Source organism: Sphingomonas larreae, from assembly GCF_051400595.1.
GTDB lineage: Bacteria > Pseudomonadota > Alphaproteobacteria > Sphingomonadales > Sphingomonadaceae > Sphingomonas.
Genome location: NZ_JBLFFI010000001.1, coordinates 1 through 55,745, shown reverse-complemented (window position 1 = coordinate 55,745; position 55,745 = coordinate 1). Strand labels below are relative to the sequence as shown.

At 69.7% G+C, this 55,745-nt stretch carries 53 protein-coding genes, 2 tRNA genes and 1 riboswitch (1 of these 56 running past the window's edge); of the genes, 33 read left to right on the top strand and 22 right to left on the bottom strand.

Features of this window, described 5'->3' with window-relative positions; genetic code table 11:
• The 4 genes in view from tyrS to serS are tightly spaced (at most 48 nt apart) and all read right to left on the bottom strand, a layout consistent with a single transcriptional unit that may run on beyond the window.
• Window positions 1–1,126, bottom strand: partial view of a tyrosine--tRNA ligase gene (gene tyrS / locus ACMGDM_RS00275; RefSeq protein WP_436802143.1) — the 5' portion only. The gene continues 101 nt to the left of window position 1, outside the view; only the first 1,126 of its 1,227 coding nucleotides appear in the window; the start codon lies at window positions 1,124–1,126; its stop codon lies beyond the left edge, outside the window.
• 24 nt (window positions 1,127–1,150) lie between these two features.
• Window positions 1,151–2,260 (bottom strand): peptidoglycan DD-metalloendopeptidase family protein, encoded by a 1,110-nt coding sequence (locus ACMGDM_RS00270; protein ID WP_436802142.1) that lies wholly within the window; start codon window positions 2,258–2,260, stop codon window positions 1,151–1,153.
• A gap of 20 nt (window positions 2,261–2,280) precedes the next feature.
• Window positions 2,281–3,045: a 5'/3'-nucleotidase SurE gene (gene surE / locus ACMGDM_RS00265; RefSeq protein ID WP_436802141.1), complete on the bottom strand. Its 765-nt coding sequence runs from the start codon at window positions 3,043–3,045 to the stop codon at window positions 2,281–2,283.
• Between the two features lie 48 nt (window positions 3,046–3,093).
• Window positions 3,094–4,374 carry a serine--tRNA ligase gene (gene serS / locus ACMGDM_RS00260; RefSeq protein ID WP_436802140.1) on the bottom strand — a complete coding sequence of 427 codons (1,281 nt, stop codon included), beginning with the start codon at window positions 4,372–4,374 and terminating at the stop codon, window positions 3,094–3,096.
• 96 nt (window positions 4,375–4,470) lie between these two features.
• Here serS and ACMGDM_RS00255 point away from each other — a divergent pair, with 96 nt between their 5' ends.
• The 4 genes from ACMGDM_RS00255 to ACMGDM_RS00240 all read left to right on the top strand — a co-directional run bounded on the left by ACMGDM_RS00255 (window position 4,471) and on the right by ACMGDM_RS00240 (window position 6,219).
• On the top strand, window positions 4,471–4,980 hold the full coding sequence (locus ACMGDM_RS00255; RefSeq protein ID WP_436802139.1) for a host attachment family protein: 510 nt from the start codon (window positions 4,471–4,473) through the stop codon (window positions 4,978–4,980).
• Between the two features lie 190 nt (window positions 4,981–5,170).
• The gene (gene dksA, locus ACMGDM_RS00250) at window positions 5,171–5,641 is read left to right on the top strand and encodes an RNA polymerase-binding protein DksA (protein ID WP_436802138.1); all 471 of its coding nucleotides are present in this window, start codon (window positions 5,171–5,173) and stop codon (window positions 5,639–5,641) included.
• 127 nt (window positions 5,642–5,768) lie between these two features.
• Window positions 5,769–6,089 (top strand): PilZ domain-containing protein, encoded by a 321-nt coding sequence (locus ACMGDM_RS00245; RefSeq protein ID WP_436802137.1) that lies wholly within the window; start codon window positions 5,769–5,771, stop codon window positions 6,087–6,089.
• A 46-nt stretch (window positions 6,090–6,135) separates the two neighbouring features.
• A tRNA-Leu gene (locus ACMGDM_RS00240) sits at window positions 6,136–6,219 on the top strand.
• Between the two features lie 212 nt (window positions 6,220–6,431).
• Here ACMGDM_RS00240 and ACMGDM_RS00235 read toward each other — a convergent pair.
• From ACMGDM_RS00235 to ACMGDM_RS00215, 5 genes are all read right to left on the bottom strand, one after another.
• Window positions 6,432–6,650, bottom strand: coding sequence for a DUF4170 domain-containing protein (locus ACMGDM_RS00235; protein WP_436802136.1), 219 nt, complete (start codon window positions 6,648–6,650; stop codon window positions 6,432–6,434).
• A gap of 175 nt (window positions 6,651–6,825) precedes the next feature.
• The gene (locus ACMGDM_RS00230) at window positions 6,826–7,275 is read right to left on the bottom strand and encodes a hypothetical protein (protein ID WP_436802135.1); all 450 of its coding nucleotides are present in this window, start codon (window positions 7,273–7,275) and stop codon (window positions 6,826–6,828) included.
• 36 nt (window positions 7,276–7,311) lie between these two features.
• Complete coding sequence (locus ACMGDM_RS00225) at window positions 7,312–7,587, bottom strand: DUF3618 domain-containing protein (protein WP_436802134.1); 276 nt, start codon at window positions 7,585–7,587, stop codon at window positions 7,312–7,314.
• Window positions 7,584–7,925, bottom strand: a complete 342-nt coding sequence (locus tag ACMGDM_RS00220) for a phage holin family protein (protein ID WP_436802133.1) — start codon at window positions 7,923–7,925, stop codon at window positions 7,584–7,586. Before ACMGDM_RS00220 ends, ACMGDM_RS00225 begins: the two co-directional genes overlap by 4 nt.
• A gap of 4 nt (window positions 7,926–7,929) precedes the next feature.
• Window positions 7,930–8,475, bottom strand: a complete 546-nt coding sequence (locus ACMGDM_RS00215; protein ID WP_436802132.1) for a hypothetical protein — start codon at window positions 8,473–8,475, stop codon at window positions 7,930–7,932.
• A gap of 131 nt (window positions 8,476–8,606) precedes the next feature.
• On the opposite strand from ACMGDM_RS00215, the gene eno reads away from it, so the two are divergent.
• Window positions 8,607–9,887 (top strand): phosphopyruvate hydratase, encoded by a 1,281-nt coding sequence (eno, locus tag ACMGDM_RS00210; RefSeq protein ID WP_436802131.1) that lies wholly within the window; start codon window positions 8,607–8,609, stop codon window positions 9,885–9,887.
• 44 nt (window positions 9,888–9,931) lie between these two features.
• Window positions 9,932–10,249, top strand: a complete 318-nt coding sequence (locus ACMGDM_RS00205) for an FtsB family cell division protein (protein WP_436802130.1) — start codon at window positions 9,932–9,934, stop codon at window positions 10,247–10,249.
• 198 nt (window positions 10,250–10,447) lie between these two features.
• Here the strand turns inward: ACMGDM_RS00205 and ACMGDM_RS00200 are convergent, their stop codons facing one another.
• Genes ACMGDM_RS00200 through ACMGDM_RS00190 form a run of 3 tightly spaced genes read right to left on the bottom strand, consistent with a single transcriptional unit; the run spans window position 10,448 to window position 13,036 of the window.
• The gene (locus ACMGDM_RS00200) at window positions 10,448–11,272 is read right to left on the bottom strand and encodes an alpha/beta fold hydrolase (protein WP_436802129.1); all 825 of its coding nucleotides are present in this window, start codon (window positions 11,270–11,272) and stop codon (window positions 10,448–10,450) included.
• 58 nt (window positions 11,273–11,330) lie between these two features.
• Window positions 11,331–12,488 carry a 3-dehydroquinate synthase gene (aroB, locus tag ACMGDM_RS00195; RefSeq protein ID WP_436802128.1) on the bottom strand — a complete coding sequence of 386 codons (1,158 nt, stop codon included), beginning with the start codon at window positions 12,486–12,488 and terminating at the stop codon, window positions 11,331–11,333.
• Entirely contained in the window at window positions 12,485–13,036 is a 552-nt protein-coding gene (locus ACMGDM_RS00190; RefSeq protein WP_436802127.1) for a shikimate kinase, read from the bottom strand. The genes aroB and ACMGDM_RS00190 overlap by 4 nt, the downstream gene beginning before the upstream one ends.
• Before the next feature lie 96 nt (window positions 13,037–13,132).
• On the opposite strand from ACMGDM_RS00190, the gene ACMGDM_RS00185 reads away from it, so the two are divergent.
• From ACMGDM_RS00185 to ACMGDM_RS00170, 4 genes are read left to right on the top strand one after another with little or no spacing between them, the layout of a single operon-like run.
• The gene (locus ACMGDM_RS00185) at window positions 13,133–13,270 is read left to right on the top strand and encodes a hypothetical protein (protein ID WP_436802126.1); all 138 of its coding nucleotides are present in this window, start codon (window positions 13,133–13,135) and stop codon (window positions 13,268–13,270) included.
• Window positions 13,251–15,035 (top strand): hypothetical protein, encoded by a 1,785-nt coding sequence (locus ACMGDM_RS00180; RefSeq protein WP_436802125.1) that lies wholly within the window; start codon window positions 13,251–13,253, stop codon window positions 15,033–15,035. The genes ACMGDM_RS00185 and ACMGDM_RS00180 overlap by 20 nt, the downstream gene beginning before the upstream one ends.
• Entirely contained in the window at window positions 15,035–15,964 is a 930-nt protein-coding gene (locus ACMGDM_RS00175) for a tyrosine recombinase (protein WP_436802124.1), read from the top strand. The genes ACMGDM_RS00180 and ACMGDM_RS00175 overlap by 1 nt, the downstream gene beginning before the upstream one ends.
• A 9-nt stretch (window positions 15,965–15,973) precedes the next feature.
• Window positions 15,974–16,924 carry an acetyl-CoA carboxylase carboxyltransferase subunit alpha gene (locus tag ACMGDM_RS00170; protein ID WP_436802123.1) on the top strand — a complete coding sequence of 317 codons (951 nt, stop codon included), beginning with the start codon at window positions 15,974–15,976 and terminating at the stop codon, window positions 16,922–16,924.
• 270 nt (window positions 16,925–17,194) lie between these two features.
• Here the strand turns inward: ACMGDM_RS00170 and ACMGDM_RS00165 are convergent, their stop codons facing one another.
• Entirely contained in the window at window positions 17,195–17,359 is a 165-nt protein-coding gene (locus tag ACMGDM_RS00165; RefSeq protein ID WP_436802122.1) for a Flp family type IVb pilin, read from the bottom strand.
• 150 nt (window positions 17,360–17,509) lie between these two features.
• The gene (locus ACMGDM_RS00160) at window positions 17,510–17,701 is read right to left on the bottom strand and encodes a Flp family type IVb pilin (RefSeq protein WP_436802121.1); all 192 of its coding nucleotides are present in this window, start codon (window positions 17,699–17,701) and stop codon (window positions 17,510–17,512) included.
• 44 nt (window positions 17,702–17,745) lie between these two features.
• Here ACMGDM_RS00160 and ACMGDM_RS00155 point away from each other — a divergent pair, with 44 nt between their 5' ends.
• The 5 genes from ACMGDM_RS00155 to ACMGDM_RS00135 all read left to right on the top strand — a co-directional run bounded on the left by ACMGDM_RS00155 (window position 17,746) and on the right by ACMGDM_RS00135 (window position 22,952).
• Window positions 17,746–18,159, top strand: a complete 414-nt coding sequence (locus tag ACMGDM_RS00155; RefSeq protein ID WP_436803596.1) for a (deoxy)nucleoside triphosphate pyrophosphohydrolase — start codon at window positions 17,746–17,748, stop codon at window positions 18,157–18,159.
• A riboswitch (cobalamin riboswitch) is annotated at window positions 18,158–18,354 on the top strand. (Overlaps the previous gene by 2 nt.)
• Before the next feature lie 114 nt (window positions 18,355–18,468).
• Window positions 18,469–20,403 carry a TonB-dependent receptor plug domain-containing protein gene (locus tag ACMGDM_RS00150; protein WP_436802120.1) on the top strand — a complete coding sequence of 645 codons (1,935 nt, stop codon included), beginning with the start codon at window positions 18,469–18,471 and terminating at the stop codon, window positions 20,401–20,403.
• 1 nt (window position 20,404) lies between these two features.
• Window positions 20,405–21,223 carry an ABC transporter substrate-binding protein gene (locus ACMGDM_RS00145; RefSeq protein WP_436802119.1) on the top strand — a complete coding sequence of 273 codons (819 nt, stop codon included), beginning with the start codon at window positions 20,405–20,407 and terminating at the stop codon, window positions 21,221–21,223.
• On the top strand, window positions 21,220–22,182 hold the full coding sequence (locus tag ACMGDM_RS00140) for a FecCD family ABC transporter permease (protein WP_436802118.1): 963 nt from the start codon (window positions 21,220–21,222) through the stop codon (window positions 22,180–22,182). The genes ACMGDM_RS00145 and ACMGDM_RS00140 overlap by 4 nt, the downstream gene beginning before the upstream one ends.
• Window positions 22,179–22,952 carry an ABC transporter ATP-binding protein gene (locus tag ACMGDM_RS00135; protein ID WP_436802117.1) on the top strand — a complete coding sequence of 258 codons (774 nt, stop codon included), beginning with the start codon at window positions 22,179–22,181 and terminating at the stop codon, window positions 22,950–22,952. The genes ACMGDM_RS00140 and ACMGDM_RS00135 overlap by 4 nt, the downstream gene beginning before the upstream one ends.
• A 110-nt stretch (window positions 22,953–23,062) precedes the next feature.
• Here ACMGDM_RS00135 and ACMGDM_RS00130 read toward each other — a convergent pair whose 3' ends face one another.
• Window positions 23,063–25,402, bottom strand: coding sequence for a GH92 family glycosyl hydrolase (locus ACMGDM_RS00130; protein WP_436802116.1), 2,340 nt, complete (start codon window positions 25,400–25,402; stop codon window positions 23,063–23,065).
• A gap of 171 nt (window positions 25,403–25,573) precedes the next feature.
• A tRNA-Cys gene (locus ACMGDM_RS00125) sits at window positions 25,574–25,647 on the bottom strand.
• Between the two features lie 155 nt (window positions 25,648–25,802).
• Between ACMGDM_RS00125 and ACMGDM_RS00120 the strand changes: the two genes are divergently transcribed.
• The 3 genes from ACMGDM_RS00120 to ACMGDM_RS00110 are packed head-to-tail and all read left to right on the top strand — an operon-like array spanning window position 25,803 to window position 28,574.
• Window positions 25,803–26,477 (top strand): protein-L-isoaspartate O-methyltransferase family protein, encoded by a 675-nt coding sequence (locus ACMGDM_RS00120; protein WP_436802115.1) that lies wholly within the window; start codon window positions 25,803–25,805, stop codon window positions 26,475–26,477.
• A 13-nt stretch (window positions 26,478–26,490) separates the two neighbouring features.
• Window positions 26,491–28,005 (top strand): TolC family outer membrane protein, encoded by a 1,515-nt coding sequence (locus tag ACMGDM_RS00115; protein ID WP_436802114.1) that lies wholly within the window; start codon window positions 26,491–26,493, stop codon window positions 28,003–28,005.
• Window positions 28,006–28,040: 35 nt separating this feature from the next.
• A complete protein-coding gene (locus ACMGDM_RS00110) occupies window positions 28,041–28,574 on the top strand; it encodes a DUF2497 domain-containing protein (RefSeq protein WP_436802113.1) in 534 nt (177 codons plus the stop codon).
• 159 nt (window positions 28,575–28,733) lie between these two features.
• On the opposite strand, the gene ACMGDM_RS00105 is transcribed toward ACMGDM_RS00110, so the two are convergent.
• Genes ACMGDM_RS00105 through ACMGDM_RS00095 form a run of 3 tightly spaced genes read right to left on the bottom strand, consistent with a single transcriptional unit; the run spans window position 28,734 to window position 31,150 of the window.
• The gene (locus ACMGDM_RS00105) at window positions 28,734–30,092 is read right to left on the bottom strand and encodes a sensor histidine kinase (RefSeq protein ID WP_436802112.1); all 1,359 of its coding nucleotides are present in this window, start codon (window positions 30,090–30,092) and stop codon (window positions 28,734–28,736) included.
• A 1-nt stretch (window position 30,093) separates the two neighbouring features.
• A complete protein-coding gene (locus ACMGDM_RS00100) occupies window positions 30,094–30,780 on the bottom strand; it encodes a winged helix-turn-helix domain-containing protein (RefSeq protein ID WP_436802111.1) in 687 nt (228 codons plus the stop codon).
• Window positions 30,781–30,790: 10 nt separating this feature from the next.
• Entirely contained in the window at window positions 30,791–31,150 is a 360-nt protein-coding gene (locus ACMGDM_RS00095; protein WP_436802110.1) for a PDZ domain-containing protein, read from the bottom strand.
• 210 nt (window positions 31,151–31,360) lie between these two features.
• Between ACMGDM_RS00095 and ACMGDM_RS00090 the strand changes: the two genes are divergently transcribed.
• From ACMGDM_RS00090 to ACMGDM_RS00065, 6 genes are all read left to right on the top strand, one after another.
• Window positions 31,361–31,696, top strand: coding sequence for a hypothetical protein (locus ACMGDM_RS00090; protein WP_436802109.1), 336 nt, complete (start codon window positions 31,361–31,363; stop codon window positions 31,694–31,696).
• 3 nt (window positions 31,697–31,699) lie between these two features.
• On the top strand, window positions 31,700–32,446 hold the full coding sequence (locus ACMGDM_RS00085) for an AcvB/VirJ family lysyl-phosphatidylglycerol hydrolase (protein WP_436802108.1): 747 nt from the start codon (window positions 31,700–31,702) through the stop codon (window positions 32,444–32,446).
• Between the two features lie 125 nt (window positions 32,447–32,571).
• Entirely contained in the window at window positions 32,572–32,973 is a 402-nt protein-coding gene (locus ACMGDM_RS00080) for a DUF2147 domain-containing protein (RefSeq protein WP_436803595.1), read from the top strand.
• Entirely contained in the window at window positions 32,966–35,602 is a 2,637-nt protein-coding gene (mprF, locus tag ACMGDM_RS00075) for a bifunctional lysylphosphatidylglycerol flippase/synthetase MprF (protein WP_436802107.1), read from the top strand. Before ACMGDM_RS00080 ends, mprF begins: the two co-directional genes overlap by 8 nt.
• Before the next feature lie 8 nt (window positions 35,603–35,610).
• Window positions 35,611–35,802, top strand: a complete 192-nt coding sequence (locus tag ACMGDM_RS00070) for a hypothetical protein (RefSeq protein ID WP_436802106.1) — start codon at window positions 35,611–35,613, stop codon at window positions 35,800–35,802.
• Between the two features lie 194 nt (window positions 35,803–35,996).
• A complete protein-coding gene (locus tag ACMGDM_RS00065) occupies window positions 35,997–39,299 on the top strand; it encodes a trifunctional glycoside hydrolase family 18/polysaccharide deacetylase/glycosyltransferase family 2 protein (RefSeq protein ID WP_436802105.1) in 3,303 nt (1,100 codons plus the stop codon).
• Between the two features lie 125 nt (window positions 39,300–39,424).
• Here ACMGDM_RS00065 and ACMGDM_RS00060 read toward each other — a convergent pair whose 3' ends face one another.
• Window positions 39,425–41,224, bottom strand: coding sequence for a DUF885 domain-containing protein (locus ACMGDM_RS00060; protein WP_436802104.1), 1,800 nt, complete (start codon window positions 41,222–41,224; stop codon window positions 39,425–39,427).
• A gap of 119 nt (window positions 41,225–41,343) precedes the next feature.
• On the opposite strand from ACMGDM_RS00060, the gene ACMGDM_RS00055 reads away from it, so the two are divergent.
• The 5 genes from ACMGDM_RS00055 (at window position 41,344) to ACMGDM_RS00035 (ending at window position 47,698) form a co-directional block, all read left to right on the top strand.
• A complete protein-coding gene (locus ACMGDM_RS00055; protein ID WP_436802103.1) occupies window positions 41,344–43,398 on the top strand; it encodes a putative bifunctional diguanylate cyclase/phosphodiesterase in 2,055 nt (684 codons plus the stop codon).
• A 103-nt stretch (window positions 43,399–43,501) separates the two neighbouring features.
• Window positions 43,502–44,635, top strand: a complete 1,134-nt coding sequence (locus tag ACMGDM_RS00050) for a fumarylacetoacetate hydrolase family protein (protein ID WP_436802102.1) — start codon at window positions 43,502–43,504, stop codon at window positions 44,633–44,635.
• Window positions 44,632–45,384: a D-xylose 1-dehydrogenase gene (gene xylB / locus ACMGDM_RS00045; RefSeq protein ID WP_436802101.1), complete on the top strand. Its 753-nt coding sequence runs from the start codon at window positions 44,632–44,634 to the stop codon at window positions 45,382–45,384. The genes ACMGDM_RS00050 and xylB overlap by 4 nt, the downstream gene beginning before the upstream one ends.
• 1 nt (window position 45,385) lies before the next feature.
• The gene (locus tag ACMGDM_RS00040; RefSeq protein ID WP_436802100.1) at window positions 45,386–46,246 is read left to right on the top strand and encodes an SMP-30/gluconolactonase/LRE family protein; all 861 of its coding nucleotides are present in this window, start codon (window positions 45,386–45,388) and stop codon (window positions 46,244–46,246) included.
• 39 nt (window positions 46,247–46,285) lie between these two features.
• Entirely contained in the window at window positions 46,286–47,698 is a 1,413-nt protein-coding gene (locus ACMGDM_RS00035; RefSeq protein WP_436803594.1) for a sugar porter family MFS transporter, read from the top strand.
• Between the two features lie 195 nt (window positions 47,699–47,893).
• Here the strand turns inward: ACMGDM_RS00035 and ACMGDM_RS00030 are convergent, their stop codons facing one another.
• Both ACMGDM_RS00030 and ACMGDM_RS00025 read right to left on the bottom strand, forming a co-directional pair.
• Window positions 47,894–48,988 (bottom strand): LacI family DNA-binding transcriptional regulator, encoded by a 1,095-nt coding sequence (locus tag ACMGDM_RS00030; protein ID WP_436802099.1) that lies wholly within the window; start codon window positions 48,986–48,988, stop codon window positions 47,894–47,896.
• Window positions 48,989–49,039: 51 nt separating this feature from the next.
• Window positions 49,040–51,118, bottom strand: coding sequence for an alpha-glucuronidase family glycosyl hydrolase (locus ACMGDM_RS00025; RefSeq protein WP_436803593.1), 2,079 nt, complete (start codon window positions 51,116–51,118; stop codon window positions 49,040–49,042).
• Window positions 51,119–51,409: 291 nt separating this feature from the next.
• Between ACMGDM_RS00025 and manD the strand changes: the two genes are divergently transcribed.
• The 4 genes from manD to ACMGDM_RS00005 all read left to right on the top strand — a co-directional run bounded on the left by manD (window position 51,410) and on the right by ACMGDM_RS00005 (window position 55,627).
• Complete coding sequence (gene manD / locus ACMGDM_RS00020) at window positions 51,410–52,621, top strand: D-mannonate dehydratase ManD (protein WP_436802098.1); 1,212 nt, start codon at window positions 51,410–51,412, stop codon at window positions 52,619–52,621.
• Window positions 52,622–52,623: 2 nt separating this feature from the next.
• On the top strand, window positions 52,624–52,875 hold the full coding sequence (locus tag ACMGDM_RS00015) for a hypothetical protein (RefSeq protein WP_436802097.1): 252 nt from the start codon (window positions 52,624–52,626) through the stop codon (window positions 52,873–52,875).
• Window positions 52,872–54,188 carry an MFS transporter gene (locus ACMGDM_RS00010; protein ID WP_436802096.1) on the top strand — a complete coding sequence of 439 codons (1,317 nt, stop codon included), beginning with the start codon at window positions 52,872–52,874 and terminating at the stop codon, window positions 54,186–54,188. The genes ACMGDM_RS00015 and ACMGDM_RS00010 overlap by 4 nt, the downstream gene beginning before the upstream one ends.
• Window positions 54,189–54,367: 179 nt before the next feature.
• Window positions 54,368–55,627 (top strand): SGNH/GDSL hydrolase family protein, encoded by a 1,260-nt coding sequence (locus tag ACMGDM_RS00005; protein ID WP_436802095.1) that lies wholly within the window; start codon window positions 54,368–54,370, stop codon window positions 55,625–55,627.
• The last annotated feature ends 118 nt before the right edge of the window (window positions 55,628–55,745 follow it).

Here is a 55,745-nt window from a genome sequence, read left to right as displayed (position 1 = left end):
CGTCGACGCGCGCGCCGCCGCCCTTGATCAGCCGCCGCGCTTCGCCCTTCGATGTCGCGAACCCCAGCGCCACCAGCGCGTCGACCAGCGGCAGCCCGCCGCTCGCGCTGATCGACGGCAGCGCCGCGCCGCTCGCGCCCTCCTCGAAGGTGCGGCGCGCGGTCTCGGCGGCCTCGTCCGCGGCGGCGCGGCCGCGGCACATCGCGGTGGCCTCGTTGGCGAGCACCTTCTTGGCCTCGTTGATCTCGGCGCCCTGCAGCGCCTCCAGCCGCGCGATCTCCCCGAGCGGCAGATCGGTGAACAGCCGCAGGAAGCGCCCGACGTCGCGGTCGTCGGTGTTGCGCCAGAACTGCCAGTAATTGAAATGCGGCAGCTGGTCCTCGTGGAGCCACACCGCGCCCGCGACGGTCTTGCCCATCTTCTGCCCGTCGGCGGTGGTGAGCAGCGGCGTGGTCACGCCGTAGACCTCGGTGCCGTCCATCCGCCGCGCCAGCTCGACGCCGTTGACGATATTGCCCCATTGATCGCTGCCGCCCATCTGCAGCCGGACGCCCTGCCGCCGCGCCAGCTCGCGGAAGTCATAGCCCTGCAGGATCATGTAGTTGAACTCGAGGAAGCTGAGCGACTGCTCGCGATCCAGCCGCAGCTTGACCGAGTCGAAGCTGAGCATGCGGTTGACGCTGAAATGCTGCCCCACCTGGCGCAGGAAAGGGATATATTCGAGCCGGTCGAGCCACTCGGCGTTGTTCACCATCACCGCGTCGGTCGGGCCATCGCCGAAGGTGAGGAAGCGTTCGAAGATGCGCTGAATGCCCGCGCTATTGGCGGCGATCACCTCGTCGCTGGCGAGCTTGCGTGCCTCGTCCTTGAAGCTGGGGTCGCCAATCTTGCCGGTGCCGCCGCCCATCAGCACCACCGGCTTGTGCCCGCTCTGCTGGAGCCGACGCAGCAGCATGATCTGCACCAGGCTGCCGACGTGGAGCGAGGGTGCGGTCGGGTCGAAGCCGATATAGCCCGGCACCACCGCACGCTGCGCCAGTGCGTCGAGCGCGGCGGCGTCGGTGATCTGGTGGACGTAGCCGCGCGCGGAGAGCAGGCGGAGCAGGTCGGACTGATAGTCGGTCATGATGCCGCGGGCGTTACACGCGCGTCAGCGGTGCGGCAATTGCGTCGTCGGATCCACCGGCGTGCGGCCGCGGCGCAGTTCGAAGTGAAGCTCGGGTCGATCGGCAAAGCCGCTCTCGCCGCTGTGCGCGATCACCTGACCTTTCTTCACCGACTGGCCGCGCTGCACCAGCAACGTGCCGGCATGGCCGTAGACCGAGGTCCAGCCGCCGCCGTGGCGCACGATCACCAGCCCGCCGAGCGCGGGCACTTCCGAGCCGACATAGGCGACCGTGCCGTCGGCGATCGCGCGCACCGGTGTGTCGAGCGGGATCGCGATCTTGATGCCGTCGTTGCGCTCGCCGGTCGCGCCGGGGCCGAAGCGGCGCACGATCGTGCCATCGACCGGCCAGACGAAGCGGCCGGGCAGCGCCGCGGGCGCCACCGTCGCGGCGCTCGGCGCGAGCACGCGGCGCGCGCTCGCCACCGGCGTCGCCGGTGCCTGACCCGCCACCACCGCGGGCTCGCCTCCGGTGAGGATCGTGTCGACGTCAAGCGTGAAGGCGGCGGCGCGCTCGGCCGCGCTGACCGGATCGCCCGGCGCGCGCGGGATCAGCACGCGCTGGCCGGCGCGGAGCAGATAGGGCTCGTCGAGCGCGTTGGCGGCGATCACCTCGCGCCACGGCACGCCATAGGCGCGCGCGATGGCGATACCGGTCTGGCCGGCGCGGACGAGGTGGTAGCGGCCGCCGGGAATGGCGAGCGTCTGGCCGGCGCGGACGGGGTAGGGCGGGCTTAGCGCGTTGGCGCGCGCGATCGCGTCGACCCCCGCGCCGGTGCGCGCCGCGATCGCGCCGAGCGTGTCGCCGGGACGGACGGTGTAGCGCTGCGCCGCGACCGTGCGCGCGTCGGGTGCGACGGGGCGTGCCTCCCAGGCGGGACGCGGCGCGGGAAGCTGCGCGACGTCGCGGCGGTCACCGAGAGCGCGGACGGGGGCGGGCGCCGCCTGCTCCTCCGTCGTCGTCGCTGCCTCTTGCCCGCCGGTCTGGCCGGCGGCCTCAGCGGCCTGTGCGTCGATCGGCGGCGCGGGCGCGGGGCGTTCGGCGGCGGGGATGCACCCCGTCAGCAGCAGCGCCAGCGCCGCCGCGCGTCTCACGCCCGCCTCACGCACCCGGTTCAGCCATAAGCACGCGAGAGCGGCTCGAGCGAGGCGTGGCGCGTGAGATCGAGCTGGAGCGGCGTCACCGTGATCCAACCTTCCGCCGCCGAGGCGAGATCGCTCTCCCCCGGCGCCGCCGCGGCGACCTTGCCAAGCGCGAGCCAATGATAGTCGTGGCCGCGCGGGTCGGTGCGCGTCTCGAACCGCGCGCGGCCGTAATCGCGTAGGCCCTGCGGCACGACGCGGATGCCGCGTACTGGACCGACGTCCGGCGCCGGAAAGTTGACGTTGACCATTGAGCGCGGTGCCCAGTCGCTTTCGAGCAGCGGTTTCAGCACGCGCTCGCCCCAAGCCTCCGCCGGCGCGAAGGAGACGTCCTCGCCCGGCGCGCGCGCGCCGTACTTCTGGCTCAGCGCGATCGAGCGGATCCCCGCCAGCGCGCCCTCCATCGCCGCCGCGACGGTGCCCGAGTACATCACGTCCTCGGCGAGATTGCCGCCGCGGTTGACGCCCGAGAGGATGAGGTCGGGCGGCGTCTCGCGCATCACCTCGGCCAAGGCGAACATTACCGCATCGGTCGGCGTGCCGCCGACGGCGTAGCGGCGCGCGTCGAAGCGCCGCACGCGCAGCGGCTTGGTAAGCGAGAGCGAGCGGCCGGTGCCGGACTGTTCGTCGGCGGGGGCGCAGACCCAAACGTCGTCGGAGAGCCGCGCGGCGATGCGCTCGAGCACGGCGAGGCCGGGGGCGTGATAGCCGTCGTCGTTGCTGAGGAGGATGCGCATCAGCTCAGATCCTCCCCGTGCCGGGGAGGAGTTTACCAATCGCGACTCTCACGCCATCGGCTCCAGCAGCGTCAGCCCGCCGAGATACGGCCGCAGCACCTCGGGAACCGCCACCGCGCCGCTCTCCTGCTGGTAATTCTCCAGCACCGCCACCAGCGTCCGTCCGACCGCCAGCCCCGAGCCGTTAAGCGTGTGGACGAAGCGCGTCGCCTTCTCGCCTTCCGGCCGATAGCGCGCGTTCATCCGCCGCGCCTGGAAGTCGGTGCAGGTCGAGCAGCTCGAGATCTCGCGGTAGCGCGCCTGGCCCGGCAGCCACACCTCCAGGTCATACGTCCGCGCCGCAGTGAAGCCCATGTCGCCCGCGCACAATTTCATCCGACGGTAGGCGAGGCCGAGCGCGTCGAGCACTCCCTCGGCACAAGCGGTCATCCGCTCGTGCTCGGCCTCGCTCGCCTCGGGCGCGACGATCGACACCATCTCGACCTTATCGAACTGATGCTGGCGGATGTAGCCACGCGTGTCGCGCCCCGCCGCGCCCGCCTCGGAGCGGAAGCACGGCGTGAGCGCGGCGAAGCGCAGCGGCAGTATGTCGTGGCTCAGGATCTTCTCGCGGACGATATTGGTCAGCGACACCTCTGCGGTGGGGATCAGCCAGCGCCCGTCGGTGGTGCGGAACAGGTCCTCGGCGAACTTGGGCAATTGCCCGGTGCCGAACACCGCCTCGTCGCGCACCAGCAGCGGCGGCGCGACTTCCTCATAGCCGTGCTCATGCGTCAGGCGGTCGAGCATGAACTGCCCGAGCGCGCGTTGCAGCCGCGCGGCTGGGCCGCGCACCAAAGTGAAGCGCGAGCCCGCGATCGCCGCGCCGGTCTCGAAGTCGAGTCCGAGTGCCGGGCCGATCGAGTCATGCTCGCGCGCCGCGAAGCCGAGGTCAGGAGGCGTGCCACGCTCGTGGACCAGCTGGTTGTCCTCCTCGTCGGCGCCGTCGGGCACGTCCGCGTAGGGCAGGTTCGGCAGCGCCGCGAGCAAGGTGTCGAGCTCGGCGCCGAGCCGCGCCTCGTCGGCCTCCAGCTCGGGCAGCCGCTGCTTGAGCGCGGCCACCTCGGCCATCAGCGCAGCCGCTGTCGCTTCGTCGCGCGCTGCCTTCGCCGCCCCGATCGCCTTGGACGCCTCGTTGCGCCGCGCCTGCGCCGCCTGCGCCTCGGTGATCAGCTCGCGCCGTTCCCGATCCAGCGCGACGATCGCTGCGGCCGAGGGGGCGACGCCGCGCCGGGCCAGAGCAGCGTCGAAAGCGTCGGGGTCGTCGCGGATCAAGCGGATGTCGTGCATGCGCGGCGCTATGGCCAAGCCGCCGCGGCGAGGCAACCCGGCGCACCGCCGCGGCGTTCACCCGAGCACACCCGCACAGACAGAGGAGAATGAGCGATGCAGGTACCCCATAACTCGGTGGTGCTGGTGGCCGACGGGCGCAAGCTGCTGTTCCTGCGCAACGAGGGTGACGACGTTCACCCCAACCTCACGGTCGAGCACGCCGAAGAGCGGCCGAACCCCGCCGACCGCGACCAGAAGACCGATGCGGCCGGCGGCGCCTCGTCGACGCAAAGCGGCGCTGGCGCCCCCAACGTGGCGCAGGGCGGCTCGATGCATGCGCAGGGCGGCGGCGCGCAATTCGCCCCATCGCGTGGCAGCATGGACGAGACCGACTTCCACCAGCTGGAGGAGGACCGTTTCGCCGCCGAGGCCGCCGACCTGCTCAAGCGCCGGGCGCTTTCCAATGACTTCGAGTCGCTGATTGTCGTGGCGCCGCCGCGTACATTGGGTGAACTGCGGAAACATTATCACAAGGAGGTCAGCCAGCGGCTCACGGGCGAGCTCAGCAAGGACCTGACCGGTCACACCATTCCCGATATCGAGCAGGCGCTGCTCTCCGCCTGACCGACGCGGGCGCCACGGGCGCCTGTCCCATCCCCGGACGAAGCCGGCGCCGCTCTGCTCATCGCCTGAGCAGGGCGGCGTTGGCCGTCGTGCGTGTTCGCTTGTGGTGGCGGGGCCACGCGACTATAGGCGCCCCAAAGGGGGCGCTCGGCGGTGCTAACGACATCCTGGGCGCAGCGGGAGTAAGTCGATGGCGACGGCGATTAATCGTTTCGGTGACGAACCCGGCACATTGGCGGCGGCCAACGACCAAGGCGGGCGCGACGGGTATCGGCCGAGTCCGGACGAACCCTTCATGAACCCGCGCCAGCAAGCGTACTTCCGCCGCAAGCTGCTCGACTGGAAGGACGCGATCCTGCGAGAGTCGCAGGGTACGCTATCGCAGCTGCAAGTCGACTCGCTGCGCGAGGCCGATCTTACTGACCGCGCCGCGAGCGAGACCGACTGGTCGCTTGAGCTGCGCACCCGCGACCGGCAACGCAAGCTGATCTCCAAGATCGAGGCGGCGCTGCGGCGGATCGACGAGGGTGAGTACGGCTATTGCGAGGTGACCGGTGAGCCGATCAGCCTCGGCCGGCTCGAGGCGCGCCCGATCGCAACAATGACGGTCGAGGCGCAGGAGCGGCACGAGCGCAACGAGAAGGTATCGCGCGACGATTGATCGCGGATCGGCTGAGGGCGGCACGCGCTAACGGCCGCTTAACGCTTTTGCCGGTAGATTTGCCGAGAGCAAGCAGGCGGTGGACGGGATGGGGTCTTTCGGACAGTTGACGACGGTGGGCGGCAGCATGAGCGGGCATGACGACGAGAGCCGCGCACCGGGTGCACAGGCTGACAAGCGCCGCGACTTGCGTGGTCGTGATGATGTCGCGATGTCGGCGCGCTTGCGCCTGGCCGGCCAGGTGGACGGTTTCGACGTGAGCGTGCGCAACGTGTCCGCGGGCGGGCTGATGGCGGAGCTGCCCCATCCGATGGTGCCGGACAGTGCGGTTGAGATCGAACTCGCGGGGCTCGGCTGGGTTGCGGGACGGATTGCGTGGCAGATCGAGCGTCGCGCCGGGATTGCCTTCGACGAACTGATCGACCCGGCCGCCCTCCTTCATCACTGAGCCACTGGACGCCCAGGCATTGATCGTGCCAAGGGGACCGGGTCACGCGGGCGTGGCGGAATGGTAGACGCAGCGGACTCAAAATCCGCCGTAGCAATACATGTCGGTTCGAGTCCGACCGCCCGTACCAGATCGAGCGTGGATCCAAACGGCAGAGGCGTCGCCTGCCGACGGCGCTAACGCCTCTTGCGACTTCCCCCAGCCTGCCGCGAGGCCGGACGTGAGCGGAGATCCATGGCGTGGCCGCAGCTACGATGCGACCATTATTGTTGGGCAAATTTTGAAGGCGCCGAGGCATGGCGGCGGCTCGGTTGTAACCCGCTATACGCCGCCATCGCCGCATCACGCCGCCAGATCGGGCTCCAGCAGGCGGTGCAGGTGCACCACGACATATTTCATCTCGGCATCGTCCACCGTGCGCTGCGCTGCCGCGCGCCATGCTTTCTCGGCGCTCGCGTAATCGGGGAACACGCCGACGATGTCGATTGACGTGAGGTCGGCGAAGTCGAGCGTGCGTGGATCGCTTACGCGTCCACCGAAGACGAGGTGCAGCTTGCTCATGGGGCGGCTCCTGAGAGGGTGAGCGGCGCCCGGCGACCACTGACTGACCCGAACAGGCGAGAGCGGCCGACGCGCGCGTGACCGCTCTCCTGATGCCCATACGAAATCGGTGCCGCGGTGCCGACCACCTGTTGTGAAATCGGCCTTAGCGCCACCCGTCGCGTGATTGAAGGGGTCAGCTCGCGGTCTTCACCTGCTCCTTGCCCGCCCTGGCGGCCGCCGCGCCCGCGTTGGCTGCTGCCTTGACCACACCCTGGAACAGCGACTTCGCCTGGTCGCGTGCGCCGTTGGGGGTCAGCCCCAGCTGCTCGATCTCACCGCGGCCCGCCTCCTTGGCGGCGGCGACCGCGGCCAGCGCGGCGGCGCTCACCTTCCTGCCCACCGGCGCCAGCAGGTCCTTCTCGCGCTGACTGCGCGGGATCACCGCCGCCACCAGCGCGCCGAGCGCCAGCCCGCCCACGACCAGCCCCAGCGGGTTGGCCTCGATCGTCTCGGCGGTGGCATGCGCCGCGTCGCTGGCGCGGTGACGGGCGCTCTCATAAGCGTGCGACGCCTTGTCGCGGGCGGTGTCTACGCCGTCGCGCAGGCGGCCGTGGGTGTCGGCATCATGATGTTGGTCGGTCATGGTCTTATCCTCTCGGCCGAGTAGGCGAAGTTGATGTCAGTGTTTGGTCTTGCTGAGCACGCGCGCGATCCGCTTGCGCGCCAGAAAAGCGAGCAGCAGCGCACCCGCGCCGAGCGCGGTCGCCGGATTGCGGCGAGCGGCTTCGAGGCTCTTGCGGGCGGCGCGATTGCCGCCGCCGAGCACCTCGGCCTTGGCGACGCTCACCAGACGGCGCGGCTCGAGCTCGGCCTGCAGGGCCTCGACGGTGCCGTTGAGCCGCGCCCGCGCTTCGGCCGCGCGAGCCTCTGCGACCGACAGATCCGCGCCGCTCACTGGCCCGGCCTCGCCGACAGGCGCGCACGACCCGCAAGCGCGAGCACCAGCGCGACGAGCAGCACCACGCCCACCACCGCGGCGGTGGCCAGCCCGGGGCCGATCAGCGTCGCCAATGTGAACACAAGCCCGACCAGCAGCGTGATCAGCGCGGCCAGCGCGAGCACTCCCGCGCTGGCGAACAGCACCGCGGCGCGCTGATAGCGCGTCGCGGCGGCGCTCGCCTTGGCCTTGGCCAGCGCGATCTCGGCGCGCGCCACGTCGCGCGCGTCATGCGTGAGCCGCGCGACGAGATGGGGAATGCTGGGTTCCCCGAGCACTGGTTCGCGGAGGTCCATCGCGTCAGGCGTCGCGCTGGTCGAGGCCCGAGCTCAGCAGTCGCGCCACGACGAAGCCGATGCCCGCCGCAACGCCGACAGCCACGGTTGGGCTCTTGCGCACCAGTTCGCGCGCGTCGGCGAGCAGGTCGTCAACGCTCTTCTCGTCGATCGCGCTGGTGAACCCCTCGACGCGGTCAGCCGCGCCGCGCGCATACTGGCCGTATTGCTCGCCGAGCTTGCCGTCGACCTGCTGCGCCGCGTCGCGCAACAGTTGCGACAGCTGACCGAGCGCGTCGGTCGCCTTGGTCTTGCCGTCCTCGGCATAAAGGCGTGCCTTGTCGACCGCCTGCTCACGACCTCTGGCGACATTGTCGCGCAGCGTCTGCTTGGCGCCCTCGATCGTGCTGCCACTTGAAGCTGCCTCACCACCCGGTTCGTCCGCGGGCGAGAACTCTACGCCGGCGTCCTTGAGCGGCGCGGCGGGGGTGAAGCTTGCGTCCGCGGGCGGCGGCGTGATGTCCTCCGCGGTGATCGGCTGCGCGATGTCGCGGTCCTGCTGGTCGGCCATGTTTCATCCTTCCCTGGTCGAAGTCGAACAACCGGCGCGGCGGGCCACGGTTCCCTCGCGTTGCAGCGCGCTGCGGTGATCGCTACACGCGGCGGCGTCGCCGATAGGCAGCAAGCTAAGAGGATCGTTACGTGACCGCAATTATCGACCTGCACGGCCGCCAGATCATCGACAGCCGCGGCAATCCCACCGTCGAAGTCGACGTCCTGCTCGACGACGGCAGCTTCGGCCGCGCGGCGGTGCCGTCGGGCGCCTCCACCGGCGCGCACGAGGCGGTGGAGAAGCGCGACGGCGACAAGGCGCGCTGGTCGGGCAAGGGCGTCGATCGCGCGATCGAGGCGGTCAACGACGAGATCGCGGAGGCGATCGTCGGTCTCGACGCCGAGGACCAGCTCGAGATCGACCAGGCGATGATCGAGCTGGACGGGACCGAGAACAAAAGCCGGCTCGGCGCCAACGCGATCCTCGGCGTCAGCCTTGCGGTCGCCAAGGCCGCGGCGGACGCGCGCGGGCTGCCGCTCTACCGCTATGTCGGCGGGGTCGCGGCACATGTCCTGCCGGTGCCGATGATGAACATCATCAACGGCGGCGAGCATGCCGACAATCCGATTGACTTCCAGGAGTTCATGGTCGTGCCGGTGGGCGCGGAGTCGATCGCCGAGGCGGTGCGCTGCGGCTCGGAAATCTTCCACACGCTCAAGAAGGGGCTGAGCGAAAAGGGTCTCGCCACCGCGGTGGGCGACGAGGGCGGCTTTGCGCCCAACCTCGCCAGCACCACCGACGCGCTCGACTTCATCATGACCTCGATCGAGCGCGCCGGCTACACGCCGGGCGACGATGTGATGCTGGCGCTCGACTGCGCCGCGACCGAGTTCTTCAAGGAAGGCAAGTACGTCATCTCGGGTGAGAACCTCACACTCGAGCCGGGAGCGATGGCGGATTATCTCGCCGATCTCGCCGCGCGTTACCCGATCTTCTCGATCGAGGACGGCATGGCCGAGGACGACTTCGAAGGGTGGAAGGCGCTCACCGATGCAATCGGCAAGAAGGTGCAACTGGTCGGTGACGACCTGTTCGTCACCAACCCCAAGCGCCTGCGCGACGGCATCGGGCAGGGCCTGGCCAACTCGCTGCTGGTCAAGGTCAATCAGATCGGCACGCTGAGCGAGACGCTCGAGGCAATCCGCGTCGCCGAGCGCGCCGGTTATACCGCGGTGATGTCGCATCGCTCGGGCGAGACCGAGGACTCGACGATCGCGGACCTGGCAGTCGCGACCAACTGCGGGCAGATCAAGACGGGCAGCCTGGCCCGCTCGGACCGGCTCGCCAAGTACAACCAGCTGATCCGCATCGAGGAGGAGCTGGGCGCCGTGGCGCGCTATGCCGGACGCGACGTGCTGCGCACGCGCTAAGGGGGCTTGCCAAGGGCATGGCGGCGCGCGAGAATCGCGCCGCCATGCCCGCCCGCAAACCCGATCGTCTCCGGACCACGCTCCGTTCCGCCGCGCTGCCCGCGCTGGCGGTTACGATCATGCTGTTCTTCGGCGCTTATGCCGTGCTGGGCCCCAATGGTGTGCTCGCGCTAGGGGATTATAAGCGTCAGCTGGCGCTGCGTGAGCGCCAGTTCGCGACGCTCGACACGCGGCGCGAGATGCTGCGCAACCGAGTGGCGCTGCTTGATCCGCGCCATGCGAACCCTGACATGGTCGACGAGCTGGTGCGCAAGGAACTCAACGTTGCGCACCCCGACGAGGTGATCGTCCCGCTGAAATGAGGGGCGCGGCCTGAGTGTGGACCTACACTCGCCAAAAAGAACCGAGCTTCCGGCAAAAGCCGGGGTCCAGTTGGGAAGGCGGTCAAGGGACCCACTCCGGTCACCCAACTGGACCCCGGCTTTCGCCGGGGCGGCGACAATTGCCTAGGGTATGTGGCATTGCACCAAGAGCGATCGTTCGGTTCCCCCCCCCCCCGATCACCGTCCCAGGAAGGTCAGCAGGTCGCGCGTCAGCCGGTCGCTTTCGGTGGCGAACAGGCCGTGCGGCGCGCCGTCATATTCCACGAGCTGCGCATCCTGAATACCGCGCGCCGCCTGACGGCCGCTCGGATCGATTGGCACGGTCTTGTCGCTGGTGCCGTGGAGCACCAGCGTAGGGACACGAAACGCCGGAAGGTCGGGCCGAAAGTCGGTGTAGCCGAAGCTTTCGGCACATTTCAGCGTCGGCTGCAGCCCCGCCTGCATCGCCAGCCGCCACGCCCAGTCGAGCGTTGCCTCGCTGACCGGGCTGGTGACATAGCCCACGCCGAAGAAGTCCTTGAAGAACGAGCGGAAGAAGTTGGGTCGATCCTTCAGGATGCCATCGGCAATACCCTGCAGCGTCTCCTCGGCGACGCCACCGGGATTATCGTCGGTCTTGACCATATAGGGCACGACCGAGCTGATGAGCGCCGCCGACACCACGCCCTTGCCATCATAGCGCGATTGATAGCGCGCCACCTCGCCGCCGCCCATTGAGAAACCGACCAGCGTTACGTCCTGCGTCGCGCCCGCCGCCTCGAGCACGTCGTGGAGGTCGTCAGTCAGCGTGTTATAATCGTAGCCGTGCCACGGCTGGCCCGAGCGACCGAATCCGCGGCGGTCGTAGGCGATCGCGCGAAAGCCGTTGTCGGCCAGCGCTTTCATCTGCGGGTCCCAGCTGTCCGACGACAGCGGCCAGCCGTGCAGTAGGACGACCGGACGACCCGTGCCCCAGTCCTTGACGTACAGATCGGTACCGTCGCGTGTCTTGATATAGGGCATGGGGCATGGTCCTCGGAAGCTAAGCCACGTTAACTTCCGCCCCGCGGTGCCGTTCCGCTCAACCGATCGCGTCGGCGGGGGCGACTGGCCCAGCGTGCGGCTGCGCTGCGAGGAAGGACTCCACCTCGCCAAGAGCCACCTCACGGTCGAGGTAGGTACGGCCGATCCCATGGGCGAGCAGGAAGGGGAGGGTGCCAGCCTCCATCTTCTTGTCGTGCCGCATATGCTCGATCAACCGCGCGGCCGGGGCGGCGATTCCGGCGGCGGCGAGCCCGTCGGGCAGGCCGCTCGCGCGCCAGTGCGCGGCGACGCGCTCCGCCTCGGCGACCGCACAGCGGCCGGTCGCGGCGGAGAAGGCGAAAGCAAGCGCGCAGCCCGCCGCGACCGCTTCGCCGTGCAGCAGCCGGTCGGAGAAGCCCGCCTCCGCCTCAAGCGCATGCCCGAAGGTATGGCCGAGGTTGAGCAGGGCGCGGCGCCCGTTGGTCTCGTGCTCGTCCTCGGCGACGATCCGCGCCTTGGCGGCGACCGCGTGTGCGATCGCGTAAGTACGTGCTCCCGGATCGCCGGAGAGCAGCGCGGCGCCGTTTCGTTCGCACCAGGTGAAAAAGTCGGCGTCGTCGATCAGTCCGTATTTGACCACCTCGGCATAGCCGGCGCGGACCTGGCGTGCTGGGAGCGTGTCGAGCACGTCGGGGTCGATCAGCACCAGCCGCGGCTGGTGGAAGGCGCCGATGAGGTTCTTGCCTGCGCGCGCATTGATCCCGGTCTTGCCGCCGACCGACGAATCGACCTGCGCCAACAACGTCGTCGGGATCTGGACGAAGCGGCAGCCGCGCTTGAGAATTGCGCTGGCGAAGCCGACCAGGTCCCCAATCACGCCGCCGCCCAGCGCGACCACGTGATCGCCGCGCTCGACGCCGAGCGCGAGCAACTGATCGGTCAGCTTCTCGAGCGTCGACCAGCTCTTCGACGCCTCGCCCGCGGGCAGCACGATCGAGCGATGACCCACGCCGGCGGCATCGAGCGCGGCGCCAAGCGCGGCGAGATGGTCGGCGACGTTGACGTCGGCGACGATCACCAGCGGGCGCTTGCCCGCGAGCGGCGCCAGCAGCTCACCCGCGCGCGCCAGCAGTCCCGGCTCGATCACCACGTCGTAGCTGCGCTCGCCCAGTCTCACAGCGACGGTGGCGCGCGCGCCGGTCTGATCGATGGTCATCTGCCAAGGGCCTCCAGGATCGCGCGCACCGTCTGCTCGTGTGGCGCATTGGCGCTGACGACACGGAGATGCGCCAGCGCGTACAGGGGATTGCGCACAGCGGCGAGGTCCCGCAGCACTGCCGCGGGATCGCGTCCGCGCAGCAGCGGGCGCGTGTCGCGGCGACGTACGCGCTCGGCCAGCACCTCCACCGGCGCGTCGAGCCAGATCGCTAGCGCCTCCGCCAGAATGAGCGCGCGCGTCTCCTCGTTGACGAAGGCGCCGCCGCCGGTCGCGATCACCTTGGGTCGGCCGTCCACCAGCCGCTGGATCACGCGGCGCTCGCCGTCGCGAAAATAGTCCTCGCCGAACTGCGCGAATATGTCGCTGATCGACATGCCCGCGGCGGCCTCGATCTCGCTGTCGGCATCGACGAAGGGCAGTCCCAATCGCGTCGCCAGCCGGCGCCCCACCGTGGACTTGCCCGCGCCCATCAGCCCGACCAGCACGATCGGCTGGCCGATCCAGGCGGCTCCTCGTTCGCGTGGGGCAGGCGGGCTTTGCAACATCGTCGGCAGGGCTATACAGCGCCTTCGGGTCCCGGCAACAGCGTGCGCGCCGCGCGCCAGTCCGGGGCGAATGGGCGCGTGCGCGATGGGGTATCCATGTCTCGGTTGATCGTCTCTGTGGTGGTGTTGCTGGTGATCGTGCTCGGCGCCTTGTTCTTCCTTTCCGGGCGCGCAACCGAGCAGCCGACGGCGCGGGTCGAGAAGGCGGTCGAGCTTGGCAACCTCGCGAACTAGGCGCGCGCTCATCGCGGGGGCCGCGGCGCTTGCGATCGGTGCCGCCGCCGCGGCGCAGCAGCGGCCCGAATCGCTGCTCCCGCCCGGCTTCAGCGATACGACGCCGGCACCGACGCCATCCCCGGCGGCGACCGCACCTGCGAGCGGCGGCAATGCGTCGCCCGGTGTCGCGCCGGCGACTGCGCCGCGCGTCACGGCGACCACGCCGGCCGGACCGTTGCCGCCGCTCCCACCATTGGTGATGCCGTCGCCGACCGCGACGCCGACGCCGGCGGCGCCGCGTTATGAACTGCCGGCGTTCGCGCGGCGCTCGCTTGCCCAGGTCGGCGCCAGCGACAGTTTCGCCGCGGACGCGTTCGCCGGCGCCGACGGCCGTTATGTCGAGCGGCTGATGCGCAGCCTGTCCGCGCCGCTGCCGTCGCGCTGGCTGTCCATCGCGCTACGCCGGTTGCTTGCCGCGCAGCTGATCACCCCCGCGCAGGTCAATGGCGCCGATTTCGCCGCGGAGCGTGCCTGGCTTCTGCTGCGCATGGGCGAATCGGTGACGGCGCGTGCGGTGGCGCAGGCGGTCGATTCCGATCGGGTGACGCCCAAGCTGCGGCAGGTGTGGATGCAGACCGCGCTCGCGACCGCCGACCCCGCTGCTTTGTGCCCGCTTGCCGCCGGGGCCGGGGACAGCGAGCGTGGCTGGGTCGTCGCGCGCGCGATCTGCGCCGGGCTGACCGGTACCGCCAAGACCCAGCCGCTGATCGCCGAGATCCGGCGCCGCCGCGTCGCGAGCGGGATCGATCTCCAGCTCGCGCAGAAGGTGATGGGCGCCGGGCTCGACAGCCGCCAGGCGATCACGATCGAATGGGCGCCGGTGACCGAGCTGACCGCATGGCGCTTCGGGCTTGCCACCGCGACCGGCGTGACGGTTCCGCCCGAACTCTACGCGACGGTTGGCGCGCAGGTGACCGCATGGCGTGCGCTGGCACCTGCGATCCCGCTCGCGCAGCGCGCCGTAGTCGCCGATCAGGCCGCCGCGATGGGGGCGCTGTCGAGCGCGGCTTTGGTCGACCTCTATTCGGCGCTGGCCGACGGTGACGACGTGCCCGCACCCCTCGCGCGCACCGCCAACGACCTGCGCGATGCTTATGTCGGGGACAGCCTCGATACCCGCGTCGGCGCGATGACCCGGCTGTGGGATGCCGCGGAAACACCGGCGGCGCGCTACGGCCGGATGATCCTGACCGCACGCGCCGCGGCGCGCCTGCGCCCGGCGGATGAGGTGGAGCAGGCCGACCGGCTGGTCGCCTCGATGCTGAGCGCCGGGCTCGATCGCACCGCGCAGCGCTGGCGCGGCCATGTGCGCGCGGGCGGCGACGCCTGGGCGATGCTGGTCCTCGCCGATCCGGATGGCGCCGCTCGCGGCGTCAGCGCACGCGACTATGCGCCGGGCGGCGCGAACGCGGAGCGCAAGAAGCAGTTGTTCTTCGCCGCGCTGGCGGGCCTCGGCGACGTGCCCGCGCGCGAACTGGCGGACGAGGGCGAGCGATTCGGGGTGCCGGTCGCTGCCGAGAACAGCTGGACGCGCGCGCTCGATCGCGCGGTCGCGACGCGTCAGCAGGGTAGCGTGCTGCTGCTCGCCGCAGTCGGGCTGCAGGCGCACGGCTGGGAAACGGTCCCGCCGGCGGCGCTGTACCGGGTGATCGCGGCACTGCGTGCGGTTGGTCTCGATGGCGAGGCGCGGATGATCGCGGCCGAGGCGATCGCGCGGCTCTGATGCGCCCAGCCGCGCCGAGCGCTGGTGCGTCCGACGACGATCGACGCGCGATCGAACGATTCCTCGAGATGTTGGCGGCACAGGCGGGGGCGGCGACGAACACGCTGGCGGCCTACCGCCGCGACCTCGCGCTCGCCTCGGCGGCGCTCGACGGTGGACTGGCGGCGGCGGACGAGGCCAAGCTGGCGCAGCTGGCGGACGGGTGGGGCGCGCTGGCGAGTGCGAGCGTGGCGCGCAAGGCGTCGGCATTGCGCCGCTTCTTCGCCTTTCTTGCGGAGGAGGGCGCGCGCGCGGACGATCCCTCGGCCGCGCTGCCGCGGCCCACCACGCGTCGCGCGCTGCCGCGTACGCTCAGCCACGCCGACATCGATCGGCTGTTCGCCGCCATCGCGGAGCGACTCGCTCGCGAGCCGGTCATCCCCACCGACCTGCGGCTCGCTGCGTTGATCGAATTGCTTTACGGCTCCGGGCTGCGCGCGACCGAGCTGGTGTCGCTGCCGCGCAACGCGGTCCATCCCGATCGCCCCTTCCTGATCCTGCGCGGAAAGGGGGGCAAGGAGCGGCTGGTGCCGATCTCCGACCGTGCCCGCGCCGCCGTGGCGGCTTGGCGCGCGCATGTCGCGACAGATCGCGCATTCCTGTTCCCTTCGGGCGGCACGCATATCTCGCGCGTACGGCTATTCCAGCTGGTGCGCGCGCTCGCCGCCGAGGCCGGGATCCCGCCCGACCGAATCAGTCCGCACGTGCTGCGGCACGCCTTTGCGACTCATCTGCTGGAGGGCGGTGCCGATCTGCGCGCGCTGCAGACGATGCTCGGTCACGCCGATATCGCCACCACCGAGATTTACACGCATGTCGACAGCCGTCGGTTGGTCGAGCTGGTCAACGAGCGCCACCCGCTCGTTGACGCGTTGCGTCACCGCGCCTAGCTGCGGCCGATGCCTAGTTTCCTCGACTTTGAGAAGCCCATCGCCGAGCTGCAGGCGCGCATCGACGAGCTGCGCGATACCGGTGCCGAGGGCGCGATCGACATTTCCGCCGAAATCGCTAGGCTCCAGGCGAAGTCGGACAAGCTGCTCAAGGACACGTTTGCCAAGCTGACGCCGTGGCAGAAGACGCAGGTCGCGCGCCATCCCGAGCGGCCGCACTTTCGCCACTATGTCGCCGGGCTGTTCGACGAGTTCGTGCCGCTTGCGGGCGACCGCGCGTTCGGCGACGACCAGGCGATCCTTGGCGGCTTCGCTACCTTCCGCGGGCGCCGCGTGATGGTGCTGGGGCACGAGAAGGGCGATGACACCGCCAGCCGGCTTCGGCACAATTTCGGCATGGGCAAGCCGGAGGGCTATCGCAAGGCGATCCGGCTGATGGAGCTGGCCGACCGCTTCGCTCTTCCGGTGGTGACGTTGGTCGATACCTCGGGCGCCTTTCCCGGCATCCAGGCAGAGGAGCGCGGGCAGGCCGAGGCGATCGCGCGCTCCACCGAGGCGTGCCTCGCGCTCGGCGTCCCACTGATCGCGTCGATCGTCGGCGAGGGTGGCTCCGGCGGCGCGATTGCCCTGGCCAGTGGCAACCGCGTGCTGATGTTCGAGCATGCGGTCTATTCGGTGATCTCGCCCGAAGGCTGCGCCTCGATCCTGTGGCGCACTGCCGATCGCGCGCCCGACGCCGCCGAGGCGATGAAGGTGACCGCCCAGGATCTGAAGACGCTGGGCGTGATCGACGCGATCGTGCCCGAGCCGCTCGGCGGCGCGCACCGCGACCCCGCCGGCGCGATCCGTGCGCTTGGCGACTCGATCGAGCATGCGCTCGGCGAACTGGTGCCGCTCGCCGCCGACGCGTTGCGGCAGGACCGGCGCGACAAGTTCCTGCAAATGGGCCGGCTGAGCTGAAGCCGCGCCCGCTCGCGCGCGAACCGAAGGTTTGCGGCGTCGCACCACCATCTTAACGCCGTTGCAGGATCGCGCCTGCCGCACAGGCGGCGAGACGCCTGTTGGCGGGGCGGTTGATGCCAGAATTGATTCAGGATGGCATACGGGGGTTCGGCACGTGAGACGTCGAACGATTCCCGCGAGCGAGCAGTACGGCGCCTGTGCCTTCACAAGAAAAAGGGCGGCGTGACCGAAGTCCCGCCGCCCCCTCGATACCAATGCGCGAGCGGATCAGCCCTGCATCTTGGTCTGAACGGTGGTGAAGGTGTTGTTCAGCTGACCGCCGATGTTCCTCATCGCGGTGATCGCGGCGACGGCGATGAGGGCGGCGATCAGGCCGTACTCGATCGCGGTGGCACCCTTGCTGTTCTTCAGGAAAGCGCGAATCTTCTGCATGTCGATCTCCGAGACAATTTGGCTTCAGTAACCCGGCCGAAGAGCCTTGGAGGCTCCGACGACTTGTTTTTAGTCTCGGCTCGGTTGATAAAGGCTTAAGCTACTCCGTTCGGTTTCCAGGACTTTAGGTCGCACTCTTCGCGATGCTTCTCAGCGACCGACGAGCAGGTTGGTCGACACGGTCGTAAATACCTCGCCCAGCGCGCCCGAGACCCGCCCGAGCGATCCCGCCATCGTCAGCGCGATGACGGCGAGGATCAGCGTATATTCCACAGCAGTCGCGCCGCGATCGTCGCGGCCCAGGCGGGCGAGGAACAAGCGTCGGGTGCGAGGACGTGCCATAGCCGCATCATAGCGCCACGGGAGTTAAGGAAGGGTCGATGACGATGTTGGTGGTCGCCGCGGCGCTGCTCGACCCGGCGGGACGTTGCCTGATGCAGCAGCGTCCCACGGGCAAGCGCCACGCCGGTCTGTGGGAGTTCCCCGGCGGCAAGGTCGAGCCCGGCGAGGCGCCGGCAGCGGCGCTGGTGCGCGAACTTGCGGAGGAACTCGCCATCTGCGTCCCGCCCGAGACACTCGTGCCCTTGTCGTTCGCGAGCGATGCCGCGGACGGCGCGCCGCCATTGGTGATGCTGCTCTACGTCGCGCGCACCTGGACGGGAGAGCCGCAACCGCTCGCCGCGGCGGCCTTGCGCTGGGACGTTCCCGACGCGCTTGCCGGGCTGCCGATGCCGCCGGTCGACGCGCCGCTGCTCGCGGTGCTGCGTGACTCGCTTGCCCGCGGCGGCGCAGTGGCTTAGGGGCGCCGGCGCGACAGGTTCCCCGCAAGGGGAAGCAAGAGGGAAGCCGGTAGCGTAACAGCGATCCGGCGCTGCCCCCGCAACTGTGACCGGCGAGCCTCCTCCCGCAAGTGCCACTGGACCACCGGTCCGGGAAGGTCGGAGCCGGGGCGCTGACCCGGGAGCCAGGAGACCTGCCTGTCGTGGTTGTCCTTCGTGCGGCCGGGGTGTGCCGCGCGTTCGAGGTCTTGTCCTCGCGTGACGACGAACGGACGGCGGCGCTGCGGCATCAGCCCATGCGCCGGCGCGTCCGCGACCATGGGGGAAGACGTGACCAAGACTTGTCGCCGCATCCTGGCGGCCCTGCCGCTGCTCTTCGCGAGCGCGACTGCGCAGGCGCAAAGCGCGCAATCGACCGAGGCGCTCGAGCAGGCGACCCGCGCCGACGAGGACGTGATCGTGACAGCGGATCGCGTCGCCGCGCCAGTGACGAGCGTCGCGCAGGCGGTGAGCGTGCTCGACACGCGCACGATCGAACAGCGGCAGACCGCGATCCTCTCCGATCTGCTGCGGCAGCTGCCCGGCGTGGCGGTCGCGCGCAGCGGCGGGGTGGGCGGTGTCACCTCGGTGTTCATCCGTGGCGCGGAGAGCGATCAGACCGCTGCGCTGATCGATGGGGTGAAGATCAACGACCCGTCCGCGCCCGGCGGCGGGTTCAACTTCGGCGAGTTGCTGGTCGGCAATATCGCCCGGGTCGAGGTGCTGCGCGGCGCCTCCTCGGTGCTGTGGGGCAGCCAGGCGATCGGCGGCGTGGTCAACATGATCACGCGCCAGCCGACCGACCGATTGAGCGTCAACGCGCGCGCCGAGGGTGGGGCGATGGGCACCGGCCAGGCCTTCGCCAACGTGTCGGGTCGTGCCGGCGCGCTCGCAGCCAGCGTCGGCGCGGGCTATTACACCACCGACGGCATCTCCTCATACGCGCCGGGCAGCGAGCGCGACGGCTTCCGGCACTATGGCGGGAACGCCAGCGTCACCGCGACGCTCACGCCGGCGGTCTCGATCGACCTGCGCGGCTTCTACGCCAATGGCCGCACCGAGTTCGACGGTTTTCCACCGCCGAACTACAGCTTCGCGGATACGACCGAGTATAGCGACGCGGAACAATGGGTAGGGTACGGCGGCGTCAATGTCGCGCTGTTCGACGGCGCGCTGCGCAACCGGTTCGGATACGCGCGGACCGACATCGCGCGCACCAGCTATGACCGCGCGGCGACGCCGAGCGAGACCTATCGCTCGCAGGGACAGAATTACCGAGTCGATTATCAGGGCGTCGCCGAGCTGGGCATGATCGCGCGGACCACCTTCGGTGCGGAGCGCGAGGTGTCACGCCTGTTCACGCGCGGCTATGGCGACACGGCGCGGGGGCGCGCGCGGCTGTTCAGTCTTTATGGCCAGCTCGCGCTCACGCCCCTCCACGGTGTCACCGCGACCGCGGGCGTCCGGCACGACGATCATGACCGCTTCGGTGGCGCCACCGTCGGTGCGGCGAGCCTCGCCTGGTCGCCGAATCAGGGCAGAACGCTGCTGCGCGGCAGCTGGTCGCAGGGGTTCAAGGCACCGACCTTGTACCAGCTCGGCGGCGACAGCGGCAATCCGGCGCTGCGGCCGGAGCGCTCGAACGGGTGGGACGCCGGCGTGACGCAGCGCGCGCTGGATGGGGCGGTGGAAGCCAGCGCGACCTGGTTCCGCCGCGTTTCGCGCGATCTCATCAGCACCCGCGCCTGCGACCCCGCGACCGACGGCGACCTCTGCTCGCGCCTCGTATACGGCTTCGTCTACGACAATGTCGCGCGCACCCGTGCGCAAGGAGTGGAATTCGCACTGACGCTGCGCCCGGTGGAGGCGTTTACCGTCGCCACCGCTTACACCATGCTCGACGCGGAGGATCGTTCCGCGGGCGTGAACCGTGGCGGGCCGCTGCTGCGCCGACCGCGGCACAGCGTCGCGGTCAACGCCGACTATCGCTGGCCCTTCGGGCTCTCGATCGGGACGACGCTGACCCTGACGGGCGACGCGTTCGACGTCGGCTATGTTCGCACCGACGGCTATGTGCTCGCCGACCTGCGCGCGGCGTTCCCGCTGACCGATCACGTCGAACTCTATGCGCGGCTCGAGAATGCGTTCGATCAGCGCTATGTCGTGGCAGTGGACTATGGCAACCCGGGGCGCGCCGCTTATGGCGGGGTGCGGCTGCGCTACTGACGTGAACCGCGGCGCGCTCCTCCTCGGCCTCGCGGCGCCGGCGCTGCTCTCCGCGACGGCCCCGCGTCGGCCGCGCATCGTCTCGATCAATCCCTGTCTGGACGCGGTGCTGGTGCGCGTCGCGGACGCGGCGCAGATCGCCTCGATCAGCGTCTATTCGCACGACGCGCGGGCGAGCTCGATCCCGCTTGCGCTGGCACGCCGCTTCGCCGCCAACAGCGGCACCGCGGAGGAGGTCGTTGGGCTGCGCCCCGACCTGGTGGTCGCGGGCGGGCACGTCGCGCCCGCGACGGTGTCCGCCTTGGCACGGTTGCACGTGCCGCTGGCGCAGTTCGCGGTGCCCGCCACGGTGGCGGAGAGTGCGGCGCAGGTGCGCGAGCTGGCGGCGCGCGCCGGGCATGCGCAGCGCGGGGCCGCGCTCGCGGCCCGCATCGAGGCGGCGGCTCGGCCGACGGGGGCCGCGCGTGTGCCCGCGCTGATCGTCGGCGCGGGCGGATTGGTGCCGGGGGCGGGCACCTTGCCGGACGACCTGCTCGGCCGCGCGGGCTTTCGCAACGCCAGCGCGGATTACGGCCTTGCGCGCTGGGACGTGCTGCCGCTCGAATATCTCGTCGCCGCGCCGCCCCGCGTGCTGTTCTCGGTTGCCGCGGCACAGGGCGGCGGTGAGCGTGCCGAGCAGCACCCCGCGCTGCGGCGGCTCGCGCCGCGGCTGCGCGTGGTGCCGTTTCCGGCGCGACTGCTGAATTGTGGCGGGCCGACGATCATCGAGGCGATGACGCTCCTGCGGGCGACTCGCGCCGGATTGGAGGAGAAGCGGTGACGCGCGCTCATGCCTGGTTGCTGCTGGCGCTCCTGCTCGCCGCGGCAGGATCGCTCGCCGCGGGCAAGGTGTGGCTGCCGCTCGACGCCTGGACCGCCGCGGACCCGCGCTCGATCATCATCGTCGAGCTGCGGCTGCCGCGCACCGTGCTCGCGCTTGCCGTCGGAGCGGCGCTCGGCATCTCAGGGGCCGCGATGCAAGGGTATTTGCGCAATCCCCTCGCCGATCCCGGCCTCTTCGGCGTGTCCTCCGGTGCCGCACTGGGCGCGGTCTGCGCTTTGTTCTTCGGTTATGCGGCACAGACCTGGCTGCTGCCGCTGTTCGCGCTCGCAGGTGCGGCGACGACGATGGCGCTGCTGGCGCTGATCGCCGGACGGTCGGGCAGCCTGGTGGTGTTCACGCTGGCGGGCATGGTGCTGACCAGCCTCGCCGGTTCGCTCACCGCTCTGGCGATCAGTCTCGCGCCGACGCCCTTCGCGGCGTCCGCGATCGTGACCTGGCTGATGGGCGCGCTGACCGACCGCAGCTGGAACGACGTTGCGCTCGCGCTGCCGCTCGTCGCGCTGGGAGCGGTGGTGCTGGCGCGCACCGGCCCTGCACTCGACGCGCTTACGCTCGGCGAACCGGCGGCGCGCTCGCTCGGGGTGGAGCCGCGGCGGCTGCAACGCATGATCGTGCTCGGGGTCGCGCTTACGGTGGGCGCGACGGTGGCGACCGCGGGAGTGATCGGCTTCGTTGGGCTGATGGTACCGCATCTTGTCCGCCCGCTGGCGCGGCATCGCCCCGGCGCGACGCTGCTGCCGAGCGCGATGGCGGGTGCGCTGCTGGTGACCGTCGCCGACACGCTGGTGCGATTGGTGCCGAGCGCGAGCGAGCTCCGCCTCGGTATCGCCATGTCCCTGCTGGGGGCGCCGTTCTTCCTCTATCTGCTGCTGCGTATGCGCCGGCGGTTGGCATGAGCGGGCTGGCGACGCGCGACCTCACGCTGACGCTGGGCGGCCGGCGCGTGCTCGACTCGATCACGCTCGCGCTGGCGCCCGGACAGGTGACCGCGCTGCTCGGTCCGAACGGCGCGGGCAAGAGCAGCCTCCTGGCCTGCCTCGCCGCGCTGCGCCGTCCGGATGGGGGCGTGGCGACGCTCGACGGCACGGACGTGCACGCGCTGGCACCGCGCGCGCGCGCGCGCCGCATCGGCTTCCTGCCGCAACAGGCCGACGTTCACTGGGACGTCGATGTGCGAACGCTGGTGGCGCTCGGCCGGCTGCCGTGGCGCGGCGCTGGCGGGGAAAAAGCGGCGGACCGTGCGGCGGTGACGCGTGCGCTGGAGGCGACCGCCACCGCATCGCTGGCCGCCCGCCCGGTCGAGCAGCTTTCCGGTGGCGAGCGCGCGCGCGTGCTGCTGGCGCGGGTGCTGGCGGGGGAGCCCGAGTGGCTGCTGGCGGACGAGCCGCTCGCCAGCCTCGACCCGGCGCATCAGCTCGACGTCGGGGCGCGGCTGCGCGCGGTGGCGTCGGCGGGCGCGGGGGTGGTGCTGGTGGTGCACGACCTTAACCTGGCGATGCGGCTTGCCGACCGGGTCGTGCTGCTGCGCGACGGTCAGGTGCTTGCTGCGGGAGCAACGGCGGCAGTGATGAACCCGGAAACTATCGCGGCCACCTATGGCGTAAAGGTGGAGATGGGGGTGACCGCCGGCGGCGCGGAATTTATCGTCCCGGACCTGCGGAGGTAATCATAGCGTAGGGTCCTGCGCTGCAAGCTCGCTCGATCAGCCGCTTGCCGTGACCGCCGAAGGAGGCGGTCAGCAACGGCGGCGCGCCGTCGCTGCCGGCTATCCCGCTGCTAGCGCGGCATCGGCGTGAGCGACGGCGGCAGGTCGCTTGGCGCGCTGCCCCAGGCCTTGTTGGGCGTCGGCCCCATGACCAGCTCGAACCGCGCGCCCTCCTTCACGTCGTCGTGGCGGAACCACGCCTTGGTCCAGGGCCGCCCGTTGAGCGTCGCCGATTGGATGTACGGGTTCGCGGCGCCGTTGTTCTTCGCCACGATCTCCAGAAATTTGCCGTTGCCGAGCGTCACCGCGGCGCGATCGAACACCGGGCTCGCCAGCATATAGACGTCGCTTGACGGATCGACCGGGTAGAAGCCCAGCGCCGTCAGCGCGTACCACGACGAGGTCGCGCCCTGGTCGTCCATGCCGGGATAGCCGAAGCCCGAGGCGTCGCTGCCGTAGAGCGTGTCGAGGATGCGGCGGGTCAGCGCCTGCGTCTTCCACGGCTGCCCGCCCCAGGCGTAGAGGAAGGGCGCGTGCTGGTCGGGCTGGTTGCCCTGGACATACTGGCCGACCATCCCGGTACAGTCGCGGCAGATCCCCTTGGGCGTGTAGGGCGTAGCGAAGAAGCGGTCGAGCTTGGCGTTGAACGCCGCACGCCCGCCGAGCGCGCCGGCGAGCCCGCCGACGTCGTGCGGCACCAGCCACAAGGTCGACCAGCCCGACGCCTCCTTCATCATGAAGTTGTAATAGGGCTCCTGCGGGTCGAACGGCGCGATCCACTTGCCGTCCTCGGTGCGGCCGCGGATGAAGCCGGTGCGCTTGTCGAACACGTTGCGCCAGTTGGCGGCGCGGCGGCGGAACATGGCGGCATCGTCGCGGCGCCCGAGCCGCTCGGCCAGCTCGGCCAAGGCGTGGTCGTCCCAGGCATATTCGAGCGTGGTCGCCGCGCCCGCCTTGCCGCCCGCATAGGGCGGGCTCGGGTTGCCCGCGGGCACCTCGTCCGAGATCCAGCCGCGACGCATGTACTCGGCGAGATAACCGCGCGGACCGGCGGGGTCGGTCGCGTTCTTGCGCATGTACTCGTAGGCCGCCGCATAGTCGAACGGGATACCGCGCCGCATCGCGCCGAGATACAGGAACACCGCATTGTCGCCATGGAACGAGGTGTTCATGAAGCCGCGCTCGCGCGCCATGTCGAGCTCGGACGCCATGATGTCCTGCACGACATGGGGTTCGAGCAGCTCGAGCAGCACGATCTGGTTGCGCCCCGTATCCCAGAACGGCACCGGGCCGTAGCGGTCGTGCGTCGCGGTCTGCACCTTGCCGTTGCTGTCGGCGAAGCGCTCGCCCTTGCGCGCGATCAGCCGCGGGCTGGCGAAGGACTGGAAGAGGGTGGAGTAGAACAGCCGCCGCTGCTTCTCGCTGCCGCCGCTCACCTGCACCCGGTCGAGCAGCGCCGACCAGGCCGCGCGCGCCGCGCCGCGGATGCCGTCGAAGTCCCAGCCCGGGCTCTCGGCGCGCAGCCGCGCCTCGGCGTCGGCGTAACTCGCCCCGTGCGCGATCTTGACGAGCACCTGCTCGCCCGCGCGGGTGGTGAAGTCGGCGTAGGCGCCGGCGAACCCGCCCTCGATCGCGCGCGCGTCGGGCATCACGTCCGCGCCGCCGATGCCATAGCCCTGACCGTCGCCGGGTGACTTGCGGAACGTGCCGAAGCGCTTGAACGGCTTGGAGAAGACCGCGACGAAATAGCGGCCGTCGCGCGCGTCATGATCGTCGTTGGCGGTGGCGGCGCCGCGCACGGTCCGGTCGTTGACCACCTCGATCGCGCCGCCGCGGCGATTGAGATTGAGGATCAGATGGGCGCGTTCGGTCGCGGGAAAGGTGAAGCGCATCAGCCCGGTGGCGCGAGTCGCGGTCAGCTCGGCCTTGACGCCGATGCTGGTGAGATCGGCGGCGTAATAGCCCGGCGACGCCACCTCTTTGGCCTTGTCGTAGTAGGCCTGGGTCGAGGCCGGCGGCACGGTCCAGTCGCCGACCACAGGCATGACGAAGGGCTGTGCGCGCCCGCCATAGGTCGGCCCGCCGCCCGCGGTGAAGCCGATCATCGCCGGGTTGCTATAGTAATAGGGCGTCGCCACGCCAGTGGGGTAGCTGAGCGGCACGTTGACGTTGACCGGCGCCGCCTCGACCGCGCTGTGCGGCAGCCGCGCGCCTGGCGAGGTGATGCCCGAATAGGTCGGCTCGCCCGGCGGCGGCGCGTTGCCGATCAGCTCGGGGCGGTCGAGCGGTGCGGTGCCGACGCGCGGGTCGGCGAGGTCGACACCCGAGGAGCTCGCCTGTTGGCCGTAGCCACCGCTCGCCGTCAGCGCCGCGAGCGCCACCGCGCCCGCCCAAGTCGTCGCTCGCCGCATCGTGCCTCTCCCGTCGTGCCCGGCAATCCGCTGCTGCCGTGCTACGATGATGATTAGGCCGATAAATCAAATTGTTTGTCAATGGCGGTGCGAGCACACGGCAGGGTGCCCAGCACCTGCTGTTTCAGCATGCTGGTCAGGAACCCTGCGGCAAGCAATCAACCGCATCATTGGAGGCGCGACCGGGAATCGAACCCGGGTGCAAGGATTTGCAGTCCTCTGCGTCACCACTCCGCCATCGCGCCTCGATGCGGTGGAGGCGCGCATCTGCGGGCAGCGGCGTCGCCTGTCAAGCGCTGCCGCGCGGCAAAGTATTGGCGAAGCCGCGCGCGCGCGATACAAACCCGCCACGCGCAACGTGTGTTGCATTACTAAAACAGCTATGTCACAGGAACGTCCGATGACCGCCTCCGCTGCCACCCTTCGTGACGACGACTTCACCGCGATGCGCCAGGCGATGGTGGCGAGCCAGCTGCGCACCGTTGCGGTGACCGACCCGCGCGTGGTGGCGGCGATGGCGGAAGTGCCGCGCGAGCGCTTCGTGCCCGCGGACTCGAGCGCCATGGCGTATCGCGACACCGCGATCGCGCTGGGGCAGGGGCGCGCGCTCAACACGCCGCTCGCCACCGCGCGGCTGCTGGTGGAGGCGCGGCTGACCCCGACCGACCGCGTGCTGCTGATCGGTGCCGCCGCGGGCTACACCGCCGCGGTGCTGGCGCGCATCGTCCAGGAAGTGGTCGCGGTCGAGGAGGATCCCACGCTCGCGGCGCACGCGCGCGCGGCGCTCGCCGGCGAGGCGAGGGTGACGCTGGTCGAAGCACCGCTCGCGCACGGCCACCCGGAGCGCGCACCCTATGACGTGCTGCTCGTGGATGGCGCGGTGGAAGAACTGTCGTCGACGCTGCTGTCCCAAGTGGTCGATGGCGGCCGGATCGCCACCGGGCTGATCGATCGCGGCGTGTTCCGCCTCGCCGCGGGCGCGCATCGCGGCGCCGCGACCGCGCTCACGCCCTTCGCCGACATCGACTCCGTCCGGCTGCCCGGCTTCGCCAAACCGCGCAGCTTCACTTTCTGATCGAGGTATCCGCTTGCGCCGATCTTCGCTGCCGCTGCTCCCGCTGCTCGCGTTGGCGAGTGCACCGCTCTCCGCCGAGACGCTGCGCGACGCATTGGCCCAGGCCTATCGCGACAACCCGACGCTGACCGCGCAACGGGCGGCGCAGCGCGCCAATGACGAGAACGTGCCGATCGCACGCGCGGGCGGCCGGCCGGTGCTGTCGACCTCGACCGGAGTGAACGAGAACTTCCTGCGTGGCGGCAACAGCTTCACCACGCCCGAGCGCCAGCTCAGCGCCTCCGCGGGGGTGACGCTGCCGATCTACCAGGGCGGACGCGTCAAAAACGGCGTGCGCGCCGCGGAGGTGCGCGTCGAGGCGGGGCTGGCCAACCTGCGCGGCGTCGAGGCAAGCACCTTCACCGACGTGGTCGGCGCTTATAACAACGTCATCCGCGACGAGGCGATCGTCGCGCTCAACGCGCAGAACGTGCGCGTGCTCGACACCAACTTGCGCGCCTCCCGCGATCGGTTCGAGGTGGGTGATCTCACCCGCACCGACGTGGCCCAGTCGCAGGCGCGGCTCAGTCTTGCGCGCGCCCAGCTTCAGTCGGCGCAGGCGACGCTGATCTCGAGCCGCGAGAATTACGTCCGGCTGGTCGGCACGCCGCCGGGCACGCTGGAGCCGCCGCCCGAACTCCCCAAGCTGCCCGACAGCGCCGATGCCGCGGTGGAGATCGCGGTGCAGGACAATCCCAACCTGCTCGCCGCCCGCAAGGTGCGCGAGGCGACCGACTATGACGTGAAAGTGGCGCGCGCCAACCGTCTGCCCCAGCTCGGTGCCACCGTCTCGCAGAACTACTTCAACTATCTTGGCACGCTCGGGCGCGGCAACGCGGCCGGGCTGGGAGTCGGGCAGACCGGCACCTCCACTGCGATCGGCGCGTCGGTCAACCTGCCGATCTTTCAGGGCGGTCGGCCGGCGGCGCAGCTGCGCCAGGCGCAGGAGCTGCGCGGCCAGGCGATCGAGCAGGCGACCGCAGCGGAGCGCCAGGTGATCGCGCAGGCGCGCTCAGCCTATGCGGTGTGGCGCTCGTCGCTGGAGGTGATCGCCTCGGCGGAGGCGGCGGTCAACGCCAACAAGCTCAGCCTAGAGGGCGTCCGCGCCGAGAACAGCGTCGGCACGCGCACCATCCTCGACATCCTCAACGCCGAACAGGAACTGCTCAACAGCCAGGTGACGCTCGTCACGGCGCGGCGCGACGCTTATGTCGCGGGCTTTTCGCTGCTGGCGGCGATGGGGCATGCCGAGGCAGACGATCTCGGACTGGATGGCGGCGCGCTCTACGATCCGACGGTCAATTATCGCGCGACGCGTGGCCGCTTCAACGATTTTGCCCGTACCCGCGCGGCTGAGCCCGTCGCCGCCAGCACCGCCGACGTGCGCGCGCAGGACGCGACCGTGACGCGCCCGCTGGATCCTCTGCTCGAGAGCAATGTTGACAGAACGCCCGCGTTGACGACAGGTGTGGATCGACCGCGCCCTTGATCTAGCGCGGAAAACACGGCTGTGGGGACCAAGTGATGGCGGATCTGAACGCCGAACCGTCGATGGAGGACATCCTCGCATCCATCAAGCGCGTGATCAAGGAAGGGGAGACCCAGCCGGCGCGTCGTCCCGCGCCGCGTCCTCTCGGCGGACATGATCGCGACCCGGTGCTCGAGCTCAACGATTCGCTTGCTGCGCCGGCGCCTTCGCCCGAGCCCGCGCGGGCGGCCGAGCCTCCGGCGCCGAGCTTCACCGCACCCGAGACGAGCTTTGCTGCGCCGACACCCGCGCCGTTCCCCACCCCGGCCTCGGCTCCTGCAGCCAGCGCGGCGGCGGCGGAGCCCAGCCCCGCGGTGTCGCCCGCTACGGTGGAGGCGACCCGTGGCGCGCTCGGCGCGCTGTCGCGCCTGGTGGTCAAGCCCGAGCCTGACAGCGACGGCACGCTCGAGGGATTGGTTCGCGACATGCTGCGGCCGATGCTAAGCGAGTGGCTGGATCACAACCTGCCGCGGCTGGTCGAGCAGATGGTGGCGCGCGAGATCGCGAAAATCACGTCCGGGCAGGGCTGAGGTCGCGAGCCGATCCGGGGTTGAACCGGCGCCGGCTCGGCCCTTCTGCAGAACAGCTTCTGCACAGGGCCGGAGTGTTCTTCCTCGTCGGTCATTTTGACAGGCTTGGCCGCGTCGGTAGCGGCGGGAGAGGACGGATCGCTCGCCGAGGCGCGCTTCTCATGACCGCAGCGGCAGCCGCAGCGCCACCACGAGCCCCGGCAGCGCGTCGTCGAGCGTGACTCTGCCGCCGTGCAGTCGCGCCACTGCCGCCACCAGCGACAGGCCGAGCCCGGCGCCGTTGCCGCCGCGTGCCTCGTCGACCCGGCCGAATCGGCTGAGTGCCACCGCGCGGTGCTCCGGTGCGATGCCGCTGCCCTCGTCCGCGACGCTCACCGTGGCGGCGTCGGCGGCAAGCGTCAGACCTAGCGTGATCGTGCCGGCGCCGTATTTCAGCGCATTGTCGATGAGATTGCCGAGCGCCTGCGCGATCAGCTCGCGATGCAGTGGCAGCATCAGCGCAGGCGGCGCGACGACTCGGATCGCACGCCCGGCGTCCTCCGCGATCGGGCCGTAGATTTCGGCGAGTTGTTCGAGCTCGTTGGCGAGATCGACCGGTGCGAAGGTCTCGCGCCCGATCCCGGCCTCGGCGCGGGTGATGCGCAGCGCGGTTTCGACCAAAGCGAGGACGCGTTCGCCCTCCGCCCATGCGCGGTCCACCGCTTCCTGCGCGGCGGGCTCGCTCACCTGCGCGGTGGCGCGCTCCAAAGCGGAGCGCAGCCGCGTCAGCGGTGACTTGAGATCATGCGCGAGCGTGTCGGTAGCGATCGTCAGCTCGCTGACGAGCGCCTCGACGCGCGCGAGCGTCGCATTGACCGCACTGGCAAGCAAGGCAAAGGCGTCGCCGCTGCGGTCGTCGGCGACCCGGCGGGAAAGATCGCCGCCGCGTACCGCGCGCAGCGTCGCCACCGTGTCGTCCAGCCGGGTGACGATCATCCGCGCGGCCAGCCAGGCGGCGAGCGCGGCAAACGCCACCGCCAGCGAGAGCGCGACCAGCATCGCCGCCTCGAGCAGCCGTACCGTACGGCGCTCGCCCTCCACCACGCTCCCGGTCAGCAGCCGTGCTCCGTCGGGCAGCCGCGTCGCGCGCACCAGCATCGCCTCCGGCGCATCGTGGCGACGACGGTAGAGCTCCACCGCAACGGTGCCGTTATCCGGTGCGACGTTGGGCGGCCAGGCGGAGAGATTGCCGGCGAGGGGGTGGCCGCTGGGGTCGGCGAGCAGCACAACCGCCCCGGCGCGCGGCGCGCGGGCGGGACGTTCGCCGCGCAGCCCGATCGCGCGCGCCATGCCGGCGGTCCCCGCGTCGGCGCGGATCGCGAGCAGATCCTGCCGCAGGACCTCCTCGGTGGCGAGCGCGCGGTCGTACACCTGACCGCGCACGATCGCGCGCAAGGTCAGCAACAGGGTGGCGGCGGCAGCGACCTGCAGCAGGAACACGAGCGCGGCGAAGCGCGCGGTGGTCGAGCGCCAGTGCACGTCAGGGATTGACGCCGAGCCGGTACCCGGAGCCGCGGACGGTATGGAGCAATGGTCGCGCGAAGCCCTCGTCGACCTTCTTGCGCAGCCGGCTGAGATGCACGTCGATCACGTTCGTTCCAGGATCGAAGTGATAGTCCCATACGCCTTCGAGCAACATGGTGCGGGTGACGACCTGCTCGGCGTGGCGCAGCATGAACTCGAGCAGGCGGAACTCGCGCGGTTGCAGCTCGATCGTCCGTCCGGCCCGCTTGACCCGCCTCGCCAGCAGGTCGATTTCGAGATCGTCGCAGTGCAGCACCGTCTCGACCGTCGGCGACGAGCGGCCGCGTCGCAGCAGCAGCCGGATGCGCGCGAGCAGTTCCGCGAAGGCGAACGGCTTCACCAAATAATCGTCCGATCCGTTGGTCAGGCCCTTTACCCGGTCCTCGGGCGATCCGAGAGCGGAAAGGACGATGACCGGCGTTTCGATACCCGCCCCCCGCATCGCGGCGAGCACCGCCATGCCGTCGATCCCCGGAAGCATGCGGTCGAGCACGATACAGTCATAGCTGCCGTCGGTGGCGTGGAAGAGCCCGTCGCGACCGTTATCGGCGCGGTCAACCACGAAGCCTTCCTCGCTCAGCCCCTTGGCGACGAACTCGGCCGTCGTCGCATCGTCTTCGATCAGCAGGATCTTCTGCGCCAATCCGTCATCCTCACCGCGCTTTGACCACGATCGGCAGGTCACGCGCGCCGCGCCGCACGATCAGCCGTACCAGCGGGTGTGTTGCCACCTCATACTGCACTTCGGCAAGCGTCGCGGGCGCGCGACCGTCGACCCGCTCGATCAGATCGCCGACGCACAGCCCGGCACGCTCGGCCGGACCGCCCGCGCGGAGGCTGGTGATCATCGGCAGCACGCCCCGTGCCGGCGCCGTAGCGACGAGGGTCGCGCCGACGCGATCGGCGCGTGGCTGGTGAAGCTGGTGCAAGGCGTGTAAGGCGATGGCCGAACCGAGCGCAGCGAGCACAGCCGAGGCGAGCACCGCGCGGTCGAGCGGCTGGAGCGCGGTCATGCGCGACGATCCTCGCGGCAGCGCCGGGGCAGGTGCCGTCTGGACGAGGGGCGGGACGGACAGTCCATGCGGCGGGGCTCCGACGGCGGCTCGACACGACCCGCCATACCCTTTTGCCGCCGCGCGGCTGTTCGCGCGATGAGCGTAAGATGACGAATCGCTAATGTTTTTGTCAGCGCCTGGGTAGGTTTGGGTAGGCAGGAAAGCGCGATGGAGCCGACGCCTCCTTTGCGCGTGGCGCTTGATGAACGCATCTGCCGGCTGATCTGCCCGATCGCCTCGGCGATGGTGGGCGTGTGTCTCACCGGGATCGGGCTGCTTCATCTCGGCGTGACAGGCGGTCGCCGCGCCGGAGTGGCGGACGATCTGCTTGCGATCGATTCGTTGCTTTTCTTGGTCGCCACGCTCGCCTCCTATGTCGCGCTGCGCGTGGCATCCCACCGCCGACTTCATCTGATGGAGCAACTCGCGGACGCGTGCTTCATCCTCGCCATGCTGCTGCTCACCGCGGCGTGCTTCGTCATCACTTATGCGTTGAGTGCCTGAGCCATGACCGAGATCACCGCCGCCCCGCCGCGGCGCCGCAATCCTGGCGGCGTGGTGCTCGCCGTGCTCGTCGCGGTGCTGCTGCTGCTGCTCGGCTATCTGGGCTTCCTCGGCTATTACGGTGGCCCGATCTATCGGCTGTTGCCGGCGGTGGTGCGGCCGGCGCCGGCGCAGCGCGGCCTTGTCGCGGTGATGTTCTCGGGCGACTCTGGTTTCAACGCCGGCATGACCCCTCATATCGGTCGCGCGCTGGCGGCCCAAGGTGTGCCCGTGCTCGAGATCAACTCGCTCACCGCCTTTCGCGACGGGCGCACGCCGGATGGGACCGCGGCGCTGGTCGCGGAGGCGACCCGGCGCGCGCTCACGATCCCGGGCGCGCGGCGCGTGGTGCTGATCGGCCAGTCGTTCGGGGCGGACATGTTGCAATATGGCGCGAGCATGCTGCCGGTCGCACTGCGCGCCCATGTGCCGCAACTGCTCCTCGCGGTGCCGGGCGACACGCTGCTGTTCCGCGCCAGCCCCAACGGCATCTTTGACGGCCCGCCCGATCGCGCCGCGCTGCCCAGTGCGCGCCAGATCGACTGGGCGCCGGTGCTGTGCGTGCACGGCGCGGAAGAAGCGAACAGTCTGTGCCCGATCTGGCGCCAGGGCAACGTGCGTGTCGTCACGCTGCCGGGAGATCACTATCTGCACCATAACCCGGATCGGCTGTTCGCCACGCTGTGGCAGGCGATCCGCCTGGGCAGCTGATCCGGCACATTACCGATTGTTCAGTCTGCGCCGAGCGAACCGCAATGCGCGCCGTCCTACATCCCGCCCATCGTCAAGCAGGGGAGTGGGACGAAGTGAGAAGCTTGCGCAGGCCGTTGACGGCCATGATCGCGACGGTGGCGCTGGTGTTGCCCGGCGCGGCGAGCGCGGCCGAGCGCGGTAGCCCGCTGGGCACGTGGCTCAACCCGCACGGGACAGTGGCGGTACGCACCGGGTCGTGCGGTGATCGGCTGTGCGGCTGGATCGTCTGGGCGAGTGCTGAGGCGCTGGCGGACGCGCGGGACGGTGGCGCCCCCGGGCTGATCGGCACCGAGCTGCTCGAAAATTATCGCCCTGACTCCGCCGGCTGGGCCGGCACGGTGTTCGTGCCCGACATGGGCCGTCGCTTTTATTCTCGGATCGAGCCGGTGGGCAGCGACGGGTTGCGCGTGAAGGGCTGCATCCTTCACGGTCTCGTGTGCCGTTCGCAATTGTGGCACCGGATCGCGCAGCCGCCCCATGCCTGACCGTCGCGCCCGGCTCGAGCGTTATCGCACCCCGGCGACCATGGTCGCGGTGCTCGTGCTGCTCGGGCTCGTTTTCGCCGCGATCGAGCGGCTCACCCGCGAAATTCGTTTCGACGACGTGCGCGCGGCGGCCCACGGCCTGTCGGGTGCGCAGATCGCCGCGGCGCTCGGCTTCACCGCGCTCAGCTATCTCGCGCTGACGCTGTACGACCTGATGGCGCTGCGTGTGGTCGGGCGACCGCTGCCGTGGCGCGTCGCCGCGCTCGGCTCGTTCACCAGCTACACGCTGTCGCACAATCTCGGCCTGGCGCTGCTCACCGGGGGATCGGCGCGATATCGCGTCTACACCGCCGCCGGCCTTGATGGCCCGGACGTGGCTCGTGTGGTCGGGATTGCCAGCGCCACCTTCTGGTTCGGCGTGATCACGGTTGCGGGTGCCGCGCTGGTGCTGCGCGACGACACGATCACGCTCGCCGACGTGACACTCGCCGCGAGCGCGGCGCGCTGGACCGGCGCGGCGGTCCTGGCAGCGGTGGCGGGTTGCGTGATCGCCTGTGGGCTCGCGCGCGGGCCGCTGCGAGTGTGGCGCTTCACCCTGCCGCTGCCGAGCGCACCACAGGCGCTGGCGCAGATCGCGATCGCGCTGCTCGATACCGGCGCCGCCGCGGCCGCGCTGTTCGTGCTGATCCCCGACGCACCGCTAGCGCTGCTGCCCGCCTTCGTGCTGGCCTATGCACTCGGCATCGTCGTCGCGCTGGTGACGCATGTGCCGGGCGGAATCGGGGTGTTCGAAGCGGTGGTGCTGGCGGTGGTGCCGGGCGACCGCGCTGCGATGGTGGCGGCGCTGATCGCCTATCGCATGATCTATTACGTGCTGCCGCTCGCGCTTGGGGTGGCGCTGCTCGCCTGGCATGAGGGCCGCCGGCAGCACCGATTGCCGCGGCTGCTGCGCGACTCGGGCGCGCTGGCGGGCGAGGTCGCGCCGCTGCTGCTTGCCGCGGCGAGCTTCACCGGCGGCGCGATGCTGCTGCTGTCGGGCTCGCTGCCCGCGCTCGCGCCGCGCATCGGCGCGCTCCATGCGCTGCTTCCCTTGCCGTTCATCGAGGCGAGCCATGTCGCGGCGAGCCTGGTCGGCACCGGGCTGCTGCTGCTGGCGCCGGGATTGTACCGCCGGCTGGACGGTGCCTTTGTCGCCACGCGTGCGCTCCTTCTCGCGGGCGCGGCCTTCTCGCTCGCCAAGGGCATCGATTATGAAGAGGCGGCGGTCTGCCTCGCCCTCGCGGCGTTGCTGCAATGGACTCGCGGCGCTTTCTACCGCCGTACCGCGCTGACCCAGGCGCCGCTCTCGGGTGCCTGGCTGGTGGCGGTTGCCGCGGCGGTCGGATTGGCAGCCTGGGCCGGGCTGCTCGCGTACCGCCACGTTCCCTATGATGACGATCTGTGGTGGCGCTTCGCGCTCCACGGCGACGCACCGCGCTTCCTGCGCGCGACGCTGGCGGTGGCGGTGATGCTCGCGGCGGTGGCGCTGTGGCGATTGCTCGGCCCTGCGCGTCACGTGCCCGACATTCCCGCCGATCCGGAGGCGGTGGCACGCGTGCTCGCCACCGCGGAGCGTACCGACGCGATGCTCGCGCTCACCGGCGACAAGCGCTTCCTGCTGTCAGAGGATGGCCGCGCGATGCTGATGTATCAGGTGCGCGGCACCAGCTGGATCATCATGGGCGATCCGATTGGCCCGACCGACGTGTGGGGCGAGCTGCTGTGGCGGATCCGCGATCTCGCCGATCGCGCGCAGGGTCGGTTGCTGCTGTACCAGGTCACCGGCCTGGTGCTTGACCTCGCGCTCGGCATGGGGCTCCAGATCGTCAAATATGGTGAGGAGGCGATCGTCGACCTCGCCGACTTCCGGCTCGACCTCCCGCGGCTCCGCTCGGTTCGCAAGGCGGAGCGTGCTGCCGCACGCAAAGGCGCGGAGTTCCGCATCGTGCCCGCCGCGGCGGTGCCGGTGATCATCGACGAGCTCGCCGCCATCTCGGACGAGTGGATGCGCGCCAAGGGACATGCCGAAAAGGGCTTCAGCCTTGGCCGGTTCGATCGCACCTATCTCGGGCATTTCGACATGGCGCTGGTGTTGGTGGAGGGGCGGATTGTCGCCTTCGCCAACCTGTGGCTGACCGACGGGCGCAACGAGGCGTCGGTCGATCTGATGCGCCATCGCGACGACATGCCGTCGGGCACGATGGACTTCCTGTTCGTCCGCCTGATCGAATGGGCCAAGGAGCGCGGCTATCGTCGCTTCTCGCTGGGAATCGCGCCTCTGTCGGGGATTGCGGGACGGCGGCTGGCGCCTGCCTGGGCACGGGCGGCGGCGCTGATCTTCCACCACGGTGAGCGCTTCTACGGCTTTCGCGGTCTGCGTACCTACAAGGAGAAGTTCGCCCCAGAGTGGGAGCCGCGCTATATCGCGGCACCCCGCGGTCTGGCGATGATCAAGGCGCTGCGGGACCTCTCGCTGCTGGTGGGCAAGGCTCCCGCGGCGAGCGGCCCGGTGCGCGGCAGCATGATCGCGCGCTTCCAGGTTCCGTCGCCACGCCCGGTCGACACCTTGCTGAACCTGGCGTCGTCGTGAGGCAGCCGATGGCCGACGAACGCGCGGCGTCGCTGGCATCGCCGATCCTGACCGGCTGCGACGCCGGACGTCACGTCGCCGGCCGCCGCGTGACCGTCGACGCGAGCGGGGTGGCGCACGCGCGCTGCCGCCGCTGCGGGTGCGAGTTGACCCGCTTGCCTGCGATCCGCCGCTGGTACCGTTCGGGGGTGCTCGGCTGAGATCGGCGAGGGACGCGCATCGATGGCGGCACGCCGGGACGGGCCGGCGCGATCGCATCGGCGCGTGCTGCGGTACGCACCAACGCCTCGCCTGATTATGACGAACTTGTAAGCCTCGGCCCACGCTAGCAATATTCTGGCGGGACTAGAGGAGGGACCATCCCGCGCGTCGCGCGTCAGTGCAAGGCCTGCCCATGTCCGCCCCCGTCTTCTTCGATCCCACCGGGCGTCGCAGCCGCGACTCGAAGCGCGTCATCGCCGCACTGCTGGTCACGGTGGTGCTCGCGGCAATCGCCTTCGCAACGACGCTGGTGGCGGTGCCGCGCGGCGGCGATCTGCGGCTGCCGCTGTCGCGCCCGCATGCGGCGGCCGCGCGCGGCGAGCAGCGCCGGCACGGTCTTGCCGCATGGCTCCCGCACCGCAGCGCGCCCGCGTCGAAGACCGCGCTCAGCATCGCCTTCTACGTGCCGGGCAATGACGACAGCCTGGCCTCGTTCCGCCGCAACGCCAACGCGCTTGATTGGGTGGTGCCCGCGCTCGTCAGCGTCGCCGGACCGCAGCATCGCGTCACGGTGGAGCGCGACAACGGCTTCGACCGCACGCTGGCGGCGCTGCCGCACGCGCCCAAGGTGCTGCCGATGGTGCAGAACTTCGGCGATAGCGAGTGGGACGGAAAGGGCAGCGCGGCCCTGTTCGCCGATCCGCGCGCGCGCACGGATCTGGCGAACCGGCTCGCAACCTATGTCGCGCAACGCCATCTCGCCGGGCTGGTGATGGACTTCGAGGCGCTGCCGGCCTCGGCGATGCGGCCGTACCTGCTGTTTCTGCGCGCGCTCCATGCGGCGATGCCACACGGCACCACGCTGGCGGTCACCGCGCCGGCGGAGGATGACAATTGGCCGCTCGCCGCGATCGCGCAGGCGACCGACAAGGTGATCTTCATGGCCTATGACCAGCATTGGGAGGGTGGTACGCCCGGCCCGATTGCGGCACAGGACTGGTTCATCCGCGAAGTCGAGGCAGCGCGCCGGGTGGTCCCGGCCGACAAGCTCGTCGTCGCGCTTGGCAGCTACGCCTACGACTGGCACGGCGATGAAACGGACGCGCTGTCGATCGAGGAGGCGTGGCTCGCCGCGCACGACAGCGAGGCCCCGATCAGTTTCGACCCCGCCAGTGGCAACGCCACCTTCGCCTATGACGAGGACGGGCAGCGCCACACGATCTGGATGATGGACGCCGTAACCAGCTGGAACGAGATGCAGGTGCTGCGCCAGCTCGGTATCGGCGGGGTGGCGCTGTGGCGGCTGGGCAGCGAAGACCAGGGCTTCTGGGCCGATCTCGTGGCGATGCGCACCGGCGGGCGGCCCGACCTGCGCCGCCCGACCTCGCTGCTCAACACCGATATCGAGGGCTCGGGCGAGATCCTGCGCATCACCGCGACCCCGACGCCGGGACAGCGTACGCTGCTCGCGGACAAGCAGGGGCTGATCCGTCGCGAGCGCTACGATGCGCTGCCGACCCCTTATGTGGTGCGTCGCGCCGGCGCGGCCGATCCCAAGAAGCTTGCGCTCACCTTCGACGACGGCCCCGACGCGACCTGGACGCCGCGCATCCTCGACGTCCTCGAGGCGGCGCACGCGCCCGCCACCTTCTTCGTGATCGGCGGCAACGCGCTCGAACATCCTGCGCTGCTCAACCGCATCGTCCGCGATGGCGACGAGATCGGCAACCACAGCTACACGCACCCCAACATGGCGCGGCTGGGCCCGCGCGAGACCGCGCTGGAGCTCAACGCCACGCAGCGGCTGGTGCAGGCCTATACCGGCCATTCGATGACGCTGTTCCGCGCGCCCTATTTCGGCGACGCCGAGCCGACCACCACCGACGAACTCGAGCCAGCGCTGCAGGCGCAGCGAGCGGGCTATACGGTGGTTGGTCTCCATGTCGACCCGAACGACTGGCAGCGGCCGGGCGAGGAGGCGATCGTGCAGCAGGTGCTCGATCAGGTTCACTCGGCCACGCCGGAGAAGTCGGGCAACGTCATCCTCCTCCACGATGGTGGCGGCGATCGGTCCGAGACGGTGGCGGCGCTGCCGCGCATCATCCGCCAGCTGCGCGCGGAGGGCTATTCCTTCGTCACCGCGTCGCAGCTGGTCGGCGCCAGCCCGGCGCAGGCGATGCCGCCGGTCGCGGAGGAAGACCTCTGGGCGGTACGGACCGACGTGGCGGTGTTCGTCGTCCTTGCCGCGCTGGCAGGCGCGCTGGCCTGGCTCTTCTATCTCGCCATTTCGCTCGGCATCGCCCGCGCTGTGCTGATGGCGGGACTGGCCTGGGTGCAGGCGCGCCGGCGGCGCCCGGAGCCGCCGGTGTTCACCCCAAGCGTCTCGGTGGTGATCCCGGCGTACAACGAGGAGCGCGTGATCGTCTCGTCGATCCAGCGCGTGCTGGCGAGCGACTATCCCCAGCTCGAGGTCATCGTCGCCGATGACGGCTCCAAGGATGGCACCAGCGCGGTAGTGCAGGCCGCTTTCGCCGACGATCCGCGGGTGCGGCTGCTCACCTTGATCAACGGCGGCAAGGCGGCGGCGCTCAACCGCGCGCTGCTGGTCGCGACCGGCGAGGTGGTGATCGCGCTCGACGCCGACACGCAGTTCGAGCCGGCCACGATCCGGCGCCTCGCGCGCTGGTTCGCCGACGCGCGGATCGGCGCCGTGGCGGGCGACGCGCGCGTCGGCAATCGGGTCAACCTCGTCACGCGCTGGCAGGCGGTGGAGTATATCACCGCGCAGAACCTCGAGCGCCGCGCGCTTGCCGGGTTCGACGCGATGACGGTGGTGCCCGGCGCGGTCGGGGCGTGGCGCCGCGCCGCGCTCGACGCGGTGGGTGGCTATCCCGAGGACACGCTGGCGGAGGACCAGGATCTCACCATCGCGATCCAGCGCGCCGGCTGGCGCGTGACCTACGACCCCAGCGCGGTGGCCTGGACCGAGGCGCCGGAGAGCTTCCGCGCGCTGGCCAAGCAGCGCTTCCGCTGGGCCTTCGGCACGCTGCAATGCCTGTGGAAGCATCGTGCGATCCTGCGCACGCGCAAGCCCTCAGGGCTGGCGCTGGTGGGGCTGCCGCAGGCATGGCTGTTCCAGATCGCTTTCGCTGCGATTTCGCCGCTGATCGACTTGGCGCTGCTCGTGTCCATTGCTGGGACCGCACTGCGTGTCGTGCAGCACGGCTGGGCCCAGACCAGCGGCGACGTCGCGCGAATGGGAGTCTATTGGGTGGCGTTCACCGCCATCGACGTGCTGTGCGGCTGGCTCGCCTATCGCCTCGACGGCCATCGCGCGCGCTACCCCGCGCACCTGCTGGTGGCGCAGCGGCTTGTCTATCGGCAGATCATGTATTGGGTGGTGCTGCGTGCGATCGCGGCGGCGATCGGCGGCTGGCTGGTCGGCTGGGGCAAGCTGGAGCGCAGCGGCCGGGTGACCGCGGCGGGGGCGGCATGAAGCGAGATGCCCTACCCAAGGCGTCATCCTAAGCTGGTTTGAGGATCCACCGTGCCGCGAGAGCCAAGGCGGCCGGGCTTGCAGCACGGTGAATCCCGGATCGGGTCCGGGAGGACGCCAGTGAGTTACACGAGGCGTTCGCGTACCACCTGCTCGAGCACCGTCAGCGGCATCGCGCCCAGCTTGAGCACCTCGTGGAACCGCTTCAGATCGAACCCCGGCCGCGCCTTGGCCTCATCGCGCAGCCGGGTCCAGACGGTGTGGCCGATCTTGTAGCTGCACGCCTGGCCGGGCCAGACGGTGTAGCGGTCGATCTCGCCCTGGCTGCGTCCGCGCGCAATCCCGGTCGTGGCGATGAGGTAGTCGGTCGCCTGTTCGCGGCTCCAGCGCTTGGCGTGCATGCCGCTGTCCACCACCAGCCGGGTGGCACGGAACAGCAGCGACTGGAGATAGCCGACCTGGCCGAGCGGATCGCCCTCATACATCCCCATCTCGTCCGCTAGCTGCTCGGCGTAGAGCGCCCATCCCTCGGAATAGCCGGAGAAGAAGCCGCGACGACGGATCAGTGGGATCTCCTCGCTCTCCAGCGCCAGCGTGACCTGGAGATGGTGGCCGGGCACCGCCTCGTGATGCGTCAGAGTCGCCAGCCCGAACTTGGGGCGATCGAACGTGTCACGCAGGTTGATATAGTAGATTGCGGGGCGTGACCCGTCGAGCGAGGCATTCTGGTAATAGCCGCCGGGGGCGCCCGCCTGGATCGACGGTGGCACGCGTCGCACCTCGACCGGCGCCTTGGGCAGTGACCCGAACGCCTCGGGCAGCCGCCGCTGCATCGCCGCGATCTGCCGCGTGAGCTGCGCGAGCAGCGCCTCGCGGCCCGGATCGGTATTGGGATAGAGCTGGTCCGGGCGCTGGTTGAGCGCGACGAGCCGCGCGCCGACGCTGCCCTGAGTCATGCCCTGTGCCTTGAGGATCGTGTCGATCTGCGCGCCGATCTCGGCGACCTGCGCGAGCCCGAGCCGGTGGATCTCGTCGCCGGTCATCGCCACCGTCGTCGCCGCCTCGGCCGCGGCGGCGTAATAAGCCGCGCCGTCGGGCAGCCGCCAGCAGCCGGCGTCATGCGTCGCGCGTGCCCGCAACTCGGTGACGAGCGCGCGTTGGCGGTCGAGCGCGGGGAAGACCTTGCCCTCAACCAGCGCGCGTGCCTGCGCCGCGCGATCGGCAGACAGGCCGGCCGCGGCCAGCTTGGGGGCGAGCGAGGCCACGATGACGGTGCGTTCAGCGGGCTGGTCGCGGAAGGCGGCGAGCTGCTTGAGCGTGGTGTCGAGGATGTAATCGGGCGCGAACACGCCGCGTGCCGCATCAGCGCGCTGCCGCGCGGTGTCGGCGTCGATCGCTCCGGCGAGCGCTTCGACCCGCGCGAGATAGGCGTCGGCTTCGGCGGCATCGCGGACGCGGTGCTGCGACTCAAGGAAGTCGGGCACATTGCGATAGGCGCCGGTGAGCTGGCTCAGCACGTAGGGGGCGAAGCGCCCCATCGTCGCGCCGTAGCGAAAGCGCTCGCTGCCCGCGATCGCGTGGGTGAGCTGATAGGCGACGACATCATAATCGAGCCGCGCCGCGGCGGACAGTGAGGCGCGATCGACGTGGCGCAGCTCGGCCAGCTCCCGCTTCGCGCGCGCGAGCGCGCGCGCCTCGGCGGCCGCCGAACCGTCGTCGAGCCGGCGCTTGAGCGCCGCGCGCGCGCCCGTATCGAGCCCCAGCCGCGTGGCCTGTTCCGGGCTCTCCTCCAGCCGCGCGTAGAAGAAGCGGTCGAGCATCGCACGCAGTGCGGCGTCGCCGTTCCGCGCCGTCGTCGCGCTGGCAGGCAGCGCCGCAACGGCTGCGCCGGCCGTTGCGCCGCCGATGAAATCTCGCCTGTTCATCAATGATTTCTCCCTCGACTGCCGACCTGTGCCGGGGCAGGCCGGCGGAGGCAAGGGTGCCGCAGCCGCTCATCTTTAAGTAAGCCTTTCCGTATAATACACTCGTCGCCGGAGGAGCCGTGCTGCCAACCTCGATCTCGACCCGTGTGATTGCCGCCTTCGCCACGGTCGTGGCGGTACTCCTGCTGCTGCTGGCATCGGGCTGGATGGTGGCCGGCGACGTGCGTCACGCGAATCAGGCGGTGCGGCGGCTAAGCGAACGGCTGCGCGTCGAGGATGCGCAGGACCGCGCGCAGCAGGAGCTGCGGCTCGCGATCGGCGAGGTCACCCGCGCGGCGGAGCAGCCGCGGGCGATCGCGCGGTCGCAATGGGCGCGGGTCGAGCAGGCGCTCGCGGCCTTTCGTGCCACTCATGGCGAACCGCGGACGCAATCGACCCGCGACCGCGCGGCACGCGATTTCGCGCGCCTGGCCGAGACGCTCATCGCGGACGCGCGCACACAATCGCGTGCGATCGCGCGCGACATGCCGCAGTTCCTCGCCATATTGCGCGTGCTCGAGCGGGAGCGCGCGCTCGCGCGGATGACGCTGGTCAACCGCATCGACGCCGCGGTGCGGCAGAGCTCGCGCGATCTCTATGCCAGCATTTCGCGCATCGTGTTCGGCGTGCTCGGCGTGCTGCTCTTGCTGCTGGCTTCCTTCCTGTGGCTGCGCCGACAGGTGCTGCACCCGATCGTCGCGATTGCCGACCAGCTGCGTCAGTTCAACAGTGGCGCGGCCGAGATCCGCGTGGCGGGGCGAGACCGTGCTGACGAGATCGGCGATCTCGCGCGCGGGCTCAGCGAGTATCGCGACGCGGTCGAGCAGCGGCGTCGCGCCGAAAAGCGCATCGAATTCCTCGCGCATCACGACATGCTCACCGGTCTGCCCAACCGGCTGCTCTTCGAGGAGCGCCTGACGCACGATCTGGCGCGGGCAACGCGCAGTGGCGAGCGGGTGGCGGTGTTCGCGATCGATCTCGACGATTTCAAATCGGTCAACGATCGCTTCGGCCATGCCGGCGGTGATCGTGCGCTGATCGGCGCGGCGCAGCTGCTCGCCGGCTGCGTCCGCGCCGACGACCTGGTCGCGCGGCTCGGCGGCGACGAGTTCGCGATCATCCAGGTCGCCGCCGACCAGCCGCGCGCGGCGGAAGCGTTGCTGATGCGGATCTTTCGCGCCTGTGACGCCACCGCCGAGGATGAAGTGCCGGTGCAGCTGAGCGTCGGAGTCGCGCTCTCCGGCGGCGAGCAGGCTCGCGAGGAGCTGTACAACCTCGCGGACATGGCGATGTACCGCGCCAAGTCGGAAGGGCGCCACACCGCGCGCTTCTTCGACGACGCACTCAAGGAGGAGACGCGGCTGCGCTGGCGCCTGTCACGCGACCTCGAGGGGGCGATCGAACGCGGCGAGCTGTCGCTGGTCTTCCAGCCGATGGCGGATGCGCGGACCTTGGCAGTGATCGGCTACGAGGCGCTGCTGCGCTGGCATCATCCCGAACTCGGCGACGTGCCGCCGGACCAGTTCATTCCGCTCGCCGAGTCGAGCGGACGGATCGACGCGATGGGGCTGTGGGTAGCGGACCGGGCGATGGCGGCGGCGCGCGAATGGCCGGATCACACCATCCTCGCGCTGAACCTGTCGCCGGTGCAGTTCCGCAGGACCGAGCTGGTGGACGAACTGCTCGCGCTTGCCGAGCGTCACGACATTGCGCCGGAGCGGCTCGAGTTTGAGGTGACCGAAAGTGCGACCTTGCTCGGCCATCGCCGCGACGCGGTGCTGGAGGCGCTGCGGACGCTGCAGGATCGCGGCGCGCGGATCGTCATGGACGATTTCGGGACAGGCTATTCGTCGCTCGGCAACCTCCGCGACTTCCGCTTCGACAAACTGAAGGTGGACCGCAGCTTCGTCTCCGCCATGCTCACCCATGCGCCGTCGGCCTCGATCGTGCGCAGCATCGCGGCGCTCGGGGAGAGCCTCGGCGTCCCGGTCACTGCCGAGGGCGTGGAGACCGAGGAGCAGCTCGCGTTGCTGCGTCGCTGGTCGTTCCCGCAGGTGCAAGGCTATCTGCTGGGCCGGCCCGAGCGGGTCGAAAGCGTCTTGCGGTCGGTCGCTTATGCGGGAATGATCGACTAGCGTCATGCCACGGCGGCATGACGCGTCTTTTGGCTCGTCTTGACACGCCTCTCGTAACCGTGCTGTTAGCGCTATCAAGACTGCCGGTGAAGTAGGAGGGGTGATGGCGCTCGAACAGGACGCGACCGCGTCGGCTTTGCCGCGTGACTGGGAGCAGGGACGCTTCATCGGTCGCGCGCTCACCGCCGAAGGACCGATCCCGCTGCTGGTCATTGCGGGAGAGGCGTTCGACATGTCGGCAGTGGCGCCGACCATGGCGATGCTCGTCGAGAGCGGCGATCTCTCAGGCAGAGGCGGGCGTTCGCTTGGCGCGCTCGACGCTGCCGGTCTCACGCTGATCAGCCCGGTCGATCTGCAATGCGTCAAGGCATGCGGCGTCACCTTCGCGGTCTCCGCGATCGAGCGCGTGATCGAGGAGCGCGCGCGCGGCGACTGGTCCGCGGCGGCGGCGATCCGTGAGCGGCTCGAGGCGCGCGTCGGGGGATCGATCCGCTCGGTCGTGCCGGGGACCGCCGAAGCGGCGGCGCTCAAGGCGGCGCTGATCGAGGACGAACTGTGGTCGCAATATCTCGAGGTGGCGATCGGACCGGACGCGGAAGTGTTCACCAAGGCGCCCGTGCTCGCCACCGTCGGCCCGGACGCTGACATCGGCATCCGCTCCGACTCAAGCTGGAACAACCCCGAGCCTGAGGTGGCGCTCCTGGTCGACAGCCGCGGCACCGCGATCGGCGCGACGCTCGGAAACGACGTCAACCTGCGCGATTTCGAGGGCCGCTCCGCGCTGCTGCTCGGCAAGGCGAAGGACAATAACGCATCCTGCTCGCTGGGTCCGCTGGTGCGCCTGTTCGACGACGGCTTCACGATCGACGACGTGCGCGGCGCCGAGGTGCGGCTGCGCATTGAGGGCGAGGACGGCTATGTGCTCGACGGCAAGAGCAACATGGCCGAGATCAGCCGCGATCCGCTCGACCTGGTGCGCCAGACGCTGTCCGAGCATCAATATCCCGACGGCTTCGTGCTGTTCCTCGGCACGCTGTTCGCGCCGGTACAGGATCGGGACGATCCCGGCCGCGGCTTCACCCACAAGGTCGGCGATCGCGTGGCGATCGAGAGCGAGCGGCTCGGGCGGCTGACCAATCGCGTCGTCACCTCCAAGGACGCGGCGCCATGGGAGTTCGGCATCGGCAGCCTGATCCAAAATCTCGCCACGCGCGGCCTGCTGGGGAGCGCCGCGTGAGCGAGCGCGCGATCTATCCGTCGTTGCGTAACAAGAAGGTGCTGATCACCGGCGGCGCGACCGGGATTGGGGCGGGGCTGGTCGAGGCATTCGCGCGCCAGGGCGCCAAGGTGGCCTTCGTCGACGTCAACGCCGCGGCAGGCGAGGCGCTCGCGGCGCGGCTCGACAATGCGCCGCTGTTCCGCATTTGCGACCTCACCGACGTCGCCGCGCTGCCGGCGATGGTCGACGGCATTGCGTCGGCGCTCGGCGGGATCGACGTGCTGATCAACAATGCCGCCAACGACGATCGTCACACGATCGCCGAGGTGACGCCCGCTTATTGGGACGAGCGGATGGCGGTCAACCTGCGCCACTTGTTCTTCGTCGCGCAGGCCGCGGCGGCGCACATGAAGCAGGCGGGCGGCGGCGCGATCGTCAACTTCGGCTCGATCAGCTGGCATCTCGGCCTGCCCGAGCTGGTGCTCTACCAGACCGCCAAGGCCGCGATCGAGGGGATGACGCGCAGCATGGCGCGCGACCTCGGACGCGACAACATCCGCGTCACCACGATCGTGCCGGGCAACGTCCAGACCCCGCGCCAGGAGAAATGGTACACGCCCGAGGGCGAGGCCGAGATCGTCGCCGCACAGTGCCTCGACGGGCGGATCCAGCCCGCCGACGTCGCCGCGCTGGCGCTGTTCCTCGCGTCGGACGACGCGCGGATGTGCACCGGACACGATTATTTCGTCGATGCCGGGTGGCGCTGAGATGGTGCCGCGCTCGGTCCTGTCGGTCGGCGCGACGCTCGGCGAGGGGCCGGTCTGGGCGCGCGGGGCGCTGTGGTTCGTCGACATCAAGCAGCATCACGTTCATCGCTTCGATCCCGCGACCGGCGCGCACGATCGCTGGACCGCGCCCGATCAGGTCGGCTGGATCCTGCCGAGCGCGCGCGGCGACCTGATCGCAGGCGTGAAGACCGGGTTGCACCGGTTCGATCCCGCGAGCGGCGCGTTCACGTCGTTCCATGCGCCGGAGCCTGACCTGCCGGGCAATCGGCTCAACGACGCCGCGACCGACTCGCGCGGGCGGCTGTGGTTCGGCAGCATGGACGATGCCGAGGCGGCGGCGACCGGGCGCTTGTATCGCCATGCCGATGGCGCGTGCGTGGACAGCGGCGTGGCGCCGGTGGTGATCACCAACGGCCCCGCGATCAGCGCGGACGCGACCACGCTCTATCACACCGACACGCTCGGCAAGACGATCTGGCGGATCGCGCTTCACGACGACGGCACGCTTGGTACCCCCGAGCGCCACATCGTGATCGAGGAGGGCGCTGGCTATCCTGACGGTTCGGTGCTCGACGCCGAGGGTTGTCTGTGGGTCGGGTTGTTCGGCGGCTGGGGCGTGCGGCGCTACGACGCGGCGGGCGCGCTGGTCGCGACGGTGGACTTCCCCTGTGCGAACGTCACCAAGATTGCGTTCGGCGGCGGCGGTCTGCGCACCGCTTATGCGACCACCGCGCGCAAGGGGCTCGACGCGGCGGCGCTCGACGCGCAGCCGCTGGCGGGTGACCTGTTCGCATTCGATCCGGGGGTCGCGGGCATCGCGGTGGCCGACGCCGCCGTATAAAGAAACGATATCGAGTGGGAGCGGGTCACGATGGCATTGGTGGATGAGGGCGGCGCATCGCGCGTCAACATGGGCTTCATCGCCGCAATCGTCGCGGTGGCGACGATCGGCGGCTTCATGTTCGGTTATGACTCGGGCGTGATCAACGGCACCCAGAAGGGGCTGGAAAGCGCGTTCGATCTCGGCAAGCTGGGGATCGGCGTCAACGTCGGCGCGATCCTGATCGGCTCGTCGATCGGTGCGTTCGGCGCCGGTCGTCTGGCCGATCGGATCGGGCGTCGCAGCGTAATGATGCTGTCGGCGGCGCTGTTCCTCGTCAGCGCGCTGCTGGCGGGTGCGGCCTCGACGTCGGTGATCTTCATCTTTGCGCGCATCATCGGTGGTCTCGGCGTCGGCGCGGCGAGCGTGATCTCGCCCGTCTATATCGCCGAGGTAACGCCGGCGGCGGTGCGCGGACGGCTCTCGAGCGTGCAGCAGGTGATGATCATCACCGGGCTTACCGGCGCCTTCGTCGCCAATTTCGCGCTCGCCCGTTACGCCGGCGGCTCGACCGCCGACTTCTGGCTCGGCTTCTCCGCTTGGCGCTGGATGTTCTGGCTCCAGGCGATCCCGGCTCTGGTCTATCTGCTCGCGCTGCTGATCATCCCGGAGAGTCCGCGCTATCTCGTGGCAAAGGGGCATGAGGATCGCGCCCATGCGGTGCTCACCCGGCTGTTCGGTCGCGCCGAGGCGGACCGCAAGGTCGGCGAGATCCGCGGCAGCCTCGCGAGCGATCACCATCGCCCCAAGCTGTCCGATCTGATCGATCGCAGCTTGGGCAAGGTCCGCCCGATCGTCTGGGCTGGCATCGGCCTGGCGGTGTTCCAGCAGCTCGTCGGCATCAACGTCGTTTTCTATTACGGCGCGACGTTGTGGGAAGCGGTCGGCTTTTCCGAGGACTATGCGCTTCAGACCAACATCCTGTCGGGTGTGCTGTCGATCGGCGCATGCGTGTTCACGATTTTCACGGTCGACAGGATCGGGCGCAAGCCGCTGCTGCTGGTCGGCTCGGCCGGCATGGCGGTGACGCTCGCGGTGGTGGCCTGGGCGTTCTCGACTGCGGTGACCGATGCAGCCGGGGCGGTGAGCCTGCCGGGCAACAATGGCGTGATCGCGCTCGTGGCGGCGAACCTTTATGTGATCTTCTTCAACGCCAGCTGGGGCCCTGTGATGTGGGTCATGCTGGGCGAGATGTTCCCCAACCAGATCCGCGGCTCCGGTCTGGCGGTGTCGGGCTTCGCGCAGTGGATCGCCAATGCGGTGATCTCGGTGAGCTTCCCCGCGCTGGCGGTGTCGCCGGGGCTGGCGGTGACCTACACCGGTTACGCCTTCTTCGCGGCGATCTCCTTCTTCTTCGTGCGTGCGATGGTGCACGAGACGCGCGGGCGCGAGCTCGAGGACATGGTGGGCTGAGGAACGCGGCCCCGCTCTGGTGAGCGGGGCCGATGTCGCAGGGACGGCCGGTCGCCCGGGGGCGACCGGCCGTTTTCATGTCATCCGTTACTGACATGATTTGTCCCCAGCCCGGACCTGGTCCGCGATGAGGTCAGCGAAGTCGGGACGGGTTCTCGCGAACGAGCGGCGGCTCGCAGACGCGCGCCAGCCCGCCTAGACCGCGTCCGCCGGCGCGCGCCGCGGCGTGGCTGCCGGCCGCCGCCGCGGAGCCGCGTCGGACTGGCGGCGGATCAATTGATAGTCGGCGAGCAGGTGAGGGTGGTCGATCCCCGCGTCGCTCGTCTTGCGCGCGCGGATCTCGCGCGCGAGCAGGTCCACTGCGGTGCGGGCCATGCTGCTGACCGGCTGGCGGATCGTAGTCAGCTCAGGCCAGATCGTCGTCGCGAGCGCGGAATCGTCGAAGCCGCAGACGGTGAGATCGCCCGGCACGTCGAGCCCGTGGCGATGCGCGATCGCCACCGTCGCGGCGGCCATGTCGTCGTTGGCGGCGAAGATCGCGCTCGGCGCCTCGGGCAGCGCCAGCAACTGCTCGGCCGCGTCGAGCCCGGAGCGATAGGTGAACCACCCCTCCGCCACCAGATCCTCATCCGCGGCCAGCGCCATATCGGCGAGCGCGTCGCGATAGCCGGCGAGCCGCTCGGCGCTCGCGGTCTGGTTCGCCGCACCGGTGATGAAGCCGATGCGGCGATGTCCCAGCGTGCCGAGATGCCGCGTCATCTCATAGGCCGCCTTGCGATCGTCGATACTGACCGACAGCGCCCATTCCGGCGCGCGCCCGGTCGATACTGCCACCACCGGAACGTCGCGCGTTCGCAGCGCTTCCAACGCCACCGCGGAATCGCCCAGCGGGGGCGGCAGCAGCACGCCGTCGACACGCCCGCGCAGCAGATGCTCGATTGCGGCGAGCTCGGTGCCTTCCTCGCACTTCTCGATCACCACCGTGCAGTTCTGGCGGCTGCCCTGATCGAGGCAGCCGACCAGGAACTCGCTGAAGTAGAAGAGGCTGGTGTTGGTGTGAAGCACGCCGAGGCGGAATTCCTCGCCGCCCGCCAGCGTGCGCGCCGCGGCCGAGGGGGCGTAATGGAGCGCGGCGATCGCCTCCTGCACCCGCCGCCGCGTCTCCTCGCGCACATTGCTCTCGGCATTGATGACGCGGCTCACCGTCATCGGGGACACGCCCGCATGCTGCGCGACGTCGCTGATCGTGGGGGCGTTGCGCTGACGACGCGAGCCGCGGCTATCCTTCATCGATGTCCTTTCGCCGCGAACGTTACGGTGGCGAACAGGAAGACCGCAAGCTCATTCCGGATGGCCGGGCGCATAGGGGAATTGTTGCGCCTTGTACCAGGCCAGATCGTGCTCGGGGGCGGCCACGCCGGACGGCAGCGCGCGGCCGTTGACCGACATCCAGTAAGCGAGGCTGGCATCGCGCCACCAGCGTGCCTCGCGCTGCTGGGTCGCGAGATAGGTCGCGGTCTTGCCCCAGCGCTCCGCGTCGACCTTATCGCGCAGCCCGTCCCAAGTCTGGCGCATCGTGGCGACCGCCGCGACGCCACGGTCGTAGTGCGTGACCAACTCTTCCCAGAGCGTCCGGCCCGAGGCGAGACGGCGATCCCAGCTGACGTGATGGAACCACAGCAGGTCGCGCTCGGGCGTGGTCGCCGGATCGGCAAGGCGCTTGGCGACGGCGGGGGCATATTGTGCCACCGCGTCGCTGCCCGTGCGCGTGCGGTCGAATCCGATGCCGGCACGATCGGCACGATGATAATAGACCGGGTTCCATTCCGGCCGCTTGAGGTCGCTCACCCAGGGGCCGGGGCCGTAATGATGCCCGGTCGCCATCACATGCGCGAGACCGAGCGCCCCGGTGTAGTCCACCGCCGCCTCGCGCGACGCCATCATCATGCCGACCACCGGATCGACCACGCGCGGATCGGTCCCGAACGTCTGTTGCGCCCATTCGCGTGCGATCGCGGCGGCGTCGAGCGTCGGGTCCCAGGCGAGCCGGCCGAAAGCGTACCAGTTCGCCTGGTTGAAGGTGGAACCCGACCAGTCGCGGTCGCGGCCGATATTGGCGACGCCAGCCATGCCACTCAGCGCATGACGCTCCGCCTGACCGTCGACCACGTCCGCCACCGTCTCGCTGCCGCGCCCGGTGCGGGCGTCGAGCGTTTCGGTGAAGAGCGGGCCGAGATAGGCGAGGTGGGTGGCGAAGCCGAGATACTCTTTGGTGATCTGGAACTCGAGCAGCAGCGGAGTCTTGGGCATCGCGCCGAACAAGGGATGGAACGGCTCGCGCGGCTGGAAGTCGATCGCGCCGTTCTTCACCTGGACGAGCACATTGTTCGCGAACGTGCCGTCGAGCGGCTTGAACTCGCTATATGCCTGCTTGGCCCGGTCCTCGGGATCGGTGTCGGCGTAGACGAAGGCGCGCCACATCACGATGCCGCCGTGCGGGCGCACCGCGGCGGCGAGCATGTTGGCGCCGTCCGCATGGCTGGCGCCATAGTCACGCGGGCCGGGCTGGCCCTCGCTGTTGGCCTTGACGAGGAAGCCGCCGAAATCGGGAATGGCGCGATAGATCTCGTCCGCCTTCGCCTTCCACCACGCCGCGACCGCGGGATCGCGCGGGTCTGCGGTCTTGAGCCCGCCGAGCTCGATCGGCGCGGAGAAGCGCGCCGACAGATAGACCTTGATCCCCCATGGCCGGAACACGTCCGCCAGCGCGGCGGCCTTGGCGATGTAGCGCGGCGTCAGGCTGTCCGCCTTGGCGTTGACGTTGTTGAGGACGGTGCCGTTGATCCCCAATGAGGCGTTGGCGCGCGCATAATCCGTGTAGCGCGGGTCCTTGAAGTCGGGGAGGGTCCACCAGTCCCATAGCGACTGGCCGGCATAGCCGCGCTCGACCGAGCCATCGAGATTGTCCCAATGATTGAGCACGCGCAGCTTGACCCGCGGCGCCGAAGTGAGCGCCACCGTGGCGGCGCTGCCCCCCGTGGCGAGGTGGCGGAGCAGCGCGAAACTGCCATAGAGCACGCCGCGGTCGCTGTTGCCGGCGACCAGCAGCGTGTCGCGCGCGCTGAGCCGGACGCGACGGACGACATAGCCCTCGTCACCCAGCGACGCGGTGGCGAGCCGCAGCGCGGCGACCTCGGGATCGGTGGCGAGCGCCAGTGTGACATCGCCGACCCCTGCCGGCAGCGCACGGGTCAACTCCTCGCCGGCGAGGCGAAAGGTAGGGGTTTCGTTTCTCAGGACGACGCGGGCACTCGGACCGACCGTCGATTCTCCCCGCAGCCACAACCGGTAGCCATCGTCCGCCCGCGCCGGGGCGGTGCCGGCGAGCAGTAGCGCGATCGCCGCCGCGATCGTCCTCATTGTCGTGCCACGACCCGTCATCTGCCTCTCCAATTGCCTTCGTACGGCATTGACACCGCCGCGTTCTTGTCGGCATGTTACCGCTATCAGCCATATTGGCAAGCGATCGCGTGGCGAACAGCAGAGGCGCCGGCGGGAGAGGAGTTCGCGTGATCCGTCCGCATGCCGGTCATCGGCTATCTTCCATCGATGCGTCGCGTTACTCTTCCAGCGTCAGGGTGCCGATGGTGCATCGACGCCGCGACACGCCGCCGGTCGCCGCCGGGATCGCCTGAGGAGCTCATTACCTTTATGCCCAAGATCACCGACGCGCGGGTCATCATCACCTCGCCCGGCCGCAATTTCGTCACGCTCAAGATCTTCTGCGACGATGGCACCACCGGCGTCGGCGACGCCACGCTCAACGGCCGCGAGCTGGCCGTGGCCAGCTATCTCGCCGATCATGTCGTCCCTTGTCTCATCGGGCGCGACGCGCATCGCATCGAGGACATCTGGCAGTATCTCTACAAGGGAGCGTATTGGCGCCGCGGACCGGTGACGATGACCGCTATCGCCGCGGTGGACGTGGCCTTGTGGGACATCAAGGGAAAGATCGCTGGTCTCCCGCTGTATCAGTTGCTCGGCGGGGCGAGCCGCGAGGCATGCCTGGTCTATTGCCATGCCAACGGGACCACGATCGACGACACGATCAACGTCGCGCTCGCGCATCGTGACGAGGGCTATCGCGCGATCCGGCTGCAATGCGGCGTGCCCGGGCTCGCCTCCACCTATGGCGTCGCCAAGCCGGGGCAACGCTACGAGCCGGCCGACGCCGCGCTGCCGAGCGAGGCGGTGTGGTCGACCGAGAAGTACCTCCGTGTCGTGCCGGAGCTGTTCGCGGCGGCGCGCGAGGCGCTCGGGCCGGACATTCACCTGCTCCATGACGTTCATCACCGCCTTACCCCAATCGAGGCGGGACGGCTTGGGCGCGACCTCGAGCCCTATCGTCCGTTCTGGATCGAGGACCCCACCCCGGCGGAGCAGCAGGAAGGCTTTCGCCTCATCCGCCAGCACACCACCACGCCGATCGCGGTGGGTGAGGTGTTCAATTCGATCTGGGACTGCAAGACGCTGATCGAGCAGCAGCTGATCGACTATGTTCGCGCCACGATCGTCCATGCCGGCGGCATCACCCACTTGCGCCGTATCGCCGCCTTGGCGGACCTCTATCAGGTGCGCACCGGCTGTCACGGCGCGACCGACCTCTCGCCGGTGACGATGGCGGCGGCGCTCCACTTCGGCCTGTCTGTGCCGAACTTCGGCGTGCAGGAGCATATGCCGCACACCGACGAGACGGATGCGGTCTTCCCGCATGCTTATCGCTTTCAGGACGGGATGATGCACCCGGGCGACGCACCGGGGCTCGGCGTCGACATCGACGAGGAGCTGGCCGCCGGCTACGACTATAAGCGCGCTTATCTGCCGGTGAACCGGCTCGAGGACGGGACGCTGTGGAGTTGGTGAGGGTGGGGCCGATCGGCATTGCGCGACACACCGCGGCCTCTTTCTGGTGCGGCTCGTGGCGGTATCGGAGCGAGGTCGATCACGACCGACATTCCCGGCTTGGGGCGCGATCCAAGTCGTCGCGAGAGCATCTGCCGAGATATGCGCGGCGCGGCGAATCGCTCGTCACGGCCGGGATGACCAACGGCGTGTCGCGGACGAACATCGCCGAACGCGAGTTGCTCGCGCGCGCAATGGGAATCATTCTGACATGAGCGACTTCACCGATGCCGCGCGCGAGGCGCCCGACACCGCCGCCCACGCGGTGGCGCGCCCGCGCGGGCGGGTGCGCTGGCTGATCTGCGGGCTGCTCTTCGCCGCCGTGGTGCTGTCCTATATCGATCGGCTGGTGCTCGGCGTGCTCAAGCCGCAGCTCGCCGCGCTCTATGGCTGGACCAACACCGGCTACGGCGACGTCACCGGCTATTTTCAGGTCTTCTACGGCATCGGCTTCCTGCTGTTCGGCTGGCTGATCGATCGGCTCGGCCCCAAGCTCGGCTATCTCATCGCGATGAGCAGCTGGACGCTGGGGCATTTCGCGCAGACGCTCGTCACCTCGACCAGCGGCTTCGTGATCGCGCGCATTCCGCTCGCCTTCGGCGAGGCCGGGACCTATCCGTCGGCGCTCGCCGCCGCGTCGCAATGGTTCCCGAAGAAGGAGCGCGCGCTCGCGATCGGCATCTTCAACGCCGGTGCGAACGTCGGCGCGATCGTCACCCCTTTGCTGATCGGCTTTCTCGTCGCTGGGCTCGCGCTCGATTGGCGCTGGGCCTTCATCATCACCGGGCTGTTCAATCTCGTCTGGCTGGCCGCCTGGTGGCGCTTCTATCACAAGCCCGCCGACCACCCGCGGCTCAGCACGGAGGAGCGCGGCTGGATCGAGGCCGAGCCCGCGATCGACTCAGGGCGTGCGGGCTTCCTCACCGTACTGCGGCGGCGCGAAGCCTGGTCCTATATGGCGGGACGCTTTCTGATCGATCCGGTCTGGTGGACCTTCCTGTTCTGGCTGCCGGACTTCTTCAACAAACAATATGGCTACGATCTGAAGAGCTTCGGGCCGCCGCTCGTCGCGATTTACATCTTGGCCGACTTCGGTGCGATCGCGGGTGGCTGGTATTCCTCGCACCTGTTGCGTCGCGGCGTCGAGGCGGGCCGGGCACGCAAACGCGCGATGTTCGCCTGCGCGCTGTTCGCTCTCCCGGTCATGTTCGCGGCGCAGGCGAGCAGCATCTGGCTGGCGGTGCTCGCGATTGGTCTGGCGTGCGCGGCGCACCAGGGCTTCTCCACCAATCTGTTCGCGCTGCCGGGTGACCTGTTTCCACGCTATGCGCAGGGCACGCTGATCGGACTGGGCGGCTTCGCCGGCGCGGTGGGCGGGTTCATCGCGTCAAAGTCGCTCGGTGTGCTGCTCGACACGGTGGGCAGCTACGGGCCGTTCTTCGTGGCCTGTGGCGTCGCCTATCTGGTGGCGCTTCTCGTCTTCCACTGGCTCAACCCGCGCTATCGCGCCGTGACCTTATCGGAATGAGCATCGGCGGCTCACCGGCTACGTCACCTTTCGGCGGCTTCGCGCCGGTATGGTCCTAGAGCCTGGGTATCCCGCTTGACGATATAGCCGGTTCGCCATAGGTTGATAGCGCTAACAGATTTGGACGTGAGAGACCGCCGATGAGAGTGCGGACCTCAGCACGATAGAGGAGAGGGCCGTTGCCGGTCGCTGATCGTCGCCACCTGCGTCCGGCCCGTCGTGCCGCTCCGCTCGCACTCGCCGTCGCTGCATTGCTCCCGGTCGCTCCCGCAACCGCGGCGACGCGCACGTGCACATGGCAGGCGGCATGGTCGTCGTCGCAGCTGTCGCCCGCGGCTGACGCGCAACTTGAGCCGGGGGCGTTGCGCGATGCCACGCTGCGCCAGATCGTCCGCCCGAGCCTCGCCGGCCAACGAGTTCGCATCCGCTTCTCCAATGCCTTTGGTCGCGCTCCGCTGACGATCGACGCCGCCAGTGTCGCGCGCGCCGCGGCGGCCACCGGTGGCACGCTGGATTCTGCCACGCTTCGTCCGCTCCGTTTCGCTCGCCGAGCCGCGGTCACGATCCCCGCCGGCGCCGAGTGGGTCAGCGACTCGGTCGAGCTGCCGCTCCGCGCCTTCGATGATCTTGCGGTGTCGCTCCACCTGGCGAACGAGCCCGACGGGCAGACCGCGCATCCCGGCAGCCGCGCGACCTCCTATCTGGTCCCGGGCGAGCGGACCGGCGCGATCGCGTTGACGGGCGCGCGCACGGTCGATCGCTGGTATATGCTCGCCGGGGTCGAGGTGGAACGCTGCGCCGCGCCGGGTGGGGTGGTGACGCTGGGCGACTCGATCACCGATGGCTATGGCGTGAAACCCAACAGCTATACTCGCTGGACCGATGTGCTGGCGCGCCGGCTCGGCGGGCGCGTGGCAGTGCTCAACGCCGGGATCGGCGGCAACCGCGTGCTGCTCGATGGTCTGGGGCCGAGTGCGCTGGCGCGGCTCGACCGCGACGTCTTCGGCCAGTCGGGCGTGCGCCACCTCATTCTGTTTGAGGGCGTCAACGACATCGGCGTGCTCACCCGCGACGCGCCGGCCAGCGCGGCGGCACATCAGGCATTGGTCGAGGGCGTCACGGGCGCCTTCGCGCAGATCGTCGCCCGCGCGCACGCGCACGGCATTGCGGTCCATGCTGCGACGATCCTGCCCTTCGCGGGCAGCGCTTATTATCATCCTGGCGCCGCGTCCGAGGCCGATCGAGCGGCGATCAACGCGTGGATCCGCACGCCTGGCAACGTCGACAGCGTGATTGATCTGGACCGTCTGTTGCGCGACCCCGCACGGCCGACCTATCTCGATCCGCGTTACGATAGCGGCGATGGCCTTCACCCCAATGCGACCGGCTATCGCGTAATCGGCGAGGCGATCCCGGTCGCAGCTACAACGTTGACGTAACATCCTACCGTTCTACTTGTCTGACTTAAACTCGTGATCCTCCGGAGCGACCGATGACCCAGAGCAATGAGACGCCGGCGCTGCGCAGCCGGGCGTGGTTCGACAATCCCGCAAACAT

Coding starts and splice junctions, on each gene's coding strand:
- ACMGDM_RS00190 (WP_436802127.1), bottom strand. CDS start 13,036: ATGTTGCAAAGCCCGCCTGCCCCACGCGAACGAGGAGCCGCCTGGATC.
- surE (WP_436802141.1), bottom strand. CDS start 3,045: ATGCGCATCCTCCTCAGCAACGACGACGGCTATCACGCCCCCGGCCTC.
- ACMGDM_RS00120 (WP_436802115.1), top strand. CDS start 25,803: ATGACCGCCTCCGCTGCCACCCTTCGTGACGACGACTTCACCGCGATG.
- mprF (WP_436802107.1), top strand. CDS start 32,966: ATGCCTGACCGTCGCGCCCGGCTCGAGCGTTATCGCACCCCGGCGACC.
- aroB (WP_436802128.1), bottom strand. CDS start 12,488: ATGACCATCGATCAGACCGGCGCGCGCGCCACCGTCGCTGTGAGACTG.
- ACMGDM_RS00085 (WP_436802108.1), top strand. CDS start 31,700: ATGACCGAGATCACCGCCGCCCCGCCGCGGCGCCGCAATCCTGGCGGC.
- ACMGDM_RS00110 (WP_436802113.1), top strand. CDS start 28,041: ATGGCGGATCTGAACGCCGAACCGTCGATGGAGGACATCCTCGCATCC.
- ACMGDM_RS00080 (WP_436803595.1), top strand. CDS start 32,572: ATGATCGCGACGGTGGCGCTGGTGTTGCCCGGCGCGGCGAGCGCGGCC.
- ACMGDM_RS00255 (WP_436802139.1), top strand. CDS start 4,471: ATGCAGGTACCCCATAACTCGGTGGTGCTGGTGGCCGACGGGCGCAAG.
- ACMGDM_RS00175 (WP_436802124.1), top strand. CDS start 15,035: ATGCGCCCAGCCGCGCCGAGCGCTGGTGCGTCCGACGACGATCGACGC.
- dksA (WP_436802138.1), top strand. CDS start 5,171: ATGGCGACGGCGATTAATCGTTTCGGTGACGAACCCGGCACATTGGCG.
- ACMGDM_RS00070 (WP_436802106.1), top strand. CDS start 35,611: ATGGCCGACGAACGCGCGGCGTCGCTGGCATCGCCGATCCTGACCGGC.
- ACMGDM_RS00050 (WP_436802102.1), top strand. CDS start 43,502: ATGGCGCTCGAACAGGACGCGACCGCGTCGGCTTTGCCGCGTGACTGG.
- ACMGDM_RS00135 (WP_436802117.1), top strand. CDS start 22,179: ATGAGCGGGCTGGCGACGCGCGACCTCACGCTGACGCTGGGCGGCCGG.
- ACMGDM_RS00030 (WP_436802099.1), bottom strand. CDS start 48,988: ATGAAGGATAGCCGCGGCTCGCGTCGTCAGCGCAACGCCCCCACGATC.
- ACMGDM_RS00095 (WP_436802110.1), bottom strand. CDS start 31,150: ATGACCGCGCTCCAGCCGCTCGACCGCGCGGTGCTCGCCTCGGCTGTG.
- ACMGDM_RS00040 (WP_436802100.1), top strand. CDS start 45,386: ATGGTGCCGCGCTCGGTCCTGTCGGTCGGCGCGACGCTCGGCGAGGGG.
- ACMGDM_RS00170 (WP_436802123.1), top strand. CDS start 15,974: ATGCCTAGTTTCCTCGACTTTGAGAAGCCCATCGCCGAGCTGCAGGCG.
- ACMGDM_RS00235 (WP_436802136.1), bottom strand. CDS start 6,650: ATGAGCAAGCTGCACCTCGTCTTCGGTGGACGCGTAAGCGATCCACGC.
- ACMGDM_RS00160 (WP_436802121.1), bottom strand. CDS start 17,701: ATGGCACGTCCTCGCACCCGACGCTTGTTCCTCGCCCGCCTGGGCCGC.
- ACMGDM_RS00220 (WP_436802133.1), bottom strand. CDS start 7,925: ATGGACCTCCGCGAACCAGTGCTCGGGGAACCCAGCATTCCCCATCTC.
- ACMGDM_RS00010 (WP_436802096.1), top strand. CDS start 52,872: ATGAGCGACTTCACCGATGCCGCGCGCGAGGCGCCCGACACCGCCGCC.
- serS (WP_436802140.1), bottom strand. CDS start 4,374: ATGCACGACATCCGCTTGATCCGCGACGACCCCGACGCTTTCGACGCT.
- ACMGDM_RS00165 (WP_436802122.1), bottom strand. CDS start 17,359: ATGCAGAAGATTCGCGCTTTCCTGAAGAACAGCAAGGGTGCCACCGCG.
- ACMGDM_RS00245 (WP_436802137.1), top strand. CDS start 5,769: ATGAGCGGGCATGACGACGAGAGCCGCGCACCGGGTGCACAGGCTGAC.
- ACMGDM_RS00200 (WP_436802129.1), bottom strand. CDS start 11,272: ATGCCCTATATCAAGACACGCGACGGTACCGATCTGTACGTCAAGGAC.
- ACMGDM_RS00215 (WP_436802132.1), bottom strand. CDS start 8,475: ATGGCCGACCAGCAGGACCGCGACATCGCGCAGCCGATCACCGCGGAG.
- manD (WP_436802098.1), top strand. CDS start 51,410: ATGCCCAAGATCACCGACGCGCGGGTCATCATCACCTCGCCCGGCCGC.
- ACMGDM_RS00065 (WP_436802105.1), top strand. CDS start 35,997: ATGTCCGCCCCCGTCTTCTTCGATCCCACCGGGCGTCGCAGCCGCGAC.
- ACMGDM_RS00185 (WP_436802126.1), top strand. CDS start 13,133: ATGTCTCGGTTGATCGTCTCTGTGGTGGTGTTGCTGGTGATCGTGCTC.
- ACMGDM_RS00130 (WP_436802116.1), bottom strand. CDS start 25,402: ATGCGGCGAGCGACGACTTGGGCGGGCGCGGTGGCGCTCGCGGCGCTG.
- ACMGDM_RS00205 (WP_436802130.1), top strand. CDS start 9,932: ATGCCCGCCCGCAAACCCGATCGTCTCCGGACCACGCTCCGTTCCGCC.
- ACMGDM_RS00060 (WP_436802104.1), bottom strand. CDS start 41,224: ATGAACAGGCGAGATTTCATCGGCGGCGCAACGGCCGGCGCAGCCGTT.
- ACMGDM_RS00025 (WP_436803593.1), bottom strand. CDS start 51,118: ATGAGGACGATCGCGGCGGCGATCGCGCTACTGCTCGCCGGCACCGCC.
- ACMGDM_RS00090 (WP_436802109.1), top strand. CDS start 31,361: ATGGAGCCGACGCCTCCTTTGCGCGTGGCGCTTGATGAACGCATCTGC.
- ACMGDM_RS00230 (WP_436802135.1), bottom strand. CDS start 7,275: ATGACCGACCAACATCATGATGCCGACACCCACGGCCGCCTGCGCGAC.
- ACMGDM_RS00155 (WP_436803596.1), top strand. CDS start 17,746: ATGTTGGTGGTCGCCGCGGCGCTGCTCGACCCGGCGGGACGTTGCCTG.